We start from the raw sequence: 47,984 nt of genomic DNA, 5'->3' as shown, positions 1-47,984 counted from the left end.
CACCGCCCGTTTCCGCCAGAACCTTCGTGATCGCCGCCGTCAGCGACGTCTTGCCGTGGTCAACGTGGCCAATCGTGCCAATGTTGCAGTGCGGCTTGTTACGCTCGAATTTAGCCTTCGCCATCGTCTTACTCCGTCAGTTCGCTGGTTCCGATCAGGTCTGGTTTCTTAGGCCATCTTGGCGCGGACTTCGTCCGCAACCGCCTGTGGGACCTGCTCATAGTGGTCGAAAGTCATGGTGTATTGGGCACGGCCCTGGCTCATCGAGCGCAGGGTATTGACGTAGCCGAACATGTTGGCGAGCGGCACCATCGCCGTGATCACACGGGCGTTGCCACGGCTGTCCATGCCCTGAACCTGGCCACGGCGGGAATTGAGATCGCCGATCACGTCGCCCATGTAGTCTTCCGGCGTCACCACCTCGACCTTCATCATCGGTTCGAGGAGCTTCGGGCCGGCCTTGGGAATGCCTTCGCGGAAACAGGCGCGCGAGGCGATGTCGAAGGTGAGCACGTTCGAGTCAACGTCGTGATAGGCGCCGTCGATCAGGGTCGCCTTGAAGTCGATGAGCGGGAAGCCGGCGATGACACCGGTTTCCTTGGCCAGCTTCAGGCCCTTTTCGACGCCCGGCACGTATTCACGCGGCACCGAACCACCGACGATGGCGTTCTCGAAGACGAAGCCCGAACCCGGCTCCAACGGCTCGAAGCGGATCTTGACGCGGGCGAACTGGCCCGAGCCGCCGGTCTGCTTCTTGTGGGTGTAATCGTGCTCGATCTTCTTGGTGATGCTTTCGCGATACGCCACCTGCGGCGCACCCACGTTGGCTTCGACCTTGAATTCGCGCTTCATGCGATCGACGAGAATTTCGAGATGGAGTTCGCCCATCCCCTTGATGATCGTCTGGCCGCTTTCCGGATCGGAATTGACGCGGAAGCTGGGATCTTCCTGCGCGAGGCGGTTGAGCGCCACGCCCATCTTTTCCTGGTCGGCCTTGGATTTCGGTTCGACCGCCACTTCGATGACCGGCTCCGGGAATTCCATGCGCTCGAGAATGATCGGGTGCGCGGGATCGCAGAGCGTGTCGCCGGTGGTGGTGTTCTTCAGGCCGCAGATGGCGACGATGTCGCCGGCGCGGGCTTCCTTGATGTCTTCGCGGCTATTGGCATGCATCAAGAGCATGCGGCCGACGCGCTCTTTCTCTTCCTTCACGGTGTTCATCACGGAGGTGGCCGTGTTGAGCACGCCGGAATAGACGCGCACGAAGGTGATCGAGCCCACAAAGGGATCGGTCATGATCTTGAAAGCGAGGCCCGAGAACGGCTCGTCATCCGAGCTCTTGCGGGTCAGTTCCTCATCGCCATCGACGGCAACGCCCTTCATGTCCGGCACGTCCAAGGGCGACGGCAGGAAATCGACCACGGCGTCCAGCATCGGCTGCACGCCCTTGTTCTTGAAGGCCGAGCCGCACAGGACCGGCACGAAGGTGCTGGCGATGGTGCCCTTGCGGATGAGCTTCTTCAGCGTATCGACGTCGGGCTGCTTGCCTTCGAGATAGGCTTCCATGACGCTGTCATCGAGCTCGACGCACATCTCGACCAGGCGGGCGTGATATTCCTCGGCCTTGTCCTTCATGTCCGCGGGAATGTCGGTGACGACGAATTCCGCGCCCAGGGTCTCTTCCTTCCAGATCACCGCCTTCATGGCGACGAGGTCGACGAGACCGACGAACTCGCTCTCGGAACCGATCGGGAGGTGGATCACCAGCGGCTTGGCACCGAGGCGATCAACGATCATGTCGACGCAGCGATAGAAATCGGCGCCGATGCGATCCATCTTGTTGACGAAGCAGATACGCGGCACGCCGTACTTGTCGGCCTGGCGCCAGACGGTCTCGGATTGCGGCTCGACGCCGGCAACCGAGTCGAACACGGTCACGGCACCGTCGAGCACGCGAAGCGAACGCTCGACTTCGATGGTGAAGTCGACGTGGCCCGGGGTGTCGATGATGTTGACGCGATGGTCACGCCAGAAGCAGGTGGTGGCAGCCGACGTGATCGTGATGCCGCGTTCCTGCTCCTGCTCCATCCAGTCCATCGTCGCCGTGCCTTCATGCACTTCGCCGATCTTATAGGACTTGCCCGTGTAATAGAGGATGCGCTCGGTCGTGGTGGTCTTGCCGGCATCGATGTGGGCCATGATGCCGATATTGCGGTATCGCTCGAGCGGTGTGGTGCGCGCCATGATCTAGTTCCTTCCCACCCTTACCAGCGATAATGCGAGAAGGCCTTGTTGGCCTCCGCCATGCGGTGGGTGTCTTCACGCTTCTTGACCGAATTGCCGCGGTTGTTGGCGGCATCCAGCAGCTCGGCTGCCAGGCGGTCGGTCATGGTCTGCTCGGAACGGCCACGCGCGGTGGTGATGATCCAGCGGATGGCCAGCGCCTGGGCGCGGTCCGGACGGACTTCGACCGGGACCTGATAGGTGGCACCGCCGACACGACGCGAGCGCACTTCGAGGTGCGGCTTCACGTTGGTGAGGGCTTCGTGGAACAACTTCACCGGATCCGACTTGGCTTTCTTCTCGACCGTGGCGAGGGCACCGTAAACGATGCCTTCGGCGGTCGACTTCTTGCCGGCATACATGAGGCTGTTCATGAACTTGGTGAGCACGATGTCACCGAACTTGGCATCCGGCAGAACTTCGCGCTTTTCAGCTGCGTGACGACGCGACATCTCGTGATCTCCTTACTTCGGCCGCTTGGCGCCGTATTTCGAACGACGCTGCTTGCGATCCTTCACGCCCTGGGTATCGAGCGTGCCGCGGATGATGTGATAACGAACACCGGGCAAATCCTTGACGCGGCCACCGCGGATCATGACGACCGAGTGTTCCTGCAGGTTGTGGCCTTCGCCGGGAATATACGAGGTAACTTCGAAACCGTTGGTGAGCCGCACGCGCGCGACCTTACGCAGCGCAGAGTTCGGCTTCTTCGGCGTCGTCGTGTAGACGCGGGTGCACACGCCACGCTTCTGCGGGCTCGCTTCAAGCGCCGGCACCTTGTTGCGGGCCTTCAAGGGCTCGCGGCCACCGCGGATCAGCTGGTTAATCGTCGGCATTCTTCTTCCTCACCTCGTCGCGCGTCCGGGCCGAGCCCATTGGCGCAGATTTGCCACTTGCAACGTTTGCCGTAAGCAAAAGCGACCTCATCGCAGCCCTTGTCGCTTTCGCAACTCGGCTCGATGCGGTCACTAAAAAAACGCCAGATTGCTCATGCCCTTGGGCAGAGGAGCCATATGTCGCTTTGCTGCTTAAGTCGGGACAGCGTCTAGACTGAAGGGCGCTTCCGCGCCGGGTCATCTACCACCAGCCCCCTTAAAGGCGGGCGGAATATATTGATTCGAATACCCCCGGTCAAGCAGAAGAATCCGGGGTGAAATCGGTCTTTTTCAAAGACTTAACGCCGCTCACGCGCAAGGTGCATGGCTACCATACGATGGGTTCCCCAGAGGCGCCACCCACCAATTCTTGAGCGGAGAGACCGTTCCGGGCGGATTGGGTAGCCTTTATGGCAATTTTATTGCGCGCCCTTGGCGGAGCCCAACGGAGTCGTCCGGCTTGCCACCCGGCCGATCACGGGCCTAGCCTCACCCCCGGGGCGGTTCGGGAGACAATATATGCATATGCGCCTGGTCTCGTTTCTGATGCTGCTATGCGGGATCGCGGTGGCCATGACCCAGGCGGCTCGGGCCGAACCGCGCGTCGCCCTCATCATCGGGAACGGAGATTATGGGGCCGAGCTGGGTCGCCTCCCCAACCCGGCGGCCGATGCCGAGCTGATGGCAAAGACCCTGGCCAGCGTGGGCTTTTCCGTCGTCACCCTCAAGGATGCCGATCTTAAAGCCATGAAGCGGGCGATCTCGGATTTCGGCCAGCGCCTGGTGGCGGCCGGGCCCGAGGCCACGGGACTCTTTTATTATGCCGGCCACGGGGTGCAGATCGGCGGGGTCAATTACCTGCTGCCGCTGGAGGCCGCCATCGCCTCGGAAGCCGATGCCGAGATGGAGGCGGTCAATGCCGATTGGGTGCTGAAGCAGATGGAATTCGCCGGCAACCGGGTCAACATCGTGGTGCTGGATGCCTGCCGCAACAATCCGCTCGCGCGCGGCCTCAGGAGCGTCACCCAGGGCCTGGCGCGGATGGATGCGCCCACCGGCAGCTTCATCGCCTATGCAACGGCACCGGGCGACGTGGCGCGCGACGGGAGCGGCGGCAACTCGCCCTATTCCCGGGCGCTGGCCGAGGCGATCGCCGGGCCTAAAGTGCCGATCGAGGAAATGTTCCGCAACGTGCGGGTGGCGGTGATGGCCGCCACGGATGCGCAGCAGGTGCCCTGGGATTCCTCCTCGCTGACCGGCGCCTTCTATTTCCGCGGCGAGAATGAGCAGGTGGCCGCCCTGCCGGAACCCACCCAACCAGCGGAGCCGGAATCGAGCGCACGCGGCAGGGACAGAATCGTGCCGCAGCCCGGCGAGATCTTCCGCGACTGCCCGGATTGTCCGGAGATGGTGGCGATCCCCGCCGGCGATTTCACGATGGGCTCGCCCGGCGATGACGAGGTGCGGCATGATGACGAAGGACCGCCGCATCACGTCACCATCCCCGCCCCCTTCGCCCTCGCCACCCGCGAAGTGACGCGCGATCAATTCGCGGCCTTCGTCAAGGCAACGGCGCGGCCGGTCAAGGATTGCTGGTTCGCCGATGGCGGCGATGGCCGCATGGCGCCCGAGGGCGATTATCTCGAGGCCGGCTTTTCACAAACGGGCGATCATCCGGCGGTCTGCGTCAGTTGGGAAGACGCGGTCGCTTACGCCGCCTGGCTCAGCGACCTTACCGGAATCGATTATGGCCTGCCGACCGAGGCCGAATGGGAATATGCGGCGCGCGCCGGCAAGATCACCACCTGGCCCTGGGGCCAGGACAATCCCAATGGCGGTTGCTCATTTGCCAACGGGCTGGATGTCACCGGCGACAAGGAGAATCCCGGGAATGGTGCGAGCGCCTGCGAGGATGGCTTTGCGTTCACGGCGCCGGTGGGCAGCTTCGCCCCCAACCGCTTCAAGCTTCACGACATGCTGGGCAATGTCTGGGAATGGGTGATTGATTGTTACGAGCCCAGCTATGAAGGGACTCCCAGTGACGGCAGCGCGCGCGTGACCGAGACCTGCGAGAACCGCGTCGCGCGGGGTGGATCCTGGCTGGAAAATCCCTGGGACATGCGTCTGGCGCGCCGATATGCCGTGCCGGCGGATGGACGCGAGAACATCATCGGCTTCAGGCTCGCGCGGGATCTTTAGGGAGTAGCGCGATACGCGCCGATCGGCGCCCAGTGACGGCCGGCGCCGCCCCAGACGATCGCCCGCCGCGCATCCGCCAAAGGTGCGGCGTCATCGAAGACGATGCCGCCGCTGTCGGTTTTCCGGATGCCGAGATCGCGCCAGAGCGCATCGAGATCGAGTTGCGCGCCGTGATGGAGATAGCGCGCGGCAAGCCCGCTCAGGACACCGGCATCGCCCTCTTCCCGGTCGCAGGCGGCAAGGACGGCCTCGGTCGACCACCGGATGGCGATGTTGCCGCCCTGGCGCAGGATCGCGCGCAGGCAATCCTCGATTCCGCGGCGCCCATCGCTTTGCCGGCGCAGCTCGATATCCGCCAGGAGCAGGAACAGCGCACCACCCCAATAGGGCCGGCGCGCCTGGGCAAGACCCGGCGGCGCGAGATCGATCACCCCCCGCGGCATCCAGTCGATCCATTCCAGCCAGACCGCTTCCTCGGTCTTCCAGCCGGCGCGGGCACGGATGATCGGTTCGAAATAGGTGGCGATCCCCTCGTTGAACCAGATGCCGGTATCGCGCACCAGAGGCGAGCCGAGATGCAGGAATTCGTGCACCAACACCCATTCCTCGTAGAGATCCGGCAGCCGCGCCCGCTCGCCGATGCGCAACAGGATGGTGGCGCCACCCGCCGCCATCACCCGGCCGCCTGACAGACCGCCGGACCCGGCTTCGGGCATCAGCACCAGCAAGGTGGGATCGACCGGCGCCATGCCCCAGAAGCGCGCATTGCTGGCGGCGACATCGCCGATCCAGCGGCCGAGGTCATCCGGGGAGAGTTCAAGATGGGCATCAAGCTGCACGACTGAAAGATCCGGCATGGCATCGACGCCGATCCTGCGGAACTTGCCGAAGACCCATTCGCCCGCATCCCAAAGCCGGCCGGCGGAAAGATGATAGGCCCCGTCGATCCCCCGCGGCAGGGAGAGAGCCGCATCGCCGCCGGTGATGGTGAAAGCCAGATCGACATCGCCGTCGCGCGGGGCCGGGATGATCGCCGACGGCGTCACCAGAAGGGAACCACCGATGCGCAGCGCGCCGTCGCGCGATTGGCTGGCAGCGGCGAAACCGGAGAGATCAAGGCGGAAGGCGGCCTGGCCGGCCGGCGCGGCAATGCGCTCAATGTAGGAGGTTGCGGCATCGTCGCGCGGCGAGAGGGTGTCCAGCAGGGATGGGTCCGAACAGCGCACGATCATGTCGAGACGCGATGCTTCGGCATCCGCCACGCCGATATCGTAGGCGCAGGTGGATTCGGCGGCCGACGCGCCGGGTAATAACGCCGGCAGCAAGGCGCAGCAGAAAGCGATCAGGCGGAAATCAGCGCGACAGGGCGTCAGCACGACAGGGCGGCATCGTGTTCCAGCCCGACCACGAGACCGCGTTCCACCCAATCCTTGATGAATTCCGCTGCGCGGGCGGGCGTTTCCGCGGGGGCATTCGTCATCAGCCAATCGCACATGTCGCCGAACGTGCCGCCTTTGCCCATCAAGGCGAGGCAGGCTGCTTCTTCCGGCGTGGCGTCGCGGAACTGAATCTCTTCGCCCTGGCGCCAGACCAGCCATGTGGTGCGCCGGTCCGATGAGACCGCATCGTGAGCCGCGTCCCGCAGCAAGGCACGCCGCGCATCGCCGATCGCCGCATCACCGGCAAAGATGCTGAGCGAATCCGCAAAGACGAAACGAAAGCTTTCCCAGGCTTGCGGCGGCAGCGCGAATACATCCGCCATGCCGATCGGCGCCTGGTCGCGCGCATCGAAGGCCTGTGCCACGGCCCAGTCGAAATGCGCCATATCGGCCGCCAGCGGATGCAGACCGGTTTCGGCGCCGGAATCCAGATAGCGCGCGAGATACCGGCCCAGCCAGCGCAAGGAAGGATGGCGCGAGGGGTATTGCGCGAGATAGCGCCGGCCGAGCGCGGCGAAAGGCGCCTCGCCCAGCAGCGCGAGGAGACCGGGAAAATCGTTGCCAAGGGCCTCGATCAACCTCTGCCCATAGGCAAAGCGGTAGACGGCCAGCCGATCGTCGGCGGCAAGACCGACGGAACCCTCGACCGAGGCCAGGATGGATTCCGACCGGCCCAGCAGATAATCCTGAAAATTCCGCTGCAGGAGGGCGAGTTGTTTCACGCCACCGCCTCCAGCGACATTGCGGCAGCCGCGACCACGCGTGCCCGGTCGAGTTCGGCCACCAATTCGGCCAAAGGCGGGATATTGTCGTCGCGCTCGATCATGGTGGCGACTGGCCCCAGCCGCCCGATGGCATGCGCGTAGAGATCCCAGACCGCGTCGATCATCGGATGGTCATGGGTGTCGACGATATGCGTGCCGTTGTTCTGATGCCCGGCCAGATGGATCTGCCGGACGGCCGCGCGCGGCAGGGAATCGATGAAGAGCCGCGCATCGAAGCCGTGATTGAAGGCGTTGACATAGACGTTGTTCACGTCGAGCAGCAATTGGCAGCCGGTGCGGCGCGTGAGTTCGGCCAGGAATTCCCATTCCGGCAGCACCGATTGCGTGAAGGTTACGTAGCTTGAGGTATTTTCAAGAAGGATCGGGCGGCCGAGATAGTCCTGCACCTGATGCACTCGCGCCGCGACGTGATCCAGCGCCTCTTCCGTGAACGGGAGCGGCAGGAGGTCATGCATGTTGAGGCCGGCGATCCCGGTCCAGCAGAGATGATCCGATATCCATGCCGGCTGGACACGGGCGGCAAGGTTCTTGAGGTCATGGAGATAATCGGGGTCGAGGGGCGCGGTCGAACCGATGGAGAGCGAGACGCCGTGCATCACCATCGGATAGCGGGCGCGGATCCTGTCCAGATGCCGCAAGGGCGGTCCACCCGGCACCATGTAGTTTTCCGAGATGATCTCGAACCAATCGATGCCCGCCACGCCCGACATACTGGCCTCGATGGCGGAATAATGTGTCGGACGCAGACCAAGACCGAAGCCGAGCATGCAAGGCTGCTCCTTGTTCGCCGCGAAAGAGACGGCCGGCACCCTGTCCGATGCCGGCCGATCCAAATCAGCTGTCGAGCACCGTGCCGCCGGCGGTGGTGCAGGCTTCGGCGCTGCTCTGCTCGAGCCAGCCATGGCCCTTACATTCGTTGAGACCCTTGCATTCGTTGCTGGCCGTTTTGCAGGCGCTGGTACCCTTGCACGAATTGATGCCGGCACATTTCACCGCATCGGCCTGGGCCGGCTGGCTGGTCAGGCTGACAACGCCGCCCGCAAGCAGGGCCATCGCCGCCGCGGCCATGGTCGCGGAGGTCAGTTTGCGCATATGCGTCATGGGTAGCTCCCTTTGTCTGATTTCAATCGTTGAATTCGGTCGTCATGCGAAGCAGGCCGCCGACCGCGCCGGGCGGGGACGATTGCATCCGGCGCGCGATGGATCGGCGGCCTGCATAGGTCATTCGGCGGGGAAAGGGGCTTTGTTACGTCGGCCGGCGGGCCTGGCTGATTTTACGGGGCGGCGGGTGCCGGGGGGCTTTCCAGCAGATCGCGACCGGCCCGGGTCAGGGCATAGGACGTGCGCTGGGTACGGGGATCGCGCGTGCCGGTTTCGACCAGATCGAGCGCGGCGAGTTCGCTCACCGCGCGCAAGGCGAGGGCGTGGGGGATATCGAATTGTTGCGCAAAAGCGCGGCTGTCGCCGGCGATTCCCAGATGGAGCGCCGCCAGCAGGCCGGCGGCCAAAGCGGAGAGCGGCTGCGGCGCGGCTGCCTGAACGGCGGCGACCAGCGCCAGGTAGGATTCGGCCGTTTGCTCCACTTTACCGGCCGCCCAACCGGGAATGGACCGGGCGGAACCGCACCAGGATCGATTTCGAGGCCGGCGTATCGGATTGCTCGCCCGCCTGTCCCAGCGGCACCAGGACATTGAGTTCCGGGTAATAGCCGGCAACGCAGCCCTCAGGAATGTCATAGGGCACCAGGCGGAAATCGGCGGCGATGCGTTCCCGGCCATCGTCATGCACGCCGATCACATCGACGCGGTCGGCGATTTTGGCACCGATCTTCTCGAGATCGGTGGGATTCATGAAGACCACGCGGCGCTCGCCATAAATGCCGCGATAACGGTCGTTCATGCCGTAGATCGTGGTGTTGTACTGGTCATGGGAGCGGAAGGTCTGGAGGACGAAAATGCCGTCCCGGTCGCGCGCATCCTGGTGCTCGACGGTTTCGGGGAGGGCGCCGGCCCAGAAGGTGGCGCGCGCAGCCGGTGTCGCCCAGCGCCGCTCGGCTGCCGAATTGCCGAGATAGAAGCCGCGCGGGCGGCGGACCCGCGTATTGTAATCCTCGAAGCCGGGAATGACACGCGCGATGCGATCGCGGATGAGGTCGTAATCATCGGCCAGGGCCGCCCAATCGACCTTTGTCGAGCCGATGGTCGCGGCGGCGATCCCGGCGATGATGGCGATCTCGGATTTCAAATGCGGCGAGGCCGGTTCGTTGATGCCGCCGGAACCGTGCACCATGCTCATCGAATCCTCGACGGTCACGATTTGCGCGACACCTTTTGAATTTCGGTCGATTTCGGTGCGGCCGAGGCAAGGGAGAATGAAGGCAATCTCGCCCGGCAGCAGATGCGAATGGTTGAGCTTGGTGCCGATATGGACGGTGAGTTTCTGCGATTGCATCAGCTTTGCCACCAGATCGCTGTCCGGTGTCGCGCGGGCGAAATTGCCGCCGAGGCCGATAAAGGCCTGGGCTTCACCCGCCAGCATGGCGCCGATCGCCCCCAGCACGTTATGGCCGTTCTCGCGCGGCGGTTCGAACCCGAATTCGCGGGCGAGCGCATCGAGGAACGCGGCCGGCGGCTTCTCGTTGATGCCGACGGTGCGGTCACCCTGGACATTGCTGTGCCCGCGTACGGGGCAGAGCCCGGCACCCTTGCGGCCGACATGGCCGCGCAAGAACATGAAATTCGCGATCTCGCGGATGGTGGGGACGGAATGGCGGTGCTGCGTCACCCCCATCGCCCAGGTGCAGATGACGTTGCCGGCCGCGAGATAGATGTCCGCCGCGTGTTCGATCTCGGCGCGGGTGAGGCCGGATTGATCCTCGATCGCGGCCCAGGTCGTGGCATCGACCGCCGCCCGATAGGCGGTGAAATCGGCGGTGTGCTGGCTGAGGAAATCGTGATCGAGCAGTGACGGCCTGCCCGACGCCAGGGCAGCGTCATCGGCGGCAAAGACCGCCTTCGCCATGCCGCGAAAGGCCGCCATGTCGCCGCCCAGGCGCGGCTGCAGGTAATCGCTGGCGATGTCGGTCGACCCGGCGCGCAGCATCTGCAATTTGTCCTGGGGATCTGCGAAACGCTCAAGGCCGCGCTCGCGGATCGGGTTGAGGACGACGATACGGGCACCGCGCATTGCGGCTTTCCGAAGATCGCCCAGCATGCGCGGATGGTTGGTGCCGGGATTCTGCCCGACGACGAAGATCGCATCGGCATGCTCGAAATCTTCCAGCGTCACCGTGCCCTTGCCGATGCCGATCGCCTGGCGGAGCGCCACACCGCTTGCCTCATGGCACATGTTCGAGCAATCGGGGAAATTGTTGGTGCCATAGAGGCGGACGAAGAGCTGATAGAGGAAGGCGGCCTCGTTGCTGGCGCGGCCCGAGGTATAGAATTCGGCTCGGTTCGGATGATCGAGGCCCTTGAGCACATGACCGATCTCGGCAAAGGCTTCCTCCCAGGCGATGGGACGATAGCGGTCGCTCGGCGCGTCATAGCGCAGGGGATGGGTGAGACGGCCCAGATGTTCGAGGTCATGATCCGATTTGTGGCGCAATTCGCTGACGCTGTGGCGCGCGAAGAAATCCGGTGTCACGCGCTTCTCGGTCGCTTCCCAGGTCACGGCCTTGACACCGTTCTCGCAGAATTCAAAGGAGGAACCGTGTTCGGGATCGCCCCAGGCGCAGCCCGGACAATCGAAGCCGTCGGGCTGGTTGGCCTTCAGCATGGTCTTGGCGCCAGACAGGGGGGCACCGGCCGCCAGCAGATGCTTGCCGCAGCTTTTCAGCGCACCCCAGCCGCCGGCGGCGGCTGACTTCTTGCCGATGAAGGGCTTGTTCATGTGACGCCTGGCTCCTTGCCGCTCGAACACCCGACGGAAAGGCGCCACACGACATCGCCCGCGCGGCTTCACCGCACGTGACGCTGGTCTTGGCATTTCCATCCCGGAATGGCTGAGCTTCAGGAGAGGCGCGACATGGGTACTGCGATGCGCGCGAGCGGAGCTTGGCTTCTTCTTCTTGAGCGAAACTATAGCCTGCGCGAAAAATGATCCAAGTCAAAAACCGACAAAAGCGCACATGCCAGCGTCAACGTGACGAAGCATGTGCGCTTTCTTGATAAGCGGCTTTACTGGCGTGATCAGTAGGATTTATCAGCCGCTGAACTTGTTTGCCTTGGGGAAGCCCGCGGGCGGCAGGCGGCCGGCCTGGGCCCGCTCGCCGATCCAGTCCTTGAGATTGGCATGGGTTTCGGTGCGGGTCTTGTCGCCGAGGCGCCAGGTGAGGCCTTCCGATTTGGTGTAGACGCGTGCGTCGGAGAGGCCGCCATCCTTGTATTTTTGCAGCATGACGCCGCGGCCGCGGCTCATCTCCGGCACTTCCGACAATTTGAAGATGAGCAGTTTCCGGTTCTCGCCCATCACCGCCAGCATGTCGCCATCGGCGGGCACGCAGACATTGGCCTCCTCGCCATCGGGCACCGAGAGCACCTGCTTGCCGTTCTTGGTCTGGGCCACCACATCGTCCATGCCGACCACGAAGCCACGGCCGTCATGGCTGGCCACCAGCAATTTGGCGCCGGGCTTGTGGATCATCATGGCGACGATGTCATGCTCGTTGCCGAGATCGGCATAGAGCCTGACCGGCTCGCCATGGCCGCGCCCGCCCGGCAGCTTGTCGCAGGGGATCGTGTAGAACTTGCCGTTGGTGGCGAAGATCACCAATTTGTCCGTGGTCTCGGCCTGAAGCTGGAACTTGCCCCAATCGCCTTCCTTGAACTTGATCTCGGTGCCTTCTTCGACATGGCCCTTCATGGAACGGATCCAGCCCTTGGAGGAGCAGATCACAGTGATGGGCTCGCGCTCGATCATGGCATCCAGCGGGATGATGACGGCCGAGGGGGCATCGCCAAGCTCGGTGCGGCGCTTGCCCAAAGCGGTCTTCGGGCCGTAGCTTTTCTTCAGTTCCGTCACCTCGGCGCCGACCGAGGCCCATTGCTTCTCATCACTGGCGAGGAGCGATTGCAATTCCTTGCGCTCGGCGGACAGCTCCTTGTGCTCGCCCTTGATCTCCATTTCCTCAAGCTTGCGCAAGGCTTTCAAGCGCATGTTGAGGATGGCGTCGGTCTGGGTATCCGAGAGCTTCCACTTCTTCATCATGACGGCCTTGGGCTCGTCTTCGAAGCGGATGATGCGGATCACCTCGTCGATATTGAGATAGGCGATGAGGTAACCATCGAGGATCTCCAGGCGCCGCTCGATCTCGGACAGGCGGTTCTTCGAGCGCCGCTGCAACACGACGCGGCGGTGGTCGAGATAGGCCTGCAGCACTTCCGGCAGCCCCATGACGCGCGGCACCTGATCGGCGCCCAGCACGTTCATGTTGAGGCTGAAGCGGGTTTCGAGATCAGTGAGACGGAACATCTGTTCCATCAGATGCTCTGGGTCCACATTCCGCGATTTCGGTGTCAGCACCAGGCGGATGTCGGTGGTCGATTCATCGTTGATGTCGTCGAGGAAGGGCAGCTTCTTGTCGATCAGCAATTCCGCGATCTTCTCGATCAACCGCGATTTTGCGACCTGATAGGGAATTTCGGTGATGACGATCTGGAAGCCGCCGCCCTTCAATTCCTCGCGCACCCAGCGGGCGCGCACGCGGAACGAACCCCTGCCGGTGCGATAGGCCTCGATCATGGTCTCGCGGGTTTCGCACAGCACGCCGCCGGTCGGGAAATCCGGCCCCGGCAGCAGATTGACCAGCGTCTCGACCCGCGCATTGGGCGTCTTCAAGAGATGCGTGAGGCAATCGCAGATCTCGGCCACGTTATGGGGCGGGATGCTGGTCGCCATGCCGACCGCGATCCCCTGCGCGCCATTGGCCAGGAGATTGGGGAAGGCCGCCGGCAGGATCACCGGTTCCAGATTCTCGCCGTCATAGGAGGGACGGAAATCGACCGTGTCGTTGTCGAGATCCTGCAGCATGAGGGCGGCCGCCTCGGTCAGGCGCGCTTCGGTGTAGCGCATCGCCGCCGGGTTATCGCCGTCGATCGAGCCGAAATTCCCCTGGCCTTCCACCATCGGATAGCGGACGGCGAAATCTTGCGCCAAACGCACCATGGCGTCATAGATCGAGGAATCGCCATGGGGGTGGAATTTACCCATGACGTCGCCAACCACGCGGGCGGATTTCTTGAAACCCGAACCGGGATCGAGGCGCAATTGCCGCATCGAGAAAAGGATGCGGCGATGGACCGGCTTCAAGCCGTCGCGCACATCGGGGAGCGAACGCGCCATGATGGTGGAGAGCGCATAGGACAGATACCGTTCGCCCAGCGCCTCGGCGAGGTTGGTGAGCTTGATCTCGCCTTCGGGCGGGGGCGTCGGGGCGGCTTTTTTGGCCATTCGGATATTATTCTTTCCGCGAATCTGAATCGGGGCGCCATCCTAGGCAGCAAGACCGGCACGTCAAGCCCGCCGGACCTCTTTCGTTCGCAAGGACTTAGGGTCTATTTTAGGCGCCGAGCCGCAATTGCCGGTGCTGCTTGTCGTGGGATTGGCCGGAAACGCGCAAGGCGTCGCGCTCCAATCCATAGACCTCGAAGCCGAGCCGGTCATAGAGTTTTTCGGCAGCCGGGTTCGGCAAGGTGAGGCTGAGCTGGATCTGGGAGATGCCCAATGCGCTCGCCTGGGCGATGGCATCCTGGAGGAGCGCCGTGGCGATGCCGCGCCTTTGCCATTGCTGGGCGACCTGCAACCCCAGGATCTGGCCGATATGGCGGCGCTTCAGCCCGGCCTCGCTGCGGAAGCCGACGCTGCCGATGAGATTGCCGGAAATATCGAAGGCGCCGGTCCAGCGGTTGTGGGGCGATTCCTTCAACCGCCGCTCGGTCGAGGCCAAAGGCTTAGCCGCCTCCTCATCCGCATCGGCACGGAAGAGATGCGGATAGCGTTTGAGCGCGGTCAGGCGAAAGATGCGATAGGCGATCGCATCGGCCGTAGTGAGCACGCGGATGGAGAAGGCGGCGTCGATGTCGCTCATTGCCCCAGCCTATCCCTTCCGCTTCTCTTCCGTCATCCCCGGGCTTGACCCGGGGATCGGGGTCGACTGGGTGAGGCCCGTCACGTATCGGCTGATCCCCGGGTCAAGCCCGGGGATGACGATTCTTTATATGCCGATTCTTTATATATCGGTCCTAAAACCGATCAATCCGGAACGGCCTGAGATCCAGGCCCGGATCGCGGCCGGCGGCGAGGTCGGCGATGATGCGGCCGGTGACGGGGCCGAGGGTGAGGCCGATATGGCCGTGGCCGAAGGAGAAATAGGTGTTGCGGAAGCGGCCACCCTGGCTGATCACCGGCACCGAATCCGGCATTGAGGGACGGAATCCCATCCAGTCGCTGCGACCTTCTTCGTTGAGGTCGCCGAACATGCGGCGGCCATGGACCATCAGCTTTTCGGCGCGGGCGTAATTGGGCTCGGCTTCGAGGCCGCCCAATTCCACCGTGCCGGCAAAGCGCAGGCCGACCTCGAGCGGCGTGATGGCGAAGGAATGATCGCCGGAATAAAGCGGCATGCGCGGCATCTTGCCGGCCTTGGGCAGGGTCACGTGATAGCCGCGTTCGGTTTCCAGCGGCACGTTATGGCCGAGCAACTTCGCCAGCTTCTTCGACCAGGCACCGCAGGCCACCACCACGTCATCGCAGGCGATCTTGTCGCCGCCGGCACGCACATGGGTGGGGCCGGCGGGGCCGATCTCGAAACCCTGAACTTCCGATTTGAGAATACGACCGCCGGCACTGACGAAATGCGCGGCCAGGCGCTGAACCAGCGCGAAATTGTCGGTGACGTAGGCATTCTCGGGATAATAGACCGCGTGCTTATAGAGTGGCTGCAGGCTGGGCTCGAACTGGCGGATTTCTTCCTGCTTCAGAATCTGGAACTCGATACCGCGGCGCTTCTGCAAAGCGAGATCCCATTGATAGCTGGCGAATTTCTCGTCCTTCTCGAAGATGCCGAGCCAGCCGGTTTCCTTGATCATCAGCGATTGGCCGGCGAGGGACGCCAATTCCTTGTGCGCGGGCAAAGCCTGGGTGAGTGCGCTCCGGAGAGCGATCGAGATCTGCTCGACCTTCTTCTCGCCCGAGGCGGCGACGAAGCGCATCAGCCAGGGCGCGAGTTTGGGGAGATAGGACCAGCGGATGGCGAGCGGCCCCAGGGGATCCATCAGCATCTTCGGCACGTCCCAGAGGATGCCCGGCGTCGCCACAGGAATGCAGGATTCCGAGGCGATCACCGCGGCGTTCCCCTTGGAGGTGCCCTCACCGGGATCGACACGGTCCACCACCGTCACCTGATGGCCGTCCTTCTGCAGATAGAGGGCGGCGGAGATGCCGACGATGCCGGCGCCGATGACGACGAAGTGACGATTGCTCATGATGGTCCCGCGGTTGTGATGCGGGCGGGAGCATGGCGAAGGGGCCGGGTTAAATCAAGCCGCCCCTAGGTCGATCCAGCCACCCGCTCGACCAAACGGTCGCGGGCCTGGAGGCGCTTTTCGGCGCTGGGCGAGTCGAGAAGATGGGCGTGGAGGAAATGGCCGGTGAGACGCAGGCCTTGGACGATATCCGTCGGACCGGCCGGGGCGTCAAGGTTGCAGAGCACCGGCGGCAAGGGCAGCAGCCTTTCGGCATAGCGCCCGGCGCCCAAGGCCGTCACCGCACGGCCGGTCTTGGGCGAGACGAAGGCCAGTCCCTCCTTCACCCCGGTCACCGCGCAGGAAGAAAGATCGAGCCCGAAACCGAGATCGGCCAGCACCTGCAATTCCCAGCGGAGATAAAGGAGGCCCCAATCCACTTCGCCCGCGACCAGGGCGGTAATCAGCCCGCCAAAATCCTCGTAGATATCGGTATGCGGCTCGCGCTCGGGCAATGTCGCATCGATCACCGCCGCCGCGGCACCCAGCGCCGCGAGGCGATCGGGATCGTCCATCAGATGCGCGGCATGGGCCTTCAATACTTCGATCTGGAAATTGCCGAGCTGTTCGGAAAGACGCGCCCGCCACATCACCGCGATCGCATTGCCGATCTCGACACCGGGCCGCTGCCGGCGCGAGGCACCACCGCGCACCAGGCCCATATGCCGGCCATGATCGCGCGTCAGGCAGGAGAGGATGATATCCCCCTCGCCATGGCGCCGGGCCGAGAGAACGAAGGCTGTGTCGGTGAAGTCCACTTCACCCCCAGTATTCAGTGGTCGAAATCGAGGCCCATTTCGCGGTAGCGCTCGGGATCCTCGGCCCAGGAGGTGCGGACCTTGACGAAGAGGAAGAGGTGCACCGGGCGTTCCAGCATGTGCTGCAATTCGCGCTGCGCCGCCTCGCGGATCTGCTTGATCTTCTGACCGCCCTTGCCGATGACGATGGCCTTCTGGCCTTCCTTGGCGATGAAGACCACCTGGGTGATCTTGACCGAGCCGTCCTTGAACTCCTCCCATTCCTCGGTCTCGACGGTGAGCGAATAGGGGACTTCCTCGTGCAGATGGCGGAAGAGATGCTCGCGCGTCACCTCGGCGGCCAGGAAGCGCTGCGGCGCATCGGTGATGTGGTCTTCCGGATAGTGATGCGGACCTTCCGGCATGCGGCGGCCGAGTTCGCTCACCAGATCGGCGACACCGTCGCCGCTTTCGGCCGAGATCATGAAGGTGTCGCTGAAGAGCGGCTTGTCGCCATCACCTAATGCGTTGAGTTCCGCCGTCTTGGCGAGCAGCAAAGCGCGGTCCTTTACCAGGTCGATCTTGTTGAGGACCAGCACGGCCTGGCGGCGATGCTGCTTCAAACCCTCGATGATGCGCCTTGTGTCGTCATCGACGCCCTTGCGGCTGGCATCCACCATGAGAAGGACCTGATCGGCATCGCCCGCCCCGCTCCAGGCGGCGGCCACCATGGCCCGATCGAGGCGACGCTTGGGCGCGAAGATGCCGGGCGTGTCGACGAAGATCATCTGGATCTCGTCCTGCATGACGATGCCGAGCACACGGGCGCGGGTGGTCTGCACCTTGGGGCTGACGATCGAGACCTTCTGGCCGACGACGCGGTTGACCAGCGTCGACTTGCCCGCATTGGGGGCCCCCAGCACGGCGATGAAGCCGCAGCGTTGAGTCATGGAAGAATTCACTTTCTGTTGGCAGCACCGGGATCGCGAGGCGATCCGGCGTCATTCATGCCGATACGGCTTTATTCTGGCCCGCTTGCACGGCGGAAAGCAATTCCCGCGCGGCCGCCTGTTCGGCCGCCCGCTTCGAGCGGCCGGTGCCGCGGGCGGGATCGTGGCCGGTGACACTGGCTTCGACCTCGAAGACGGGATCGTGGGGCGGGCCTTCGCTGCGGATGACGGCGTAATGCGGCAGGCTGAGCCCGGCCGCCTGTGCCCATTCCTGGAGCGCCGTCTTGGCATCCTGCGGTGGCAGGGCTTCGGCCGACATCATCGGCTGCCAGTGGCGTTCGATGAAGTTGCGTGCCGGCGCGATGCCGCCATCGAGATAGAGCGCGCCGATGATTGCCTCGCAGGCATCGGCGAGGGTGGCCGGGTTGTCGCGCCCGCCGCTATCCTCCTCGCCGCGCGAGAGGGCGAGGAAGCGGCCGAGGCCAAGCCCCCCCGCCACCTGGGCGAGGCCTTCCTGCCGCACCAAAGCGGCAAGGCGCTTGGCCAGCGCCCCCTCATCCTCGGTCGGGAAGGCTGCGAACAACATTTCGGCGACGATCAGGCCGAGCACGCGATCACCCAGGAATTCCAGGCGTTGGTTATCGCCAAGCTTGGCGATCGATTTCGCCGCGGGCTTGCGCGACGCAGGGACCCGCTTGGCGCTTTTCGGCCGCGCCCGCCCGGTGGCGCTGGGATGGGTGATCGCCATCTCCAGCAATTCGGGCCGCGCGAAGTCATGGCCGATCAGGGCGGAGAGTTCGCTGAGGGTGGCGGCAGCCACCGCTCACTCCACCAGATTGCCGAGCCGCTGCCAGCGCAGTGCCGTCACCCAGGTCAGCGGATTGGTCAACTTGAATTCCTCGCCATAGGACCAGAACAGGATCTTGGCGGGGCCGATCAGGTTTTCGTAGGGCACGAAGCCCACGGTATCGAGATCCTTCGCTTCGGTAATCTCGCGGGTGGTATCGGACCAGACACCGCTGGCCAGCGCCCGGCTGTCGCGCGAACCGTCGCGGTTGTCGCCCATCATGAAGTAATGGCCTTGCGGCACCACATAGACGGGCGTGTTGTCGGAACTGGAGCCATCGCCCTGCTTTTCGATGATGCGATGGCTGACGCCGCCCGGCAGCGTTTCCAGATATTGGGGGAAGGTTCCGCCATAGACGCTGGTCGTATCGACGAAATCCTCGATCCGCTCGCGCTTCACCGCCTGGCCGTTGATATGGAGGAGGCCGTCCTTCACCTGGATGCGGTCGCCGGGCAGGCCGATGACGCGCTTGATGAAATCGGTCTGCGGCTCTCCCGGCGGACGGAAGACGACGACATCGCCACGCTCCGGCGTATCGCCCCAGATGCGCCCCTCGACCGGCACCAGGCCCCAGGGGAAGGAAAACCGGCTGTAGCCATAGGCGGTTTTGGAAACGAACAGATAATCGCCGACCAGCAAGGTGGGGATCATCGAGCCGGAAGGGATGCTGAAAGGTTCATAGGCGAAGGTTCGAATGCCGACGGCGATGATCGCCGCCCAAACGATGGTCTTCACGGTCTCAGCGATCTGGCTGGGCTCGGTCTCGGTCTTACGCGCCATGAGGGGAAATTGCGCCTTATCGGTCTGGAGTCGGAGGGGGCGGATATGTCGCCGGTCTTTGGCGGCGGATCAAGCCAGTGGGTATCCTTAAAGTCAAGGCCATAGGCCCGTCGCGCATCGCCGCAGCATGGTTATTTCCATGTTTTTCCATTCGGTTAGGCAGATACCGGCACCGGCACAGCCGAGATAATGACAATGGCCTGAGCCAGCGGAAAGTCGTCGGTGATGGTAAGGTCGATCTGCGCCACCATGCCGGGGGGCGTAATCGCCTGAAGGCGTTTGAGGGCGCCGCCGCTGAGCGCCAGCGTGGGCTTGCCGCTGGGGAGGTTCACCACCCCCATATCCTTCATGAAGACCTGGTCGCGAAAGCCGGTGCCCAAAGCCTTGGAACAGGCCTCCTTGGCGGCGAAGCGCTTGGCGTAAGACGCCGCCCTTTGCGCGCGGCGATCCGATTTTTTCTGCTCCACCTCGGTGAAGACCCGCTGGATGAAGCGGTCGCCGAAGCGCTCGATCGATTTCTCGATGCGGCGGATGTCGATGAGGTCGTTGCCGATGCCGAGGATCATGAAGCGGCACTCATCCCCGTGCCCGGTCGACCGAATTGACCGAGGGTGTGGCACGCAAGGCGGCGATGATGTTGGACAGGTGCTTCAAATCCGTCACCTCGACATCGACGATGATCTCGAAGAAATCGATCGAGCGGTTGACGATCTTCAGGTTCGAGATGTTGCCGCTGTTCTTGCCGATGACGGTGGTGAGCGAGCCGAGGCTGCCCGGCGTGTTGGTGATCACCACATCGAGGCGGCCGGTATGCTGCGCGGTGCCGTTGGCGTCCTGATCCCAGGCGACATCAAGCCAGCGTTCCGGCGTGTCGGCGAAGCTTTCCAGTGTCTCGCAATCGATGGTGTGGATGGTGACGCCCTTGCCGGTCGTGACGATGCCGACGATGCGGTCGCCGGGAAGCGGATGGCAGCAGCCGGCGAAATGCATCGCCATTCCCGGGATGAGGCCGCGGATCGGGATGGCATGACCGCCCTTCACCTTCTTGGCGCTGCGTCTTGCTGGCGCCTTGTCGGCGGGGGTGGCGTTCTTCTGGCCGGGGAAGACGGCGTTCACCACCTCGCGGGAGCCGATCAGCCCCTCGCCCACCTGGGTGATCAGGTCCTCGACCTCTTCCGCCTTGAACTTCTTCAGAACCCCGTCGATCGCCTTTTCGGTGAATTCATAGCCGGCATGGGCGAATTCCTTCTGCAGCATGGCGCGGCCGAGCTCGAGATATTGCGCGCGCTGCTGGGTGCGGATGAAGCGGCGGATACAGGCCCGCGCCTTCCCCGTAACGACGAAGCGTTCCCAGGCGGGTGATGGTGTCTGTGCCTTCGAATTGACGATCGCCACCTGATCGCCGTTCTGCAAAGCGGTACGCAGCGGCATGATGCGGCCGTTGATCTTGGCGCCGACACAGGTGTCGCCGATCTCGGAATGGACCGCATAGGCGAAATCGACCGGCGTCGCCCCGCGCGGGAGCGCGATGAGATCGCCCTTGGGCGTGAAGCAGAAGACCTGGTCCTGGAACATCTCGAGCTTGGTATGCTCGAGGAATTCCTCCGGCCCCGAAGCGTGCTCGAGGATGTCGAGCAGCTCGCGCAGCCAGCGATATTGCCGCCCGTCGATCTTGGTCGCACCCTGCTTGTAGCCCCAATGGGCCGCCACACCCATTTCCGCGATCTCGTGCATGGAATCGGTGCGGATCTGCACCTCGATGCGCATGCGCTGCGGACCGATGATGCCGGTATGGAGCGACTGGTATTTGTTGGGCTTGGGCGTCGAGATGTAATCCTTGAAGCGCCCCGGGATCATCGAATACTTGCCATGAATGGCGCCCAGTGCCTGATAGCAGAGGCCGAGATCGGCGACGATGACGCGGAACGCCATGATGTCGGCCAGCTGCTCGAACTCCATGCGCTTCTTCTGCATCTTGCGCCAGATCGAGAAGGGCGTCTTCTCGCGCCCGGAGACCTCGGCCACGATGTCGGCGTCCTTCAGCGTCTTTTCGAGCTCGGCGATGATCTTGGCGTTGAGATCCGCACCCTGCTCGCGCAGGAAGGAAAGGCGCTGGATGATCGATTGATAGGCATCCGGGTTGAGCTCGGCAAAAGCCAGATTCTCAAGCTCGTCCTTCAATTGATGCATGCCCATGCGCTCGGCCAGGGGCGCATAGATTTCCATGGTCTCGGCGGCGATGCGGCGACGCTTGTCGGCATTCTTGATGAAATGCAGCGTCTGCATGTTGTGGAGACGATCGGCGAGCTTCACAAGCAGCACGCGAATGTCGTTCGACATCGCCAGCACCAGCTTGCGGAAGTTTTCCGCGTGCTTGGTGTGATCGGATTGCAGTTCGAGGCGCGAGAGCTTGGTGACACCGTCGACCAGCTGCGCGATCTCGCCGCCGAACATGTCCTGCAGCTGATCGAGCGTCGCCTCGGTATCCTCGACCGTGTCGTGGAGGAGGCCGGTGGCGATCGAAGCGGAATCGAGCTTCAACCGCGTCAGAATTTCGGCGACACCGAGGGGATGCGAGAAATAGGGATCGCCCGAGGCGCGCGCCTGGGAGCCATGGGCCTTCATCGAAAAAACATAGGCGCGGTTGAGGAGGTCCTCATCCGCGCCTGGATCGTAAGACTTCACCCGCTCGACCAGTTCGAATTGCCGGATCATGCGGTCCTCAATGCGCCTTTCTGTGCGACCGGGTGAAAGCCAATCCTTTCCGTCTTAAACAGGAACGACCGAAACGAGAACCGGTCAGTTGCCGTCATCGGTCTCCGTGGCATCCTCGAACTCACCGTCGATGGCCATGTCGGCCTCTTCGGCTTCGTCGTCGGAAATCTGCGCCTGCTGCATTTCAGCCAAAAGGTCGCCGGCGCCGGTACCGAAGCCCGTGCCCTCTTCCTCCGGTTCGTCATTCTCGACATGGCGCTGCAGGCCGGTCACGACGCTGTCCTGCAGAGCCGCCAGCGAAACCGTGTCGTCAGCGATCTCGCGCAGCGCCACGACCGGGTTCTTGTCGTTGTCACGGTCCAGGGTCAGCAGAGCACCGGCGGAAATCTCCCGCGCCCGCTGGGACGCCAGCAGGACCAGCTCGAACCGATTGGGGACCTTGGTGACACAATCTTCAACTGTTACGCGCGCCATCTTCGATACACTCCAGGAATTCGCCTAATGGATTGAACCTACTATATAGAACTCGAGGCCATCAAGTCGACCGAGTTTGTCGGGATGGGCGGGTCCCATGCCCCAGGCGCATGCCCGGGCGGCGGCGTTCCTGGATCGGCCAAGCCCTTCCCCCGCCTACATTTCCCAGCCGGCCGGGCCGCGTCAGGCGAGCGGACGGATTTCCTGGCCCTCCGGATCGTCGAGGCGCCCGAGCCCGGCGATGAGGTCCGCGACCGAAAGGCCCGATTGCGGATGATGCCAATCCGGCGCCACGTCCCGGAGCGGCAGGAGGACAAAAGCGCGGCTTTCCATCCTGGGATGTGGCAAAAGCGGCGCCCCCGCGGTCACCACCCGGTCGCCATAGGCGACGATGTCGAGATCGAGCGAGCGCGGCGCGTTGGGCACCGAGCGCACGCGGCCGAAATCAAGCTCGATCCGCTGCAATTGGGCGAGGAGTGCTTCGGGAGCAAGATCGGTCGCCACCGCGATAACACCATTCACATACCAGGGCTGATCAGCGGCGCGCGGCACCGGTGCCGATTCATACCAGCGCGAGCGGCGGCGGATCTCGATTCCAGCGGCGGCGATCGCCCCAACCGCCGCCTCCAGCGTCGCGCGCGGGCTGCCATGGCCGCTCGGCAGATTGGCACCCAGAGCGATATAGATGTTTTCCATGGTCACGGCCGCATTCCGGCCGAAGCCCTTGCGAGGGCCGGGCCAACGGCATTATGGTCCGCGAAGATCGTTATATGGATCCGCGCCAGGTTCGGCGCTCGATAGACATCAGTCATATTGGCTCGCGAGGATATTCGTCATGGCATTGCGATTTTACACCCAGGAACGCGTCGGCTTGTTCATCGACGGCGCCAATCTTCACGCTGCCGCCAGAGCCTTGGGCTTCGACATCGATTACAAGCGCCTGCTGAAGCATTTCCAGGAACAATGCCATCTCATCCGCGCTTTTTATTACACGGCGCTCATCGAAGACCAGGAATATTCGCCGCTCCGCCCGCTGGTGGATTGGCTGGATTATAACGGCTTCACCATGGTCACCAAGCCGACCAAGGAATTCACCGATGCCATGGGGCGCCGCAAGATCAAGGGCAATATGGATATCGAGCTTGCCATCGACGTCCTCGAAATGTCGGCCCATCTCGATCACGTGGTCCTCTTCTCCGGCGATGGCGATTTCCGGCGCCTGGTCGAGGCGGTGCAGCGGCGCGGTGTGCGCGTTTCCGTGGTCTCGACTGTGCGCTCGACACCGCCGATGGTGGCCGACGAGTTGCGCCGCCAGGCCGACATGTTCGTGGAGCTTGAGGATCTCGCCCAGTTCGTGGCCCGCGCCGGCGGCCAGAAGCGGGAGCCGGGACGCGAGCCAAGGAATGAATCGCCCCGGGATTTCGGACGCGAATTGATGCCGGATGACGACGGCCAGAACTGAGTATGCCTGCCGTCGCCGCACCGCCTGCCGATTGTCATCTCTGTCCGCGCCTCGCGGCTTTCCGCGCCGAGAACCGCCAAAAGTTCCCCGATTATTTCAACGCCCCGGTGCCACCCTTCGGCGACCGGCATCCGCGTTTCCTGATCGTCGGACTTGCCCCCGGCCTCCACGGCGCCAACCGGACGGGGCGCCCCTTCACCGGCGATTGGGCGGGCGATCTGCTCTTTGCGACCTTGCTGGAACTGGGCCTCGCCGAAGGAACCTATGACGAGCGGCCCGATGACGGCCTGTCGCTGAAAGGCTGCCGCATCGTCAATGGCGCCCGCTGCGTCCCGCCTCAGAACAAGCCGACCCCGGCCGAGATCAGGACCTGCAACCTTTTCCTGAAGGCCGAGATCCAGGCCTCGCCTGCCCGGGTCTATCTGGCGCTGGGTTCGATTGCGCATGACGCGACCCTGATGGCGCTGGGCGAAAAGCGCGGCGCCTATAAGTTTGGTCACCAGCGGCGCCACGATCTCTCCGATGGCCGCATCCTCATCGATAGCTATCACTGCTCGCGCTACAACACCAATACCGGCCGCCTGACGCCGCAAATGTTCCAGGCGGCAATGGCTGATGCCAAGAAGGCGGCGGGGTTGTAACACGCCCCCCTCTTCAGGAGGGAGGGAAAACGATCAGGGCTGTTTCATCTTCTCGACGAGACGGTCGACGAACTCATCTTGCCACTTGGATTTGTCGCACAACACCCCAAGGCCATGCTGATCAAGCTCCCTGCATTCGGCCTCGGCCTGTCTTTTTTCTTCCCATACAGCGGCGCCGTAGAACGTCACCGCCGCGACAATGGCAACCAAGCTAAGAAAGAAGATTTTTCGGATAGATCCGCGAAACCCCTTTGTACGGCCGATGGCCTCATCGACCGGCGCCAATTGGTCGCGGACCATAGCCAGCTTTGCCCAGAGCAGAAACCCGGCAGCGGGAACTAAAATCAAGAATGCCGAAACCTGAAACAGATAGCCCGCCGATGGGCCTTCAAGGCGACCGGCGGCCATGGCCATTGCCGCCCCTGCCAGCACCGAACCCACCAAAACCCAGCGCATCCACATGCCGGTATTCCATCTCTTCGCATCGTTGCGATACGACTTAAGATAGACGCAACAGGGCGCACTTCAATCGAGTAGTTTTGATAACTTCAATCTCCGCCGCGGTTCCGGAGCAGCCGGCCCTGGTCGCGTTTCCAGTCGCGTTCCTTGATGGCGGCACGCTTGTCGGCCTGACGGCGGCCCTTGGCGATACCGAGTTGGCATTTGGCAAAGCCGCGCTCGTTGAAATAGATCGAGAGCGGCACCACCGTGATGCCTTCGCGCTGGATGGCGTTGATCAGTTTCACCATCTCGCGTTTCTTCAACAGTAGTTTACGCGGCCGGTTCGGTTCGTGGTTGAAACGGTTGGCGGCGTCGTATTCCGGGAAATGCGCGTTCAGCAGCCAGAACTCGCCGTCGCGGTCGCTGGCGAAGGCCTCGTTGATGGAGCAGCGGCCGAGGCGCAGGGATTTCACCTCGGAACCCATGAGCTGGAGTCCCGCATCCACCGTATCGGTGATGGTGTAATCATGGCGCGCCTTGCGGTTCTGGGCCGCGAAGCGGTTGGCCGATATGTCACGCGCCATGATGCATTCCGGTCGACCGGGCCTATTGCCCGATCAAGCCCGCCTTCTTCAACGCCGCCGCCACCTTCTGCTTCGAGGCGTCCGAGATCGGCGCCAGGGGAAGCCTGAGATCGGGCTGGATGTGGCCCATCAGCGAGAGCGCGTATTTCACCGGCCCCGGGCTGCTTTCGCAGAACATGGCATCATTGACCGGCATCAGGCGCTCGTTGATCTCCATCGCTCGTCTGAGATCGCCGGCCTGCCAGGCCGCATGCATCTCGTGGGTAAGCTTGGGCGCCACATTGGACGTGACCGAAATGCACCCGACCCCACCCTGAATCAGGAATGGCAGCGCCGTCGCATCCTCGCCCGAGAGCTGGCAGAAATCGGCACCGATCGCGAGCTTGGTGCGGGCCGGACGGGCCAGATCGGCAGTCGCGTCCTTGACCCCGATCACACGCGGCAGTTCGGCACAGCGCTTCATGGTGTCGACCGACATGTCGACGGCACTTCTGGGCGGCACGTTATAGATGATGATCGGCAGGTTGGTCGCGTCGTGGATCGCCTTGAAATGCTGGAACTGCCCTTCGGGAGTGGGACGGTTGTAATAGGGCAGCACCACCAAAGCGGCATCGGCGCCGGCCTTTTCCGCATGGCGCGTGAGGTCTATCGCCTCGGCTGTGGAATTGGAACCGGTCCCGGCGATCACCGGCACGCGGCCCTTGGCCACTTCGATCGCCAGTTCGACGATGCGGTGATGCTCGGCATGGCTGACAGTCGGGCACTCGCCGGTGGTACCCACCGGCACCACGCCGTCGATTCCCTCTTTGATCTGCCAATCGACGAATTTCTGGAAAGCAGCCTCGTCCACCGCATCGTTGCGGAACGGGGTGACCAGAGCGGTCAGCGAACCCTTGAACATGGCAAACTCCCACAGCAGCGGCCCGGACGTGGCCGGGCATTTTCTCGACACCAGGAATTCTGGCCGGCGGAAAATAGCGACAGGCGGGGGCGACGGCAAGCATTCTCCCCCGAGACACCCAGGCGATCTTCACCGGATGTTAAGAACAAAAATGCCACAATAACTGTGAGATAGCGCACAAGATGGTCGCGCCGGCAATTGAGCCAGCAGCCATCCGCCCTTAGAATACCCGCCTGGGACGACCGAGACGACGTTGAGTGGGGCTATGACGGTATTAAGACGCGCATCTGACCAACCTGCCATGTTCCATCTGCCGGCTTTGCGGTGGCTGCTGCTTTCGCTCGCCCTCATGCTGCTGCTGGCAACCGGCGGGTTCTTCCCCGCCCGCGCCGATGAAGCGGGCCTCAGCGCCAAGGACATCAACATCTACAAGCGCGCCTTCCAGGCGCTCGACAAGGATCGCTGGAAAGAGGCGCGGCGCGAGATCGAGCGCGCCAAGGACCCGCTTCTTGGCAAGGTCGTGATCTGGCTGGACCTGACGCGCCCCGGCCCCGGCCGCTCCTTCGACGAGATGACACACTTCCTCACCGACAATCCCGGCTGGCCGATGCGGGAGCGCCTGATCGGCCAGGCCGAACGGGCCATGCCGGAGATCCAGCCAACGCAGAAAGTACTAAGCTGGTTCGGTGAGCGCGATCCCCTGACCGCGCCCGGCGCCATCAAATTGCTGGGCGCGCTCCGCGCCGGCGGCCAGGAAGAGCGGGCGCAACGCGTCGCCGTTCAGGCCTGGACCCAGCTTGATTTCAGCAGCGAACAGGAAGCCGACTTCCTGCAGCGCTTCAAGGATTTGCTCTCGCCGGCCGACCATATCGCGAGGCTCGACCGCCTGCTGTGGGACGACCAGCCGGAACAGGCGACCCGCATGCTCAAGCGCGTCGATTCCGCCCATGCCTTGCTCGGCAAGACCCGCATGCAACTCCGCGACAAGAAGATCACCGCGGCTTCGGCCCGGGGGTCGGTGCCCAAGGAATTGCGGCGCGATCCGGGCCTGGTCTACGAAATGGCCCGGCGCCTGCGTCTTGAGGGCAAGGTCGAGAATGCCGTTGCCCTCCTCGACCCGCCGCCCACCGGGGCGACCCGGCCCGATCTCCTGTGGGCTGAGCTCTATCGTGCGGCGCGCGAATTGCTGAGCCGCGGCGATATCAGCGCCGCCTATCGCCTGGCGGCCGCCCATGGCACCGATACCGGCGATGCCTTCGTCGAGGGCGAGTTCTTCGCCGGCTGGATCGCGCTGCGCTATCTTGAGGAACCGGATACGGCTGCAAAGCACTTCCTCACCCTCTACACCGGCGCCAAATCGGTCATTAGCCGGGCGCGCGGCGCCTATTGGAGCGGCCGCGCGGCGGAAGCGAGGGGCGACCTTGCGACCGCGACGGATTGGTATCGGAACGCCGCCCAGAACCTCACCGTCTTTTATGGCCAGTTGGCGGCCTCGCGTCTCCCGGACCCCATCCACCTCGTCATGGATAGCGGCGTAAGGCCGAGCGCCGAGGAAAAGGCTGCTTTCGAGAAGCTGGAATTGGTGCGTGTGGCACGCCAATTGACGGCGATCGGCGAGAGTGAACGCATCCGCCCGTTCATCGTCAACCTCACCAACCGCGCCGAGAAGCCGACCGATTACGCATTGCTGGCGGGCCTCGCCAAGAATCTGAAGCGCGACGATCTTGCCATCCATGTCGCCAAGGAAGCGCGCCAAAGCGGTGTCGAATTGACCGAGTTCCTGTTCCCGACCCTGCGCGTGCCGGACGGAAGCGCGCCGGAGCCGGCATTGACCCTTGCCATCATCAAGCAGGAGAGCGCCTTCGATGCGAAGGCCGAGAGTTCCGCCGGTGCCATGGGCCTGATGCAGCTCATGCCCTCGACGGCGCGGCCGCTCGCCAAGAAGGTCGGCGTCAACAAGCTCGACGTGAAGAAGCTGGTAAACGATCCGCAGTTCAATATGCGCCTGGGCCGGCTCTATCTCGAGCAGATGATCGAGCGGTTCAGCGGGTCCTACATCATGGCGATCGCCGCCTATAATGCCGGGCCCAGCCGGGTGCGCGAATGGTCCAACCTCTATGGCGATCCGCGTTCGGCCGAGACCGATGCGATCGACTGGATCGAGAACATTCCCTTCAACGAAACGCGGAACTACGTCATGCGCGTCATGGAGAATCTGCAGATCTATCGCAGCCTCCTGGCCGAAGAAGGCGTCCGCATTGCCCTCGAAGAAGATCTGAACCGACATGCCGTCAATTGATGTGTTGCCTTCGCCCGGTCCGCAGGATGTCGAGGCGGCAGCGGCGCGGCTGAAGGGCCGTGCCCTCGTCACGCCTTTGCTGGAGTTCCCGCTTGTGTCGGAGAGGCTCGGCTTCCGCCTGCTGGTGAAAGCCGAAACCCTGCAGATCACCGGCTCGTTCAAGTTCCGCGGCGCCAGCAATTGCCTGCTGGCGGCGCGCGAGGCCGATCCCAATCTCAAGGCAGTGGTCGCCTTTTCTTCGGGCAACCACGCCCAGGGCGTGGCCGCGGCCGCGCGCATGTTGGGCATGAAGGCCACCATCGTCATGCCGGCGGACGCGCCGCTCATCAAGGTCGCCAATACCAAGGCGCTTGGCGCCGAAGTGGTGCCCTATGACCGGCGCGGCGAGGACCGCGAGGCGATCGCGCGCGCCATCGCCGCCCGCGACGGCGGCCGTATCGTGCCACCTTTCGACGATCCGCATGTCATCGCCGGCCAGGGAACCGTTGGGCGCGAGATCTGCGAGCAAAGCGCTGCCCTGGGCCTGACGCCGGATGTGGTGATGGCGCCTTGCAGCGGCGGCGGCCTCATCGCCGGCATAGCGCTTGCGGTCAGGGATCGCCTGCCGCAAGCGGCAGTCTACGCCGCCGAACCGGCGGATTTCGACGATTTGCGCCGCTCCTTGGCGGCGGGCAGACGGCTGAAGAACGAAGGGAATGCGAGTTCGATCTGCGATGCGCTGCTCTCGCCGCAGCCGGGTCAGATAACGTTTCCGATCCATCAGCGCTTGCTGGCCGGCGCCTTCGCCGTCAGCGACGAGCAGGTGCTCGACGCCATGAATCTCGCCTTGCGGCATTTGAAGCTGGTGGTCGAGCCGGGCGGGGCGGCGGCGCTGGCCGCGGCTTTCGCCGAACGTCGTAATTTTGCTGGCAAGAATGTCGTCGTGGTTTGCTCGGGCGGCAATGCCGACCCCGACATGATAAAGCGGGCCGCCGACCGCGACGACCCGCTTCAATAACTTCCGTGCCGGGAAATCCCGCGGCGCGTTAGGCGGTGACCGCCTTCTTCTCGGCATCCCCGACATTCGACGCCGCCGGAATCGCCGGCGATGAGGGGGCGATGCTGGCCGGCTTCACCGGGCTGGGATCGGAGCGGCGGCACATGCCTTCGATGAAGGCGCCCTGCTCGATCGCCAGGGATTTGTGGAGGATGTCGCCGGTCACCTTGGCGGTCTTCTCGAGCACCACGCTGTCGGCGCGGACCTCGCCATTCACCAAACCGCAGATCCGGACCGATTCAGCCTGTAGAGCACCCTGGACAGTGGCACCTTCGCCGATGGTGATGTTGCGGCTTTGAATATCGCCTTCGACCCAGCCATCGATCTGCACGTCACCACTGCAAACCAGATCGCCGGTGATCCTGAGATCGGCGCTGATAATCGAGGGAACGCCCGATTTCGCTGCGGGGCGGGGAGCGTCCGGCGCGCCGGAAGTCTGGCCGGCTTTATTAACCTTTGAAAACATAACGACCTGCCTTCAGAAAGCCCATCGGATCGAGGGCCTTCTCATTATAGCGCACTTCGTAATGCACGTGTGGTCCGGATGAACGGCCGGTGGAGCCCAATTTACCCACCAATTGCCGGTATCCCACGACATCGCCCTTTTTAACCGAAATTGAATCAAGATGTGCATACAGGGTCACGATGCCCATACCGTGGTCGATCTCGACCACGCGGCCGTAACCGCCCTTCCAGCCGGCATGAACCACCGTGCCGGGGGCCGTCGCCAGAACATCGGAGCGCAGCGTCCCCACCAGATCAAGGCCTTCATGCCGCGCCCGCTCACCATTGAACGGATCGACCCGCGACCCGAAGCCACTCGACACATAATAGTGGTCGACCGGCGCCGCCAGCGGTACCGAGCGCAACACGACCTGCAGCTTTTCCCAGCGCGCCACTTCATCATCGAGGGTCGCCACATTGGCCAGCAGCTTCTGCTCGGTCTCGTCGGCGCCCGTGGCCGGGGCGGGCAGGAACGGGCCGCCCTTGCCGACATCATCCTGCGAGGCGGCCAGCAGCAACTGGTCGACGCTGAGCCCGGTCATCAAGACGGTCTTTTCCATCTCTTCGAGGCTGTTGCGGGTGCGCTCGGTGACGCTCGCCACGAAATTGGCCTGCGCTTCCTGGACCGAGGCCACCTTCTCGCGGAGATCGTCGACGGTGCGAGCAAGATCGGCCCGGCCAAGCTGGAGCGAATTGCGCTGATTGATAACCGTGGTGAGAGCCAATTGCGTTTGCGCGACCTGGCGCGAAAGATCCGTGTTGCGCGCCTGGGCGACCGTCAGCTCGCCCTGCAGGCCTTCGACTTTCTGCGTAAGGCTCGCGACCTTCTCGGTAGCAGCGTCATGATCGCGCTGCAGTGACCCGAGGCGGGTATTGAGATCCGCCACCTGGCCCACCAATTCGCTGTTGATCTGCCGGCTCTGCTCCAGCAACGCCGTGAGTTCGCTGCGCTCGATCGCCATGCGGCGGCGATCGTTCTCGATGCCGCGAATCTCCAGCTTCAGATCGGCGATCTGGTTGGTGAGGGATTGGTTGCGTGCGGCAATCTTCTTGAGGTCGTTGTCAAAGGTCAGCAGGCGGTTCTTCAGGGATTCGCGCAGCTTGTCGCGCAAGGGGTCACCCTTCGCGGCATGCGCGCCGGCTTCGTCCTGACCGAGTGGGATGGGACCTTCGATCTGCGTCGTGATGTCACGAAAGCCGTCCCTGGCCCCCGCATCCTCGCCGGAGAGGCCGAGCAGATAGGCCTCGTCGCTGGAGAGCCGCTCGGTACTGTCCTTGAACTGGTCGAAATAATCCGAAACTTCGGCTAGGAGGCCGGTATAGGCACCTTCCGCCTCGCGCACGGCGATATCGCGGCCGTGCTGATTCACCTGCTGCACGGCCAAGCCGATCGACGTCGCCAGCGTCAGGACCGCGATGCCCCCCAAGAGGGCGAAACCGGCCAACTGGCTGCGCGTTGAAAGGCGCACATATTTGATTTTTCCGTCACTGCGCAGAATCACTTCGCGCGGTGAAAAATGCTTGCCGATAACGGCAGAGAGACGCGTTGCCAATTTTCCAGGAATCTTTCCGGTTACCACGATCCCATCCCCACGGTAGGACGCTCAATTCACCCCTAGCCGCCCCATCGCCGCCCGGTCCCACCGGAAGCGCCAAGACGCGTGACACATACCGGACCAAGGCTGCACTTGGCCCCCCCTGACGATCATCTTGGGACCGTTTTCGCGGCGCCCGATAATCGTTAATTTATTGTTAGCGGGAGTAACTTAGGCGGCTGATCCCATGGACGCAAGCCGAATCAACCCCAGCCCGCCGCAGCATTTCGAACTGTAACATGCAGCGGCGGGTTCTCAAGGCGTTAGCGGTCAAACTTCACTTGCGGAGGTGGGCCTCGACATAGGCGACTACCCGCTCCACCGCATCGAGGACGGATTGACGGTCGGTATCGATGACCAGTTCCGGCGCTACAGGGGCCTCGTAAGGCGCCGTTATCCCGGTAAACTCAGGAATTTCGCCGGATCTGGCCTTCTGATAGAGGCCCTTGGGATCGCGTTGCTCACACGTACTTATATCGGCCTTGATGAAGATCTCATGGAATCCGCCGGTCGCCTCGCTGCCCGCGAAAGCCTGCCGGGCGCGTTCACGATCGGCCCGATAGGGCGAGATAAAGGCCGTGATGACGATCTGCCCCGATTCGGCGAAAAGAGCGGCGACCTCGCCGATGCGTCGGATATTTTCGGCCCGATCGGCGGGGGCAAAGCCCAGATTGGCGGACAGGCCACGCCGCACATTGTCGCCGTCCAGAACGAAGACCTGGAAGCCGCGCCGGAACAACTCCTGCTCCACCGCCATGGCGATGGTCGATTTACCAGCCCCCGAAAGCCCCGTGAACCACAGCACGCCGCCGGCATGGCCGTTGCGTTGCGCCCGCTGTTCGGTGCTGATGCCATGGGCGACGGCGGTGAGGTTGCCGGCGCGTTGCGTGACGATTGCGCGTTGGTCCGGAAAACCGTCGAGCGAAATGATGCCGCCGGCGACGATGTTGCCGCCATCGGCCAGCACGAAGCGGCCGGTCTTCGGATTTTCCGATGCGGCATCGAGCGCCAGGAGTGCTGGCGAGCGCAGCACGACATCGGCGATGTCGTTGCGCGCCACCTGCCGGCTGGCACTCGTCCCGAAATTCTCCGGATCATAGACGGCCGCCACATTTTCCACCGTCACATTGACTTCGCGCGTCTGCAGCCGCAGGCGATAGGAATGGCCGACCTGCAACGGCGCCTTGCCGAGCCAGAACAGTTTCGCTGCGAAGGCATGGGTTTCCAACGGCGCCCGCTCGACATGGCTCGCGATCTCGCCACGCTCCAGGAACAATTGCTCGTCCAGCGTGATGCCGATCGCTTCGCCGGCCTCGGCGCTGTCGCGCGCCGGCGCGGACCAGCATTCGATGCTGGCGATGCGGGCACTCTTATTGCTGGGCGAGAAAACCAGGCGATCACCCACCTTAAGACGCCCGCTGGCGATCCGTCCGGCCAGAATGCGGCGCTCGTCGAATTTATAGACATCCTGCACAGGAAGGCGCAGCGGCAGATCGGAAAGCGCCGCCACGGGATGGAAACTGTCCAGAGCCTCGACCAGGCTCGGTCCCCGATACCAAGGCATGCGCGCCGATTTCGCCGCGATATTGTCGCCGTCACGCGCCGCCACGGGCAGGATGTAACTGGGCGTGATACCCAGCGACCCCAGATAATCGGTATAGGTCTTGCGGATCTCGTCGAAGCGCGTTTGCGAAAAATCCACGAGGTCCATCTTGTTGACCAGGACTGCGATCTGCTTGACGCCGAGCAGACTGAGGAGAAATGCGTGCAGGCGCGATTGCTGCTGGATGCCCTGTCCGGCATCGATCAGCATCAAGGCGGCCTCGGCGCTGGAAGCACCGGTGATCATGTTCTTGATGAACTCGCGATGGCCCGGCGCATCGATGATCGTGTAATCGCGCTTCTGGGTCTTGAACCAGATCTGCGCCGTGTCGATGGTGATACCCTGGTCGCGCTCGGACTGGAACGCATCCATCAGGAAGGCCCATTCGAACGGCATTCCGCGCCGTTCGCACATCGCCTTGATCGCCTCGAACTTGCCCTCGGGCAGCGAGCCGGTTTCATGGAACAGGCGGCCGACCAGGGTCGACTTGCCATGATCGACATGGCCGACGATGACGATGCGCATCAATTCGCGCGCGGGAGCGTTCTCATTGGGCATTACATGTACCCCGCCGCGCGCAGGCGCTCGAACGCATCCTCGGTCTCGCGGTCCATGGCGCGACCGGCACGCTCCGGCGTCCGTGTGGCTTCCAGCTCGGCGATGATCTCGACGATGGTCGCCGCATTGCTTTCGACCGGAAAGGTGATGTCGTGATCGCCCAGCGACCGATAGCGCTTGCCACCCTTGGCGTAATAGAGCTCGACCATCGGAATGCCTTCGCGCTGCACGTATTTCCAGATGTCGAGTTCGGTCCAGGACAAGAGCGGATGCACGCGCAGATGTGTGCCCTTGGGCAGGTCCGTGTTGAAATAATCCCAGAATTCGGGCGGCTGATCCTTGAAATCCCAGGCGCCGCTCTCGCCGCGCGGCGAGAAGACGCGCTCCTTCGCGCGCACACTCTCCTCGTCGCGACGGATGCCGGCGATGATGCCGGTGAAGCCGTATTTGGCGATGGTGTCCCGCAGGCCCAGGGTCTTCCGGGCAGCCGAGCGCGCATTTGGCGGCAAGCTGGGATCGGTCGCCTCGACCGGCGGACATTTCTCGACAATGAGGTTGAGGCCCCATTCCTGCGAGAACCGCTCGCGGAAGGCATACATCTCCGGGAACTTGCGTTCGGTGTCGATATGCAGCACCGGGAACGGCACATGGCCGAAAAAGGCCTTCCGGGCCAGCCACACCATGACATTGCTGTCCTTGCCGAGCGACCAGAGCATCCCAAGCTTGTCGATGCGGTTGAACGCCTCGCGCAGGATATAGACGCTCTGCGCTTCCAGCTGATCGAGATGGTCCATGGCGGCGGGGATCTTCCGGGCTGTCGAAGGTGTCCCGTCAATATAGGAAGTGCTGGCGCAGGGCAATATTTCGGGCAATTTCCAGGATTCGAAGCCCGTCGGGGGTGACCCGGCCCAGCGCCGCTATGGCCGGTGTTCCGAGGAGGTTTCTATTGAGTTCCCGGGCTGCGGCGTGAGCTTTTGCCGCAGCGCCGTGAAAGCCAGCTTCCGGGCATTTTCCGCCCGTGCGAGGTCGTCGGCCGTTACCACCTCGCCATTTCGCGCTTTCATCGCCAGCTCGCCCAGTTGAGAAAGATAGGGGGCCAGCGCCGCCACCCCCTGAATGATCATGGCCGCCGTTGCCGGGCTCATCTCACTCACCTCCCGCAGATATGGGCAGCAATGGCTGCAAGCCGCTCATCTGGCGTTCCGCGGCGTCGAGATTGCTTTCGGCCAAAGCCGGCAGGCCCGCACGCCACGCGTCGCCGGCACCGTCAAGGGCCAGCTCCACTGCCGACAGGGTCACCAGGATCGCTACGGCGGTACCGCTCTCCGGCACCACGCGGCCGGCTGCGGTCGCCTGCGTCAAGCCAGCCGCCAGGCTGCCGGCCAGGAGATTGGCGGCGGCGAGGCGCGCTGGCAGATCGCGCGTCGGTACGCCACCCGGCGCAGCGCAGGCAACGAGCAGGCCGATACACAGAAGGAGGCCAAAGAAACGATGCTTCTTCATTCAGGACTCCTGCGATGTCGATGAAGTGGCCTGCGGCGGCAGGTTCGGGACGTGATAGACGACGAGCCCCACGATCAGGGCCGAGAGAGCGATTTCCGCGGATTCCGGCATGGCAATCCGCGGCCCGTTCCACAGACCGTCGGCAATGATGCCGACCAGCCAATCCGCCAGGGGTGCCGCAATCGCCGCCGCCCAGGCCTTGTTGATGGTGCCGATAGCGGCAAGTTTGTTTGGCATCACTTTGCGCTCCCTTTCTCTCTATTGCCCACTGATCCGGAGAAGCTGGGACACCCAGCTGCCGCCGATTCCAGAGAGGCCCGAGAGCATCAGCAAACCGCCGATGGTCAGCCAGCGCAGCCGCTGCAGTTCCTCCAGCCGGTCGGCGAAGCGTTCCACCGCCTGCTCCAGCTTTTCGACGCTCACCTGCAATCGGCCGATCGCCTGAGACGTTGCATCGAGATCACCGATCATGTTCGTCACCATCCGTTGTCGATGTCATGGGACTCGATCGCGGCCACGCTCGTCGCCACAGCGATGGCATCGGCGTGCATCCATTTCACCTGGCGCAAACGGTAGACTTCGGCTTTTGCCGCTTCGCCCAGGGCGATCATGGCCTCAGCATCGGCCAATGGCAGGAAGGAATTGTCCGCCATGCGCCAGGCGAAATCCGCCGGCCAGGGGGCGTTGCTGGCCAGCACCCAGCGCGCTTCCTGCCCCATTGTCGCGATATTCTGCTGATCCGGTTCGCCAATCTGAAGCCGGCGACCCGCATAAAGCATTCCGGCCGCAAGTGCTGCCGCATATCGCTCCTGAAGAGCGCGGGTTTTTCGCGCCCGGAGAATTTCCAGCGGCCAGATCCAGGAACCGCCCTGCCAGATCTGGCATGCGTCATCCGGCGCCGAGGGCACTTCGATGGCGCCGGCATCGGGCATCGATCCATCGCCAAAGGCGCCAAGGAATCGTCCGGAATCATCCACGAAATACTTCGTCGTCATTTGGCCCTCGCCCGCGCGATCAGACGCCAACTGGTATTGGTCATGCTTCCCTCCGATCCGGTCGTGCCGTTGGTATAGGCAAACGACGCTGTCGCACGATTGCCAATACGAACCATGATGTTCGTGCTGTCGACACGCAGGCTGTGCGAGGCATGAATCGACAAGGCGAGATAATTTTGCGGTGCCACCAGCACCTCCTGCCCAACCGCATAGCCGTTATCCGCCACAACGCAACGCAACCACACTTCTGCGAGATACGGTCTTCGGCCGAGGCCATGAGCCAGGGTCAACAAACCCGCAGCCGTGAGAGTCTGCTCGCCGCTCTCATATGAATAGTCGCCCGCTATTGTCCGCCAGGCGGCGCCGTCGCTGCGGATCAGCACACAATCGCCGGGACGCAGCTTGCGCGAAGCCAAACCATCCAGAGTCTCGCTACCGTCCGCTTGGATCGTCACGTCACCGCTGGTAGTGGCGTGCCGCACGCACAAGGTGCCGCCATTGCCGGCGATCGCCGCCGGCAGCAAGGACAATACCACGCCGGCATTCGTGAGCTGGATCTCACTGCCGAGATCGTCCTCGATCATGGCATAACTGGCTGCTTGGGATGCCACCGGCATGCTGAAGTGAGCGGAGGAATCGCCGTACCAATGCGGTGGCGCCGAGACGCAGCGCCACTTGCCCTCGCCCTCAGCGCGGAAGCGTGCGACGTCGCCCGGCAATGCAGGCACATCCACCCCGCCCGGCAGGATGAAATCGGTCGGATGATGCCGCAACACGGGCTCTGCCTCGAAACATAGCTCGATCAGCGTGCCATCCGGGATACCGTCCCACAATGCTTCGATATCGGCGCTTCCCGTAACTGTATGATAGCCGCCGGCGAGGGCCGCCGTCGGTGCCGACAATGTGGCAGCACTGGCAATATCGTCGCCCTTGCGCCACAGACCGGCCAAACCCTGGGGCGTCACCGATTCGTCATCGGCGATTCCGGCCAAAGTCGAGGCAAGGCTGGCAAAAACAGTCGCCCCGCCCTGCAGATTTTTGTTTTCCAGGCCCGAGAGGTCGCTCCGCCAGCCGAGAAACCGGCCGGCTTCGGGCGGCGGCAAGGTCAGGCTCATGATGGTCGAGGTGGGGCTCAATGTCGCCGACCGGTCCAGCTTGTCGTCCAGTTCCTGCACCAGGGCCGTCAGCCGGTCGAGCGCCCGCTCATGGGTTTCCGCCGGAAAAGGATCGTTCGGCGTGTAATCCACCATCTGCGTGCGATGGGTGCGACGGAAGATCGTCCAGCTTTTGGTCGGTGCCGGCGGGTGCGTGGCAATGATCGTGCCCGCCTGGCCGGCGCCACCCGACACGGTGTAGTGCGTGATCATCAATCTGGTCGCTTCCGCGCCGCTTGCCAGATCTCGCTCGATAACGCCGACCTCGTCCGCGCCGAAGAAGGCGAAAGGCACGGCGAAATGTACCGTGCTGCCGTCGCCGGCATAGGTGATCCGGGAGATGGTGGTTGAGATGGTCATGCCGATTCCTTTCGGGCCGGTCCTGTATCGCGGGCGAAATCATATGTGGCCTGAGCGGCGGCCTCGGCCTCATGAAGCGACATCAGCGCGGGCCGCGCTTCCGGCCTGATCAGCGGCAAAAAGGCGTCGTAGCCGAGACCGGCCATGAATTCCGCCAATCGCCCCTTGACCATCTCCGCCGACAGGGGCGCCAGGATGAGACGCGCGCCACCCAACGACTGATGGCGCCGTTCGATCTCACTCGCCTCGTTGATGAACCTGGCCACGAGCGGCAGCAATTTCCGCAGGTTGGCGTCGATTTCACCGGCCAGCAGCAATCGTCGCCGTTGCAGATCCGCGAGTTCGGCCGTGCGGCGCACGTGGCTTGCCTGCATTGCCGCTGCTTCCGCCGACATGATCGTGGCGTCGATTTCAAGCATGGCGGTGTCGAGCGCTGCTGCCTGCGCCGCCAGTTCCGCGCCGCGCCCCAGGAGGCGCTCGAAGCCACGCTTTGCCTGCGCGTCACCCAGCGCCGCCTTCAACGCCTGGGCCTGCTGTTGATGACCGTTGTCGCTGAGTTCAGCCACGATCTCCGAACGACGCTGGCGCAGACGGTTTGCCTTGTCCTGGAGATCCGGCATTGCAGTCTCGGCGAGGGCGGCGCTCATACCAGCCTCCCGCTATCCTGGCGCATCTCGGTCGGCAATTCGGCAAAGGCTGCAAGACTGCGGATAAGCCAGGGATTGTTGCCAAGGCCAGTTTCCGCCAGCACTTCCTCGACCGCGGCCGGATCGCCACAACGAGCGATGACCGCGCGGGCCAGGTCGATTTTGCGGGCGCATTCCGATCCCCAATCACGCGTCAATTCGGCCATGACGCGGTTCTCCTCGGAAGCAGTGCGCGACATGTCCGGCTGCGACAGGCAGCGGCAATATTCCTGGACGATGCCGCTCACCAGATTCTGCGGCAGGCCGGCTTCGTGGAACCAGCGCCGCGCCTTCGCCTCGAAACCGCCGTCGCGCTCGATCCCGCGTGGCACCTGGATCAGGTATTTGTCGGGATCGCGCGGCGACGTAAAGGCCGCTGCAAGGGGATCTGTTTCGCTGGGCGCAGCGGAAACGGCGTGGCCGCGTCCTGCCAGAGCCGCGCGCATCGCTTCTTCGAGCGGATCGAGCGCGGAATCGGGCGGCAAATTCGGGTTCAGCCTCATTTGAACTCTCCTCGTTTTTGCATCTGCAGCAGGTTGCCGCCGAGACTGTTGAAGGTGGTGAGTTGGTCGAGCACGCCGCTCCGCCGCGCACGGCGTGCCTCGCGCTCCTTGGCGCGCGCTGCCTGGTCGTAACCGAGCTGCGCCCAATGGGCATCGCGTTCGCCTTCTTGCGTCAGATCCAGCAGCGTATCGGTCGGCGATCCGGAATCGGTGACGCCACCCTTCAGCATTGCCACGCGCTGCTTTGCCCGCGCGCGCTGATTGTCGCGCCGGATCTCCGTGGCCTCATGCGCGCCCCGCTCCGCCAATTGCTGCGATTCTTCGCGGTTGTCGGTTTCCGCATTGCGGGCCTGCAACGCGGTATTGGCCAATTGCAGGCCAGCCCCAATCATTGCCGAGGCAGCCATATTGCACATCTCATCCATCCATCGTTGTCAGTTGCGGAATGAGAGCCACCACCGTGCAGGGCAAAGGTTGCTCCTGCACCAAGGTGACGAAAGCATGCGAATCCCAGCCCTTCGGAAAGGCGACGATCTTGTCGCCGCTGAACAAGGGCGGGCTCTGATCCATCGCCGTTTGGGAACCGCGGAACACGATGTCCTCGGTGGCATCGCTCTCTGCGCCCACCCGCATGCCGAGACTGTCAACGAGGCGCACGATGACCCGGTGCAAGCGGCGCTTCTTGCCCTGAGCGGCACCGTCGGCGGCGCCAGCTTCAAGATCCATCGTGGTCAACCGGCTCTTGTAGCCGAGTCCCACATGTGCCCAGGCGACCGGTCGTTCCAGCTTTACCGTGCCGTCCGATGCCACGAGGCGGTCTGGATGCGTTGCTCCTTCCGCCAGGATGGTGACCGTTTCGCCGACGAGATGATCGAGCCCGCCGATTTCCGTCGCCGTCAGCGCCCAATCACCGGCGGCGATCGTGGCGAGGCTCGGAAAGGATGCCAGGATCTCGGTGAGCACCTGCGTCGCGCTCACAAATACCGTGATACGCGCCCGGGCAAGGCCATATCCGCCCGCAACATTATGCCGTACATGGATCTCCCGGCCGACATCGCCGGGAGCAAAGGCTGCGCTGGCACTGGTGAAGACGATACCGGCATTGCCAGCGACCTCGGCGCCGCTACCCGGCGTCAGCGTACTACTCCCGGCACCATCATAGGTACGGCCGCAATCGACGAAAAAAGCCCCGCGTTTGTCATCGGCATGACGCGCGGCAAAGGCTTCCGCCATGCGTTCGACGGATCGGCGCAGCGTGCCGTCGACGCGGCGCTCGACCGCCAGCCAGACCTCGTCTTGCCGCGGCCCCGGTATGATCGCAACCGAATGCACCTTGACCGCATCGCCGGCAAGATTGTGCCGGTGCCAGCCCACCACATCCTGATCGCGCATGTAAGTGAGGCCCAGGAGCGACCCATCCTGGCAGGCAACCCACAGGATAGACCAGGGCTCCGCCTGATAGGCGATCTCCGCGATGCCTGGCAGGGTCAGATGCCGCGCCAGCAAGCTCATCTCCGGCGAGTTGAAGGCGTCGTTCTCGAAACTATAGGCCATCTCGTAGAGTTTTCGCCGCGCGCGTTGCACGTAAAGAATGGCGGCACCCACCCGCTCCGGCCGTATATCCGCGCTGCCATTGGTGGTCTCGCGCCGCACCGTGACATTGCTCGGCGTCACCGCTTCGTTGAGCGAGCTGGCGCTGAGGTTGAATTCGCCACCGGTCGTGCCCAAAGCCAGTGTCTTGCCGGCACTCATCCAGCGGATCGCATTGACGCGGTCATCGGCGATGGTGAAGTTGAGACCGTGGTCATCCTGCACAAGGCCGTCCGCGCCGCTGGGACTGAAGCTCTCATAGGCGCCCGAGACAGAGCCCCACAAGGTCTGCGGCTGCTCCCGGCAATTGGCAAGAAACAGACGTTCTTCGTAAAAGGTCGCGGTGCTGGGCCAGCCGGTCCGGTCCGACCAGGCGCCAAGCCGCCAGGCGGTCGTCGCCCCGGCCGCGCCGAAATTGCTTCTGATGTTCATCGTCACTTGCGTGGCGCTGACGAAGGCCGTGATTTTTGCCCAGCCCCATTGCGTTCCATGGCGCAACCGCACCAGGCGGCCGACATCGCCCGCCGCGAAAAAACTCGCCGATGCTGTAAGAGTAACGCTGCCCCCCGTCACGGCGGCAGGCGTCAGCGTTATGCTGCTCACATTCTCGTCGAGATAGGGGCCGTCCTGGAAATCGATTTCGCTCAAAGACCAGGATGTATGGCCGCTGCGGGCCAGCTTTCTCGGCGCAAAATCGGGGTGGCACAGATAGAGCACGTCGGCCGATTGCGCCCATTTCAGGCGTTTCACGTCCAAGGCACCGTAAGGCGTCGCAATTTCATAGGCGACACCAGGTTCGGTCTCGATACGGCCGCCATTCATGTAGAATCGGAAATAACCGCCGCCCGCTTCGATGATATAGGCTTGATCCGTCGAAAACTCGAACGGGATCAGACGGACGATACCGTCATCCTTGCTATGCGCCACGAATTCCGTGCCAGGCCGCCGCGTCGCAGGACCTTGGGCCAGGAGAACGAAATTCTCGATCTGGCGGCAGGCGTTGCGATATTTGTCGAGATCGATGCGTCCGTATAGCTCCGGCGACCATTCTCCGGCGTTGAAAGTCGAGAGAAAATGCGAGGCACGCGGCATGGCTTAGCTCCGTGCCTGCAGCCAGGCGTCGACGGTAAACTCCACCTGACCGCCTTCCTGTGCGTCGCTGATTTTCGCCTGCCCGAGAATGTCCTCAAGATATCGCCGCGCGGCGTCGATGCGGGATCCGCTCTCGGTGAGATTGCCGGCCAGATGCACGGCGAGCTTCGCCGCGATCACCTCGGCAAGCAGCGCATCGTAATCCGCGGCATCCTCGAGGCGGCCGATATAGAGAATGTCGAGCGGCGGCGGGGCATCGGTCACGACCCGCCGGCCTTCGATGCGGTAATCGCTGCAGCCGTCGATGGCCAGCAGACGCAGGCAATAGCTGGGCTCGGGTCCCTGCGGCAGCTGGTATTGATAGCGATACCCCCAGGCCGGCGCATCGGCGAGGGCCGGCAACCGCGCCCGCCGCAGCGCCGCGTTCCAGGGATAGAGGCGCAGCACCGAATCGGCACTGGGCGCAAAATTTCGCTGGCACAGATTGGCCGATTTCGACCCATCCTCCAGCGAGGTAATCGGATCGGCCCCGAGCAGGTCGAGCGCGCGGTTGCAAATGGAAACGACGGATGTGGCCATGGATCGTTCAGTCTCCAGCTATCGCGCGGGCAGCAGGGTTGGAGTGGCGGCTGCTGCCCGCGCGACAATTTCAGTCGAGCGTGTAGAAAATCAGCACGCGCAGAATGCCGCTGGCGGGCAGGGCTGCGGCACCGATGGTGAGGATCACGATCTCCTCATTGGCGAGCGGCTCGCCGATGTTAAGCGCCGCGCCAAACAGGCTCGGCGTGTCGATCGGCGCCAGAATCGCCGCCGTGCGGTATTTGCCGGTATTGCCCGCAACACCGATCGCGAGAGTCGACGAGCCGAGGCTCACATTCGAATCGAGGAAGCCATAAAGGACACGCGCGCCCTTGGGCAGGCGCGCGACCTCGATGATATCGCTGGTGGGCTGGCTCGCCAGCACCACTTTCTCGTTGAAACAGCGCACGCGCCCGTGCACGTCGCCCGCCATCGGCAGATCCACCGGCGCGGTATTGCGCAACCGGCCCATCTGCAAGCCATATTGAGTTGCCATTGATTTCTCCTGGTTTATGTCAGTCTGCGACCTGGCGCGGGCAACAGGGTTGGAGTGGCGGCTGTTGCCCGCGCCAGCATTCAAGCGATCGTCCCGATCTCGACGACGCCGTCTTCTTCCATGCGCGTGGCACCGATCGACATCGCGCAATAGACCTGCGTCGCATAGGACTTGTCGGGACGTTCGGTGACCTTCACCTTGGGCGTCTGAGCCAAAGCGAGGAGCAGGGCCGATTGCCGCCAAGCCAGGCAGGCGCGCTCGCCGCTGCCATTGAGGCCGAGGCGCTGGGTGCGGATGAACTTGAAGCCGAGAAAAGTATCGATCTGCCCGGCGGCCAGTGCCTTCACGGTGTTGTAATCCGACGACGTCACCTGGGTGGTGCCCAAGAGAACGGTGATATCCTTCGCCGGACAGGCGACATAACGCGGCTCGTCGGGATCGTTCTCCGCCGCGTCCAAGACCTCCTTCGCCTGCAGCAGTTTGGCAAGTGTCAAGCCGGTGCCGGTGCCGGCGATCTTCTGTCCGGCCGGAAGAACGACCGGCGATTGCCCGGTCTTGCCGGTGCGCGCAATGCCGTTCGCATTGGCGATGATGACGTCGTCCATCGCGCGGCCCAAGGCATGGGCCGCCGCCTGGGCATAGGCATTGGTGGGATCGGTCAGCGTCTTCACCTGGTCCAGGCGATCGACCAGGTCCGAATACTCATAATCCTCCAACATCACCTGGCGCCGGGCATGCGGCGTTTCAGTGAGCGGGGTGTCGGCATGGCGGGATTGGCGCTTGATGGCGCTGCCCGCGCCGATCTGGTCGAAATAGGCGATCTCGCCGGTCACCATTTCCTGGCGCACGGCATCCTTCAATCGGCTGCCCTTCTGCTGCACCAGCAGCATGATGTTGGCCGAATACATCGCATTGAACGCGATCTGCACTTGTGAGGACATGAGTGCTCACTTCCTTTCATTGTTCACAATCGTTGCGTTGTCACGGCGAGGTTGCCCCTGCCAACGCACCAACCCGCCTTGAGCGGTAGGGTTGGTGTGGCGGCTACCGCGCAAGGCGGCATTTCATAAGGACCTCAAGCCTCGATGCTGGCGTGCATCGTCGAACGACCCGGCTGTTCCGGGCGGTCAGCCGGGCCCCGCGCGCGAGGTTGTCCGGACTTGATGGAAACTATTCTTCGTAGGCCAGCGCGTAGAGCGCTTCCATCCGCTTCACCAGATTCTGATGCTCCGGATGGGTCTTGCTGACATAGGGGTGCTGGCTGTCGGCCTGTGCTGCGCGTTGCAGCTTGGCGATCTCGGCCAGGGCTTCGGCGGGATTGCGCGGACCGCTATTGCCGTCAGCCCGTGCCGTGATGCTGTCCTCGCCGATCATGCGGCCGACCTTGGCCAGCATCTGCATCAACGCCGTTTCACCGATTGCATCGGCGATATCGTGGAAGGGCGCTTCCTCGGCGAGGAAAGCGGCATAGGCGCGCCGCGCCGCCGCCATATTGGCTTCGTGCCGATGCCCCCATAGTTCCCGCAGGGATTCCGCCGGATCCGGCCCGCGCGGCTGCTCTCGTGCCGGCGTTTCCGATACCGGCAGTCGCGCCAGAAACCCATCATGAAGGGCTTGGGCTTGCGTCGAGGTCAGGCCGATGCGGTGCGCCAGATCGCGGAACCAATCGGCCGTCGCTGGGTCATAGGGCTTCCCTTCCGGCGCCGCGAGAGGATAGGCCGCGGCTTCTTTCGGCCGACCGAGCTTGTCCCAGACCGGCGCCCAGGCCTCGTCGCCGGCATCTGCCGCCGGCAAAGCAAGGCGGTCGGCACCCACCAGCCGTTCCAAATGGCGGTAGGAGTTCAAGGCATCGCTGGCCGAACGCCATCCCTTTTGCTGCACCAGCTGACCGAGCTCGGGATCGAGGTCGCCATGCCAGGCAATTGCTTCGGCCGGCTGGCGCGCGGCTTCGATCACGTCAACCTCATCGTTCATCGCTCACCTCGTCGATCAGCGCCGTGAAATCCATGGGTTTCAGACCACACATCTCGGCCACATGCAGGAAGACGTCGCGCGCACCTTCGTTGAAGGCGGTCTGATGGGGATCGCCGGCGATGAAGCTGCTCTGCCCGATCCGGCAGTAATGGGCGAGATCGGCGAGTATCGCCCGGCCAGATTGGCTTTCCGTCCCCAATTGCTGCCGATAGGCATCCGCCACCACGCGTGCGCGTTTGGCGCCATGCAGACGCAGCAGCCAGCGCAATCCCGCCTTCATGCCGCATTGCCTCCCAGCATGGCGCCGAGATTGCCCAGCAGATCGCCGCCCGCGGCGTCTCCACCGGGCATCGCCGGCGCTGCGTCTTTCTCCGCCGCGCGCAATTCTTCGACTGCGGCCTTGGTGCGCAGCAGAATGTTGGGCGCACCGAAGGATTGCGCCAGCGCCCGGGCGGCCGCATCGGCATCGATATTGTCATAGATCTCCGGCTTGATAGCACCGATGGGGGCCAGTGATTCCAGGGCGCGGACGATAGCTGCCCCTTCGCCGGCGCGTTGGGCGCGGGCCAGGGGCGAAACGCAATCGATGCGGATACCGCGTTCGCGCAATTGCCGGGGCGGCGGCGGCAATTGACCGCCCCGCCGCATAATGCCGAATTGCCGGCGAATGAGCGGGTCCAGGAATTCCGCCTGGATGCGACCAAGATGCGGCCCCATGAGGCGCAGCTTCTCCTCCTGCCGCGCCAGCACTTCGGTCGCGGTCTGGTTGGGCTGCTGCACCATCATCAGGAGCGAGAAATAGAAGGCCTGCCGCACGGCATCGCGCCGCTGTTCTTCCAGTTCCAGGCCGAGCCCGATATTGCCGCCGCTCTGCAGCGGTTCGTAGCGGCGGCGCCCGTTCTCATCGAGGCCGCCATAAATGATCCCGCCAGGATGCGTGCGCAATCCTCGTACCGCGATCTCGTCGATGGCGAGAAGGGGCGGATCGACCGCCTTCTGCGCCGCGATAATCGTGGTCTTCGACATCGCGTTCAGCATCTTGACGTCGGGCAGCGCCAGCATGGCTGGGCTGTCACCATAGATCCCGCGCGAACCCGTCGACCAGCGCGGCACCTGGTAGGGAAATTCGTGATAGCCACCATCCGACAGCAGCTGGCCATGCTCGACATCGACATATTGGCTGGCAAAAGCCATCGCCGTGCCGCGCTTCTGCGGGCCGGCCTCGTCCCGGGGCATCACGGCATGGAGAAAGGTGAAGCGCCGGTCCGGCTCCTTCTCCAGCGCACGCTGGATCGCCGGATGGCAAGCCTCGCCCCAGCGCGCCACGGCCTGGCGGGCGGTGAATTGAAAGCGGCGGAATACCGTGTCGATCTCGTCCCGCGCATTCTCGGCGACGAAACATTCAGCCAGATGGCGGCAGGAATAATGCGCCCGCCCCGTCTCGGCATCCTCCTCGACATAGAAAACGCCGGTGCCGAAGGTCACGAGATCGGCATAGAGCTCCATCACCCGGGCGTAAAAGCGCTGGCCATTGCCGGCAAAGCTTGCCCGCATGCGGCGCGTCACCTCGTCCAGCCACAATTTGGTCTCCTGAGCCTCCTCTTCCTCGGCGAGATCGGCCCGCAGGGTGAACCAGTCATTCGCGGCGTTGGTGATCAGCCCCCAAAGACCGGCAGCGAGATTCTCCGCCGCCTGCCCCGCCGTCCCGTCGAAGATCTTCTGCGAGCGCTTTTCGCCGGGCTGGCGCAGATGCGTGAAATCGGCGCGCATCGGCTGCATCAATTCGGCGATTTCCTGCCACAGATGATCCAGGGTTGCGCGCTCGGCGGCGAGACTCTCCTGACGCCGGATGAGGTCTCGCGCCAGAGTGTGGTCCAATTGCTTGCTGTCCTGATGGGTCATGCGGTCGGATTTCCGTTCGCGATTTTGCGCCATGCGATATTATGAACCGAGCAATTGATTGGCGCTGGTGGGCGCACTGCCGAGCTTGCCGGGCTCCGGCGTCAGAATGGTCGAGCGCCGGCCAGTGAGGGCGCGCAGGCGCCGCAATTCGAGATCGGCTGCATCCGTCGCCACGGGTTCTGGTGCTGCCGCGGGCGTCGCTGTTTGCGGGCGCGATATCCGGGTATTGGGTCTTGGCCGTTGCGGTAATCCACACATGTCCTTGTCTCCATAAAAAACGAAACCGATGAACGTCTCGCCATCCCGGCCATAGGCTGGATGGATCGCTTCCACCTCCGCACCGAGATGTACAAGCCAGCGGTGTGCCACCTTGTGCGCCCATGCAGAACGGCATTCCGCGCGTCGTGCACCCAGTGAACGCAGGGCTGGCCGCAGAATTTGCCGCGCAAAGCGCGTCGTTTTCCGGGACACTTCCGGCCAACGCTCGGTCGCAAACATCCACACGGCCCAATGGCCCGGCCACATTTCGCTGGCGCCGATCGCCGCCACCGCCTGGCCGTCTGCGGCCGGGATGATGGCGCCCAGCGGATCGCTCGCCAGCAGATCGGCGATCAGGCTCGCTATGTCGTTATCGAAACGCGTGGCGAAGATCTCGTCCCGGTCGCTGGCCCGCATGTCTCTCGCCACGGCCAACAGATCGGCCGCGTTGAGTGGCCGCCAAAAACTGTCCGACATCTCTCACCATTTCATCGGGTCGTATTCGACCGGTTGCGGTCGCTCGATCCAGGGCTTCGGCAAAGGTGGCAGTCCCGCTGCCAGATAGCGGAGGGCATCCGCCGCATGGCTGGTCCAGTCGTGCAAGGGTCGTGTCGAGAAAGTGTTTTGCTTGGCGTCAAATCCACGTCGATAGAGCCGCAGCG

General features: G+C 63.5%; 51 protein-coding genes (1 of these 51 running past the window's edge). 5 read left to right on the top strand and 46 right to left on the bottom strand.

What is annotated here, in order from left to right:
- The 4 genes from ACE3PR_RS18265 to rpsL all read right to left on the bottom strand — a co-directional run.
- Nucleotides 1-124: GTP-binding protein (locus ACE3PR_RS18265; protein ID WP_296516918.1), on the bottom strand; the 124-nt coding region annotated here is incomplete at its 3' end.
- A gap of 44 nt (nt 125-168) precedes the next feature.
- Complete coding sequence (gene fusA / locus ACE3PR_RS18260; RefSeq protein ID WP_374374918.1) at nt 169-2,244, bottom strand: elongation factor G; 2,076 nt, start codon at nt 2,242-2,244, stop codon at nt 169-171.
- A gap of 20 nt (nt 2,245-2,264) precedes the next feature.
- A complete protein-coding gene (gene rpsG, locus ACE3PR_RS18255) occupies nt 2,265-2,735 on the bottom strand; it encodes a 30S ribosomal protein S7 (RefSeq protein ID WP_374374915.1) in 471 nt (156 codons plus the stop codon).
- Nucleotides 2,736-2,747: 12 nt separating this feature from the next.
- Nucleotides 2,748-3,119 carry a 30S ribosomal protein S12 gene (rpsL, locus tag ACE3PR_RS18250; RefSeq protein WP_374374913.1) on the bottom strand — a complete coding sequence of 124 codons (372 nt, stop codon included), beginning with the start codon at nt 3,117-3,119 and terminating at the stop codon, nt 2,748-2,750.
- A 558-nt stretch (nt 3,120-3,677) separates the two neighbouring features.
- On the opposite strand from rpsL, the gene ACE3PR_RS18245 reads away from it, so the two are divergent.
- Nucleotides 3,678-5,357, top strand: a complete 1,680-nt coding sequence (locus tag ACE3PR_RS18245; protein ID WP_374374910.1) for an SUMF1/EgtB/PvdO family nonheme iron enzyme — start codon at nt 3,678-3,680, stop codon at nt 5,355-5,357.
- Here the strand turns inward: ACE3PR_RS18245 and ACE3PR_RS18240 are convergent.
- The 17 genes from ACE3PR_RS18240 to folK all read right to left on the bottom strand — a co-directional run bounded on the left by ACE3PR_RS18240 (nt 5,354) and on the right by folK (nt 23,302).
- Nucleotides 5,354-6,733 carry a hypothetical protein gene (locus tag ACE3PR_RS18240; RefSeq protein ID WP_374374908.1) on the bottom strand — a complete coding sequence of 460 codons (1,380 nt, stop codon included), beginning with the start codon at nt 6,731-6,733 and terminating at the stop codon, nt 5,354-5,356. The two genes, ACE3PR_RS18245 and ACE3PR_RS18240, sit on opposite strands and share 4 nt — an antisense overlap.
- Nucleotides 6,727-7,518, bottom strand: coding sequence for a putative DNA-binding domain-containing protein (locus ACE3PR_RS18235; RefSeq protein ID WP_374374905.1), 792 nt, complete (start codon nt 7,516-7,518; stop codon nt 6,727-6,729). Before ACE3PR_RS18235 ends, ACE3PR_RS18240 begins: the two co-directional genes overlap by 7 nt.
- Nucleotides 7,515-8,348, bottom strand: a complete 834-nt coding sequence (locus tag ACE3PR_RS18230; protein ID WP_374374902.1) for a DUF692 domain-containing protein — start codon at nt 8,346-8,348, stop codon at nt 7,515-7,517. The genes ACE3PR_RS18235 and ACE3PR_RS18230 overlap by 4 nt, the downstream gene beginning before the upstream one ends.
- A 67-nt stretch (nt 8,349-8,415) precedes the next feature.
- The gene (locus tag ACE3PR_RS18225) at nt 8,416-8,682 is read right to left on the bottom strand and encodes a hypothetical protein (protein WP_374374900.1); all 267 of its coding nucleotides are present in this window, start codon (nt 8,680-8,682) and stop codon (nt 8,416-8,418) included.
- Between the two features lie 173 nt (nt 8,683-8,855).
- Nucleotides 8,856-9,164 (bottom strand): hypothetical protein, encoded by a 309-nt coding sequence (locus tag ACE3PR_RS18220; RefSeq protein ID WP_374374898.1) that lies wholly within the window; start codon nt 9,162-9,164, stop codon nt 8,856-8,858.
- A gap of 1 nt (nt 9,165) precedes the next feature.
- Nucleotides 9,166-11,472 carry an FdhF/YdeP family oxidoreductase gene (locus ACE3PR_RS18215; protein ID WP_374374896.1) on the bottom strand — a complete coding sequence of 769 codons (2,307 nt, stop codon included), beginning with the start codon at nt 11,470-11,472 and terminating at the stop codon, nt 9,166-9,168.
- A 312-nt stretch (nt 11,473-11,784) separates the two neighbouring features.
- Nucleotides 11,785-14,031: a DNA topoisomerase IV subunit A gene (gene parC / locus ACE3PR_RS18210; protein WP_374374893.1), complete on the bottom strand. Its 2,247-nt coding sequence runs from the start codon at nt 14,029-14,031 to the stop codon at nt 11,785-11,787.
- Between the two features lie 109 nt (nt 14,032-14,140).
- Entirely contained in the window at nt 14,141-14,668 is a 528-nt protein-coding gene (locus tag ACE3PR_RS18205) for an N-acetyltransferase family protein (RefSeq protein ID WP_374374891.1), read from the bottom strand.
- 154 nt (nt 14,669-14,822) lie between these two features.
- Nucleotides 14,823-16,064, bottom strand: a complete 1,242-nt coding sequence (locus tag ACE3PR_RS18200; RefSeq protein WP_374374889.1) for an NAD(P)/FAD-dependent oxidoreductase — start codon at nt 16,062-16,064, stop codon at nt 14,823-14,825.
- Nucleotides 16,065-16,129: 65 nt separating this feature from the next.
- A complete protein-coding gene (gene recO, locus ACE3PR_RS18195) occupies nt 16,130-16,861 on the bottom strand; it encodes a DNA repair protein RecO (RefSeq protein WP_374374887.1) in 732 nt (243 codons plus the stop codon).
- A 14-nt stretch (nt 16,862-16,875) separates the two neighbouring features.
- Complete coding sequence (era, locus tag ACE3PR_RS18190; RefSeq protein ID WP_374374885.1) at nt 16,876-17,790, bottom strand: GTPase Era; 915 nt, start codon at nt 17,788-17,790, stop codon at nt 16,876-16,878.
- A gap of 55 nt (nt 17,791-17,845) precedes the next feature.
- Nucleotides 17,846-18,610: a ribonuclease III gene (gene rnc, locus ACE3PR_RS18185; protein WP_374374883.1), complete on the bottom strand. Its 765-nt coding sequence runs from the start codon at nt 18,608-18,610 to the stop codon at nt 17,846-17,848.
- 3 nt (nt 18,611-18,613) lie between these two features.
- Nucleotides 18,614-19,417 (bottom strand): signal peptidase I, encoded by an 804-nt coding sequence (gene lepB / locus ACE3PR_RS18180; protein WP_374374880.1) that lies wholly within the window; start codon nt 19,415-19,417, stop codon nt 18,614-18,616.
- Between the two features lie 155 nt (nt 19,418-19,572).
- Entirely contained in the window at nt 19,573-19,983 is a 411-nt protein-coding gene (acpS, locus tag ACE3PR_RS18175; protein ID WP_374374878.1) for a holo-ACP synthase, read from the bottom strand.
- A 10-nt stretch (nt 19,984-19,993) separates the two neighbouring features.
- Nucleotides 19,994-22,132 (bottom strand): bifunctional (p)ppGpp synthetase/guanosine-3',5'-bis(diphosphate) 3'-pyrophosphohydrolase, encoded by a 2,139-nt coding sequence (locus tag ACE3PR_RS18170; RefSeq protein WP_374374876.1) that lies wholly within the window; start codon nt 22,130-22,132, stop codon nt 19,994-19,996.
- Nucleotides 22,133-22,216: 84 nt separating this feature from the next.
- Complete coding sequence (gene rpoZ, locus ACE3PR_RS18165) at nt 22,217-22,606, bottom strand: DNA-directed RNA polymerase subunit omega (RefSeq protein ID WP_374374873.1); 390 nt, start codon at nt 22,604-22,606, stop codon at nt 22,217-22,219.
- 183 nt (nt 22,607-22,789) lie between these two features.
- Nucleotides 22,790-23,302 carry a 2-amino-4-hydroxy-6-hydroxymethyldihydropteridine diphosphokinase gene (gene folK / locus ACE3PR_RS18160; protein WP_374374927.1) on the bottom strand — a complete coding sequence of 171 codons (513 nt, stop codon included), beginning with the start codon at nt 23,300-23,302 and terminating at the stop codon, nt 22,790-22,792.
- 145 nt (nt 23,303-23,447) lie between these two features.
- Here folK and ACE3PR_RS18155 point away from each other — a divergent pair, with 145 nt between their 5' ends.
- Nucleotides 23,448-24,068: an NYN domain-containing protein gene (locus ACE3PR_RS18155; protein WP_374374924.1), complete on the top strand. Its 621-nt coding sequence runs from the start codon at nt 23,448-23,450 to the stop codon at nt 24,066-24,068.
- 2 nt (nt 24,069-24,070) lie between these two features.
- Nucleotides 24,071-24,709, top strand: coding sequence for a uracil-DNA glycosylase (locus tag ACE3PR_RS18150; protein ID WP_374374871.1), 639 nt, complete (start codon nt 24,071-24,073; stop codon nt 24,707-24,709).
- Nucleotides 24,710-24,742: 33 nt separating this feature from the next.
- Here the strand turns inward: ACE3PR_RS18150 and ACE3PR_RS18145 are convergent, their stop codons facing one another.
- From ACE3PR_RS18145 to dapA, 3 genes are all read right to left on the bottom strand, one after another.
- Nucleotides 24,743-25,171, bottom strand: a complete 429-nt coding sequence (locus tag ACE3PR_RS18145) for a hypothetical protein (RefSeq protein ID WP_374374869.1) — start codon at nt 25,169-25,171, stop codon at nt 24,743-24,745.
- A gap of 86 nt (nt 25,172-25,257) precedes the next feature.
- Entirely contained in the window at nt 25,258-25,734 is a 477-nt protein-coding gene (gene smpB, locus ACE3PR_RS18140) for an SsrA-binding protein SmpB (protein ID WP_374374867.1), read from the bottom strand.
- Between the two features lie 22 nt (nt 25,735-25,756).
- Nucleotides 25,757-26,635: a 4-hydroxy-tetrahydrodipicolinate synthase gene (gene dapA / locus ACE3PR_RS18135; RefSeq protein ID WP_374374864.1), complete on the bottom strand. Its 879-nt coding sequence runs from the start codon at nt 26,633-26,635 to the stop codon at nt 25,757-25,759.
- A 301-nt stretch (nt 26,636-26,936) separates the two neighbouring features.
- On the opposite strand from dapA, the gene ACE3PR_RS18130 reads away from it, so the two are divergent.
- Both ACE3PR_RS18130 and ACE3PR_RS18125 read left to right on the top strand, forming a co-directional pair.
- The gene (locus ACE3PR_RS18130) at nt 26,937-28,934 is read left to right on the top strand and encodes a lytic transglycosylase domain-containing protein (protein ID WP_374374861.1); all 1,998 of its coding nucleotides are present in this window, start codon (nt 26,937-26,939) and stop codon (nt 28,932-28,934) included.
- On the top strand, nt 28,921-29,931 hold the full coding sequence (locus ACE3PR_RS18125) for a threonine/serine dehydratase (protein WP_374374859.1): 1,011 nt from the start codon (nt 28,921-28,923) through the stop codon (nt 29,929-29,931). The genes ACE3PR_RS18130 and ACE3PR_RS18125 overlap by 14 nt, the downstream gene beginning before the upstream one ends.
- Nucleotides 29,932-29,959: 28 nt before the next feature.
- On the opposite strand, the gene ACE3PR_RS18120 is transcribed toward ACE3PR_RS18125, so the two are convergent.
- The 22 genes from ACE3PR_RS18120 to ACE3PR_RS18015 all read right to left on the bottom strand — a co-directional run.
- Nucleotides 29,960-30,436 (bottom strand): polymer-forming cytoskeletal protein, encoded by a 477-nt coding sequence (locus tag ACE3PR_RS18120; RefSeq protein WP_374374857.1) that lies wholly within the window; start codon nt 30,434-30,436, stop codon nt 29,960-29,962.
- Nucleotides 30,420-32,054 (bottom strand): peptidoglycan DD-metalloendopeptidase family protein, encoded by a 1,635-nt coding sequence (locus tag ACE3PR_RS18115; RefSeq protein ID WP_374374854.1) that lies wholly within the window; start codon nt 32,052-32,054, stop codon nt 30,420-30,422. Before ACE3PR_RS18115 ends, ACE3PR_RS18120 begins: the two co-directional genes overlap by 17 nt.
- Before the next feature lie 292 nt (nt 32,055-32,346).
- Nucleotides 32,347-34,230: an adenylyl-sulfate kinase gene (cysC, locus tag ACE3PR_RS18110; protein ID WP_374374852.1), complete on the bottom strand. Its 1,884-nt coding sequence runs from the start codon at nt 34,228-34,230 to the stop codon at nt 32,347-32,349.
- Entirely contained in the window at nt 34,230-35,024 is a 795-nt protein-coding gene (gene cysD, locus ACE3PR_RS18105) for a sulfate adenylyltransferase subunit CysD (protein WP_374374849.1), read from the bottom strand. Before cysD ends, cysC begins: the two co-directional genes overlap by 1 nt.
- Nucleotides 35,025-35,147: 123 nt before the next feature.
- A complete protein-coding gene (locus ACE3PR_RS18100) occupies nt 35,148-35,375 on the bottom strand; it encodes a hypothetical protein (protein WP_374374846.1) in 228 nt (75 codons plus the stop codon).
- A gap of 1 nt (nt 35,376) precedes the next feature.
- Nucleotides 35,377-35,733, bottom strand: a complete 357-nt coding sequence (locus ACE3PR_RS18095) for a hypothetical protein (RefSeq protein ID WP_374374844.1) — start codon at nt 35,731-35,733, stop codon at nt 35,377-35,379.
- Nucleotides 35,734-35,970 carry a hypothetical protein gene (locus tag ACE3PR_RS18090; protein WP_374374842.1) on the bottom strand — a complete coding sequence of 79 codons (237 nt, stop codon included), beginning with the start codon at nt 35,968-35,970 and terminating at the stop codon, nt 35,734-35,736.
- 21 nt (nt 35,971-35,991) lie between these two features.
- Entirely contained in the window at nt 35,992-36,204 is a 213-nt protein-coding gene (locus ACE3PR_RS18085; RefSeq protein WP_374374840.1) for a hypothetical protein, read from the bottom strand.
- A 5-nt stretch (nt 36,205-36,209) separates the two neighbouring features.
- A complete protein-coding gene (locus ACE3PR_RS18080; RefSeq protein ID WP_374374838.1) occupies nt 36,210-36,728 on the bottom strand; it encodes a hypothetical protein in 519 nt (172 codons plus the stop codon).
- Nucleotides 36,725-38,242 (bottom strand): hypothetical protein, encoded by a 1,518-nt coding sequence (locus ACE3PR_RS18075; RefSeq protein ID WP_374374836.1) that lies wholly within the window; start codon nt 38,240-38,242, stop codon nt 36,725-36,727. The genes ACE3PR_RS18080 and ACE3PR_RS18075 overlap by 4 nt, the downstream gene beginning before the upstream one ends.
- Nucleotides 38,239-38,889 carry a hypothetical protein gene (locus ACE3PR_RS18070; protein WP_374374834.1) on the bottom strand — a complete coding sequence of 217 codons (651 nt, stop codon included), beginning with the start codon at nt 38,887-38,889 and terminating at the stop codon, nt 38,239-38,241. The genes ACE3PR_RS18075 and ACE3PR_RS18070 overlap by 4 nt, the downstream gene beginning before the upstream one ends.
- Nucleotides 38,886-39,431: a hypothetical protein gene (locus ACE3PR_RS18065; protein ID WP_374374832.1), complete on the bottom strand. Its 546-nt coding sequence runs from the start codon at nt 39,429-39,431 to the stop codon at nt 38,886-38,888. The genes ACE3PR_RS18070 and ACE3PR_RS18065 overlap by 4 nt, the downstream gene beginning before the upstream one ends.
- Complete coding sequence (locus ACE3PR_RS18060; RefSeq protein WP_374374830.1) at nt 39,428-39,838, bottom strand: hypothetical protein; 411 nt, start codon at nt 39,836-39,838, stop codon at nt 39,428-39,430. Before ACE3PR_RS18060 ends, ACE3PR_RS18065 begins: the two co-directional genes overlap by 4 nt.
- 10 nt (nt 39,839-39,848) lie before the next feature.
- Complete coding sequence (locus tag ACE3PR_RS18055; protein WP_374374828.1) at nt 39,849-42,113, bottom strand: hypothetical protein; 2,265 nt, start codon at nt 42,111-42,113, stop codon at nt 39,849-39,851.
- Nucleotides 42,114-42,116: 3 nt separating this feature from the next.
- Complete coding sequence (locus tag ACE3PR_RS18050) at nt 42,117-42,692, bottom strand: hypothetical protein (RefSeq protein ID WP_374374826.1); 576 nt, start codon at nt 42,690-42,692, stop codon at nt 42,117-42,119.
- 70 nt (nt 42,693-42,762) lie between these two features.
- On the bottom strand, nt 42,763-43,188 hold the full coding sequence (locus ACE3PR_RS18045) for a hypothetical protein (RefSeq protein WP_374374824.1): 426 nt from the start codon (nt 43,186-43,188) through the stop codon (nt 42,763-42,765).
- An 80-nt stretch (nt 43,189-43,268) separates the two neighbouring features.
- Nucleotides 43,269-44,129 (bottom strand): phage capsid protein, encoded by an 861-nt coding sequence (locus ACE3PR_RS18040; RefSeq protein WP_374374822.1) that lies wholly within the window; start codon nt 44,127-44,129, stop codon nt 43,269-43,271.
- 229 nt (nt 44,130-44,358) lie between these two features.
- On the bottom strand, nt 44,359-45,162 hold the full coding sequence (locus tag ACE3PR_RS18035) for a hypothetical protein (protein ID WP_374374820.1): 804 nt from the start codon (nt 45,160-45,162) through the stop codon (nt 44,359-44,361).
- Nucleotides 45,152-45,442, bottom strand: a complete 291-nt coding sequence (locus ACE3PR_RS18030; protein ID WP_374374817.1) for a hypothetical protein — start codon at nt 45,440-45,442, stop codon at nt 45,152-45,154. The genes ACE3PR_RS18035 and ACE3PR_RS18030 overlap by 11 nt, the downstream gene beginning before the upstream one ends.
- Nucleotides 45,439-47,064, bottom strand: coding sequence for a portal protein (locus tag ACE3PR_RS18025; RefSeq protein ID WP_374374815.1), 1,626 nt, complete (start codon nt 47,062-47,064; stop codon nt 45,439-45,441). The genes ACE3PR_RS18030 and ACE3PR_RS18025 overlap by 4 nt, the downstream gene beginning before the upstream one ends.
- Before the next feature lie 39 nt (nt 47,065-47,103).
- Nucleotides 47,104-47,799, bottom strand: a complete 696-nt coding sequence (locus ACE3PR_RS18020) for a hypothetical protein (RefSeq protein ID WP_374374813.1) — start codon at nt 47,797-47,799, stop codon at nt 47,104-47,106.
- A 3-nt stretch (nt 47,800-47,802) separates the two neighbouring features.
- On the bottom strand, nt 47,803-47,984 hold the final stretch of the coding sequence (locus ACE3PR_RS18015; protein ID WP_374374809.1) for a terminase large subunit domain-containing protein. 1,123 nt of this gene lie beyond the right edge of the window; the window shows 182 of its 1,305 coding nt (coding positions 1,124-1,305); the start codon falls outside the window, past its right edge; the stop codon is at nt 47,803-47,805.

Origin of the sequence: Dongia sp. (assembly GCF_041909655.1) — a bacterium.
Taxonomy (GTDB): Bacteria; Pseudomonadota; Alphaproteobacteria; order Dongiales; family Dongiaceae; genus Dongia.
The sequence above is the reverse complement of the archived record's forward strand: the minus strand, read 5'-3'. Positions and strand labels throughout refer to the sequence as shown.

Coding starts and splice junctions, on each gene's coding strand:
- ACE3PR_RS18200 (WP_374374889.1), bottom strand. CDS start 16,064: ATGAGCAATCGTCACTTCGTCGTCATCGGCGCCGGCATCGTCGGCATC.
- cysC (WP_374374852.1), bottom strand. CDS start 34,230: ATGCCCAATGAGAACGCTCCCGCGCGCGAATTGATGCGCATCGTCATC.
- ACE3PR_RS18170 (WP_374374876.1), bottom strand. CDS start 22,132: ATGATCCGGCAATTCGAACTGGTCGAGCGGGTGAAGTCTTACGATCCA.
- ACE3PR_RS18070 (WP_374374834.1), bottom strand. CDS start 38,889: ATGAGCGCCGCCCTCGCCGAGACTGCAATGCCGGATCTCCAGGACAAG.
- ACE3PR_RS18085 (WP_374374840.1), bottom strand. CDS start 36,204: ATGATCGGTGATCTCGATGCAACGTCTCAGGCGATCGGCCGATTGCAG.
- ACE3PR_RS18065 (WP_374374832.1), bottom strand. CDS start 39,431: ATGAGGCTGAACCCGAATTTGCCGCCCGATTCCGCGCTCGATCCGCTC.
- ACE3PR_RS18045 (WP_374374824.1), bottom strand. CDS start 43,188: ATGGCAACTCAATATGGCTTGCAGATGGGCCGGTTGCGCAATACCGCG.
- folK (WP_374374927.1), bottom strand. CDS start 23,302: ATGGAAAACATCTATATCGCTCTGGGTGCCAATCTGCCGAGCGGCCAT.
- cysD (WP_374374849.1), bottom strand. CDS start 35,024: ATGGACCATCTCGATCAGCTGGAAGCGCAGAGCGTCTATATCCTGCGC.
- rpsG (WP_374374915.1), bottom strand. CDS start 2,735: ATGTCGCGTCGTCACGCAGCTGAAAAGCGCGAAGTTCTGCCGGATGCC.
- ACE3PR_RS18145 (WP_374374869.1), bottom strand. CDS start 25,171: ATGTGGATGCGCTGGGTTTTGGTGGGTTCGGTGCTGGCAGGGGCGGCA.
- parC (WP_374374893.1), bottom strand. CDS start 14,031: ATGGCCAAAAAAGCCGCCCCGACGCCCCCGCCCGAAGGCGAGATCAAG.
- ACE3PR_RS18075 (WP_374374836.1), bottom strand. CDS start 38,242: ATGACCATCTCAACCACCATCTCCCGGATCACCTATGCCGGCGACGGC.
- ACE3PR_RS18060 (WP_374374830.1), bottom strand. CDS start 39,838: ATGGCTGCCTCGGCAATGATTGGGGCTGGCCTGCAATTGGCCAATACC.
- era (WP_374374885.1), bottom strand. CDS start 17,790: ATGACTCAACGCTGCGGCTTCATCGCCGTGCTGGGGGCCCCCAATGCG.
- fusA (WP_374374918.1), bottom strand. CDS start 2,244: ATGGCGCGCACCACACCGCTCGAGCGATACCGCAATATCGGCATCATG.
- ACE3PR_RS18130 (WP_374374861.1), top strand. CDS start 26,937: ATGTTCCATCTGCCGGCTTTGCGGTGGCTGCTGCTTTCGCTCGCCCTC.
- dapA (WP_374374864.1), bottom strand. CDS start 26,635: ATGTTCAAGGGTTCGCTGACCGCTCTGGTCACCCCGTTCCGCAACGAT.
- rpsL (WP_374374913.1), bottom strand. CDS start 3,119: ATGCCGACGATTAACCAGCTGATCCGCGGTGGCCGCGAGCCCTTGAAG.
- ACE3PR_RS18020 (WP_374374813.1), bottom strand. CDS start 47,799: ATGTCGGACAGTTTTTGGCGGCCACTCAACGCGGCCGATCTGTTGGCC.
- rpoZ (WP_374374873.1), bottom strand. CDS start 22,606: ATGGCGCGCGTAACAGTTGAAGATTGTGTCACCAAGGTCCCCAATCGG.
- ACE3PR_RS18090 (WP_374374842.1), bottom strand. CDS start 35,970: ATGCCAAACAAACTTGCCGCTATCGGCACCATCAACAAGGCCTGGGCG.
- ACE3PR_RS18050 (WP_374374826.1), bottom strand. CDS start 42,692: ATGGCCACATCCGTCGTTTCCATTTGCAACCGCGCGCTCGACCTGCTC.
- ACE3PR_RS18040 (WP_374374822.1), bottom strand. CDS start 44,129: ATGTCCTCACAAGTGCAGATCGCGTTCAATGCGATGTATTCGGCCAAC.
- ACE3PR_RS18125 (WP_374374859.1), top strand. CDS start 28,921: ATGCCGTCAATTGATGTGTTGCCTTCGCCCGGTCCGCAGGATGTCGAG.
- ACE3PR_RS18025 (WP_374374815.1), bottom strand. CDS start 47,064: ATGACCCATCAGGACAGCAAGCAATTGGACCACACTCTGGCGCGAGAC.
- ACE3PR_RS18055 (WP_374374828.1), bottom strand. CDS start 42,113: ATGCCGCGTGCCTCGCATTTTCTCTCGACTTTCAACGCCGGAGAATGG.
- ACE3PR_RS18225 (WP_374374900.1), bottom strand. CDS start 8,682: ATGACGCATATGCGCAAACTGACCTCCGCGACCATGGCCGCGGCGGCG.
- smpB (WP_374374867.1), bottom strand. CDS start 25,734: ATGGCGCGTGACATATCGGCCAACCGCTTCGCGGCCCAGAACCGCAAG.
- ACE3PR_RS18100 (WP_374374846.1), bottom strand. CDS start 35,375: ATGAGCCCGGCAACGGCGGCCATGATCATTCAGGGGGTGGCGGCGCTG.
- ACE3PR_RS18095 (WP_374374844.1), bottom strand. CDS start 35,733: ATGAAGAAGCATCGTTTCTTTGGCCTCCTTCTGTGTATCGGCCTGCTC.
- ACE3PR_RS18215 (WP_374374896.1), bottom strand. CDS start 11,472: ATGAACAAGCCCTTCATCGGCAAGAAGTCAGCCGCCGCCGGCGGCTGG.
- acpS (WP_374374878.1), bottom strand. CDS start 19,983: ATGATCCTCGGCATCGGCAACGACCTCATCGACATCCGCCGCATCGAG.
- lepB (WP_374374880.1), bottom strand. CDS start 19,417: ATGGCGCGTAAGACCGAGACCGAGCCCAGCCAGATCGCTGAGACCGTG.
- ACE3PR_RS18245 (WP_374374910.1), top strand. CDS start 3,678: ATGCATATGCGCCTGGTCTCGTTTCTGATGCTGCTATGCGGGATCGCG.
- ACE3PR_RS18030 (WP_374374817.1), bottom strand. CDS start 45,442: ATGAAGGCGGGATTGCGCTGGCTGCTGCGTCTGCATGGCGCCAAACGC.
- ACE3PR_RS18035 (WP_374374820.1), bottom strand. CDS start 45,162: ATGAACGATGAGGTTGACGTGATCGAAGCCGCGCGCCAGCCGGCCGAA.
- ACE3PR_RS18120 (WP_374374857.1), bottom strand. CDS start 30,436: ATGTTTTCAAAGGTTAATAAAGCCGGCCAGACTTCCGGCGCGCCGGAC.
- ACE3PR_RS18080 (WP_374374838.1), bottom strand. CDS start 36,728: ATGACGACGAAGTATTTCGTGGATGATTCCGGACGATTCCTTGGCGCC.
- ACE3PR_RS18205 (WP_374374891.1), bottom strand. CDS start 14,668: ATGAGCGACATCGACGCCGCCTTCTCCATCCGCGTGCTCACTACGGCC.
- ACE3PR_RS18150 (WP_374374871.1), top strand. CDS start 24,071: ATGCCTGCCGTCGCCGCACCGCCTGCCGATTGTCATCTCTGTCCGCGC.
- ACE3PR_RS18230 (WP_374374902.1), bottom strand. CDS start 8,348: ATGCTCGGCTTCGGTCTTGGTCTGCGTCCGACACATTATTCCGCCATC.